The organism is Agrobacterium sp. fls2-241-TYG-188a (assembly GCF_030209845.1).
Genome location: NZ_JARVRD010000008.1, coordinates 111280 through 168950, shown reverse-complemented (window position 1 = coordinate 168950; position 57671 = coordinate 111280). Strand labels below are relative to the sequence as shown.

Sequence of the window (57671 nt, the reverse complement as noted above, 5' to 3'; positions counted from 1 at the left end):
CGTTGCGACGAGCAACACCACCGTCAAGGACAAGGATGGCCTGGATGGCCTGCGTATCGGCGTCGAGCTTGGCGGTTTCGAAGAAACCAAGACCCGTGCTCTTGACGCCGAACTCAAGGCCGCCGGCAAGACGGGGCTCGTCATTCAGACTTTCGATAATTTTGCGCTTGCCTTTCAGGCGCTGCGCGCTGGTCAAGTCGAAGGTGTTGTTTCAATCGATGGTGTCGCAAAGGAATATGATAGCCGTGGCGATTTCCGCCGTGCCGTCAGTGGCCTTTATCCAGCGCCTGTTGCCGTTGCCTTCAAGAGTGCAACACTTGCAGACGCGGTATCCGGCGTCCTCAAAGACATGAAGGCAGATGGTTCTCTGGAAAAACTCTTCGACAGCTACGGCCTGCCGATGATCGCCGGCGACTATTCGGTCAAGGGTCCAAACCGCTGATCTGAACGGTTCACCATTCTGACGGATGCCGGCTCGTCCGGCATCCCCTTAGCAATAAAGGTCCCACCATGTCGTACTGGAACTGGTCTGGCTTCTTCGACTATCTCGTCAACCCCTTTATCCTTGGAGGTGTTGTCACCACCATCTGGCTGACCTGCGTCTCACTCGTGTTCGGCCTGCTGCTCGGCTTTGTCGTCGCGCTGATGCGCCGATCCAATTTAAGGCTGATGAGGTGCGTCGGCTGGTTCTATATCTGGCTGTTCCGGGGTACGCCGCTGCTTGTGCAGTTGATTGTACTTTATACGGCACTACCGCAACTCGGGATCAAGTTTACGGTCGTCCAAGCGGCATTGATCGGTCTGGCTTTGAATGAAGCGGCCTACCTGGCGGAGATTATCCGCTCCGGCATCGAGGCAGTTCCCGCAGGACAGGCCCGTGCGGCAAGGGCCTTGGGCATGACCGAGCGTCAGATTATGCGCCACATCGTCATGCCGCAGGCTTTCAAGGTCATCATTCCACCCCTTGGCAACTCGGTAAATGGTCTGCTGAAGACGACCTCGGTTACCTCGGTCATTTCAATGGAAGAACTGCTGCGGCGTACCCAGGTGCTGATTCAGGAAAAGTTCATGGTGCTCGAACTCTTCGCGGTTGCTGCCATCTACTACCTTCTCCTGACGACCCTCTGGGACTTCGTGCAGCGCCACATAGAAAGGCGCTTCGGCCAGTCCACTGCACCCCTGCAGATGACTGAAAAGCGCTGATACTCAATAAAGGACTTATTGCATGCCAAAGACGTTTCGTGGTGTCTTCACCGTGATGATCACTCCCATCGACGCAGATGGAAAAGTCAATTTGCCAGCACTCGCTGCCTTTACGGATTGGCAGATCCGGGAGGGCGTGCATGGACTGATTCCTCTTGGTTCGACGGGGGAATTCCTTTCACTTTCCGATCAGGATTGGGAAGATGTTGCCCGCACGGTCATCCAAACCGCCGCCGGACGGGTTCCAGTGCTGATCGGAACAGGTGCGGAAGATACCCGGGAAGCAGTGCGCTTGAGCTGCAAGGCCGAAGCGATGGGCGCGAATGGCGTGATGATCATCCCACCTTTCTACTCCACGCCGACAGACGACGAATTGGTAGCGCATTACCGAACCATCGCCGGTTCAATTTCCATTCCGATCATGGTCTACAACAACCCTGCGACATCGAATGTGGATATGAAGCCTGAGCTTCTGGCTCGCATTGCCGAGATTGATGGCTGCGACTATGTCAAGGAATCGACGCTTGAAGTCACGCGGATCCGCGATATCGTTCGCCTGGCCGGTGACAACATGACGCCTTTTGGCGGTATTCTCGGTTTTGAATCTTTCGTCATGGGGGCACAAGGATGGGTAGCCGTTGCATCCAATGTGGCACCAGCGGCCATGTCGCGCATCTTCACACTCGCAGCTGATGAGAAGAAATACGATGAAGCACGTGCGCTTTATCTGGAGTGGCTGCCGATCATTCAGGCGGTTGGAGGGCAGGCTTATGTCGCTGGCTCAAAGGCTCTGTTGAACCATATGGGATTTGCGGCAGGATCGCCGCTGCCGCCGCGTCTGCCGCTGCCGTCAGAGCAGGATGGCGCGATGAAAGCTTTGGTCGAGCGTTTCGGCTTAAGCTTTCCCCAGAACTGAGCCGGAGAAAAACGGATGCCCGGTTTGATCATTCAGAATGCAGGAGTGACCGTCCATATCGATGGTGTCGCGCATCGTTTGGATCCGGGCCTTTCTATTGCCGCTGCGCTGACCGCGCAGGGTCGAGCAGACTTCTCCACTGATGCAGCAGGGGAGAAGCGTGGTCTGTTTTGCGGTATGGGTGTGTGTCACGATTGCCTTGTGACGGTCGATGGCCGCACTAGCCAGCGCGCCTGTATGACGCCCGTTCGAGACGGCATGCGCATCGATCGCCAGCAGGCGCGTCCTGACATATCTGCTCCTGACCTTGCCGACCTCATGCCTGTCCCATCAAGTCTTGTCGAGTTGGGCATGGACTTGCTAGTTATCGGAGCCGGTCCCGGTGGTCTGGCTGCGGCGGTGGCAGCGGCAGGAGCCGGGGCTTCCGTGACCGTGGTCGATGAGCGGCACGCATCTGGCGGTCAGTTTTTCAAGCAGCCCAACACCGATGTTGCCCGTTTGGCGCTCAAGGCTGACCGCCAGGCAGCGGACGGCGCAGCGTTGATACAAAAAGCGCGTTCGCTTGGCGTGACCATCCTCTCAGGCGTCACCGTCTGGGGTGCGGCCCATGGAGAAGATGGAAGGCCGGTCATCTCCTGCCTGGGCCATGATGGTATTTTTTATTGCCGACCTGCCATGCTGGTCATCGGCACCGGGGCTTTTGAGCGACCGCCAGTTATCAGGGGTTGGACGCTGCCGGGTGTCATGACGGCAGGTGCAGCGCAAACCCTGCTGCGCAGCTATGGCACGCTTCCCGGTCGACGCATTCTGATTGCCGGGAACGGTCCTCTGAATTTTCAGGTCGCAAGCGAAATCATCAAGGCTGGCGGTGACGTCATCTGTTTGGTGGAGCAGGCCAGCGCACCATGGAGCAGGCCTGTCGAAGCGTTGAGTGTTTTTCGCCATGATGCGGCGCTTGCCCTGAAAGGCATTAAAGAGATCGCAAGGCTGGAACGAGCAGGCGTCAAGCTCGCCTGGAACGCGCAAATTTCTGATATCAGAGGAGATGGCCGAGTTGAGGCGGTGACAGTTTCAGGGATTGGGGTCGAAACGACTTTCGAAGTCGACACCGTGTTGCTTGGGGGCAATTTCACCTCGTCCAATGAGCTATCGCGATTGCTTGGATGCGCTCACAGCGTGACCGAAAATGGCGCACTCACAGCGCAATGTGCCGAGGATGGTGAAAGCTCGCTGCCTCATGTCCATATCGTCGGCGAAGCTGTGCGTTTTGGTGGTGCCCACCTCGCAATGGCTGAAGGCAGGCTTGCCGGTTTGGCAATTGCCGCCAAGCTTGGCTTGAAGGCTCGGCCAGACACCACAGCCCAGACAAAGCTTGCGCGTGCCAAGGCGTTCCAAGCAGCACTTTGGCGGTTGTTCGCCCCGGCGGCAACGCCTTTGGAACCCGCAGATACCGCACTCGCCTGTCGTTGCGAAAGTGTGGCAATTGGTACCCTCAAGCATCTTGCTGTTCAGGGACCGCCAGACATTGCAACATTGAAACGCCTGACGCGTGCCGGTATGGGGCGCTGCCAAAGCCGCTACTGTGGCCGCACCCTCACAGAGCTGACCGGCCGGCCCATGAGTGAGACCAACGGCCTCCTTGCCCCGCAGATGCCACTTCGCCCGGTGCCTCTTGCCGCGCTTGCCGCTGAGAAACCGGAGTGGGGAGGGCACAAAAGGGCGCTTCTGCCACAGCGTCCGCCGCTGCCGCATTCCGAACCGCTGCCGTTGAAAGAAGCGTCCACCGTTATCGTCGGTGCAGGGATTGCTGGACTTTCGAGCGCCCTGTTTCTGGCGGAAGCGGGCGAAGATGTTGTCGTTTTGGAACGTGGCTTTCCGGGCGGGCTGGCGTCGGGCGGCAATGCTGGCAGCCTGCATGCGCAATTGTTGTCATTTGATCATGGAGCCCGCGCCGAAGCAGGTGGAGGACCAGCGGCAAAGACGCTGCCTCTCCAGCGAGACTCCATTGCGCTTTGGCAGACGCTGGAGAAGAAGCTTGGTCGCGATTTCGAGATGAAGATCACGGGTGGCCTAATGGTTGCCGAAACCGAAGCGCATATGCGCTTCCTTGAAGAGAAGACGCGGGTCGAACGCGAAAATGGCATTGATTGCCATGTCATTGGTGCTGATGACTTGCGAAAGCTGGAGCCCGCGCTTTCGCCATTGATGATCGGAGCCTCCTATTGCCCAATGGAAGGCAAGATCAATCCGCTTGTTGCGACGCGCCACGTCCATGATGGCGCGGTGGAAGCCGGTGCCCGTGTATTTGACCGGACCGAAGTGCTGTCGATCCGTCGTGACGGATCAGGCTTCGCCATCGAGACCTCGCGGGGAGCCTTGCGGGCAGGGCGCATCGTAAATGCTGCCGGTGCTTTCGCTTCACGCGTCGGGGAAATGTTAGGTCTTGATGTGCCTGTGTTCGGGGCGCCGCTGCAAATGGTGGTGACCGAGGCTGCTGCGCCAGCGATTTCGCATCTGGTCGCCCATGCCGATCGTCATCTGACACTGAAACAGGCTGCCAATGGCAACTTCCTGATCGGCGGTGGCTGGACGGCTGGCCTTGACCCGGTTCACAGCCATCCTCGACCGTTGTTTTCCAGTCTGGAGGGCAATCTTTGGGTGGCGCAGCACGTTGTGCCGGGTCTGCGAAAACTTCATGTCATCCGCAGTTGGGCTGCCATGAATATCAACATCGACGGCGCGCCGATCCTGGGAGAACATCCTGGCATGCCCGGTTTCTTCAACGCTGTTACATCCAATGGCTATACGCTCGGGCCTATCATCGGCCAACTCACAGCCAATCTCGTCCTTGGCCGCGATCCCGGCCGGGATTTGTCGGCTTTTTCCATCAATCGTTTTCAGGGAGTGAGATCATGATCGAGATCACCGGCATCACGAAATACTACGGCAATTTTGCCGTTCTCAAGAATTGCTCGACCACCGTTTCCAAGGGTGAAGTTGTCGTGGTCTGTGGGCCGTCCGGGTCTGGAAAATCGACCCTGATCAAATGCGTCAATGCGCTGGAGCCCATTCAGGAAGGGTCGATCCGCGTGGATGGTATAGAAGTCAACGATCCCGGCACAAATCTTCCCGATCTGCGCTCACGCGTCGGTATGGTGTTTCAGAATTTCGAACTCTTCGCGCATCTGACGATCGAAGCCAATATCATGCTGGCGCAGCGCATTGTTCTTCATCGCAACGAAAGCATCGCCAAACGATGCGCCATGGATCTTCTGGATCGAGTGGGGATGACAGGGCACGCCCACAAATATCCCGGCCAATTGTCTGGCGGACAGCAGCAGCGCGTTGCGATAGCCCGGGCGCTGGCCATGAACCCGAAAGCAATGTTGTTCGATGAGCCGACATCAGCCCTCGACCCTGAAATGATCTCCGAAGTGTTGGATGTAATGACCAACCTTGCCAGTGAAGGCATGACGATGATGGTTGTCACCCATGAGATGGGCTTTGCCCGTAAAGTCGCGACCCGGATGATCTTCATCGACCAGGGCGAGATTGTCGAGGACCGCCCAACGGAAGAATTCTTCGGTAATCGTCACAATCCGCGCACCGATGCCTTTCTCAGCAAGATCCTCCATCATTGAGAGTTGGAAATGACCAGATTTGACCTAATCGTTAAGGGTGGCACCATCGCGACCGCCTCCGATGTCTTCATAGCCGACATAGGCATTCTCGACGGCAAAATTGTGCAGATCGGCAAGGAGCTTGACGGCGGTGCCCGGACAATCGACGCCAGCGGCAAATATGTTCTGCCGGGTGGCATTGATAGCCACGTCCATATCTCCCAGCCATCGGGAGACGGCATCGTCATGGCCGACGATTTTGAAAGCGGTACCCGTTCGGCACTTTTCGGTGGGAACACCACAATCATGCCTTTCTGCCTGCAGGACAAAGAACGGCCGATGCGCGAGGCTTTGAACGCCTATCACAAGCTCGCTGAAGGCAACTGCTATACGGATGTGAGCTTCCACCTCATCGTTTCCGACCCAACGGATAGTCTCCTTGGGCAGGAGCTTCCGGCTTTGGCTGCTGACGGATATTCTTCCTTCAAGGTCTTCATGACTTATGAGGGGCTTCGGCTGAACGATGCAGAAATCCTGAAGACGCTCGATGTAGCCCGTTCGACGGGCGCGACTGTCATGGTTCATTGCGAAAACGAAGATGCCATCCGCTTTTTGATTGCCAGGCATGAGGCGGCCGGTGACGTTGCGCCGCGAGCCCATGCGTCTACACGGCCGGTGGCGGTTGAACGCGAGGCAACACACCGGGCGCTCACACTTGCCGAAATCGTTGATGTGCCCATTGTCATCGTGCATGTCTCCAACGGTGAAGCGATGGAGGAAATCGCACGGGCCCGCGCCCGCGGCATCAAGGTTGTCGGCGAAACCTGCCCACAATATCTGATGCTGACAGCGGATGATCTCGACGGCATGGATTGGGAGGGCGCAAAATTCGTCTGCTCTCCGCCACCCCGCGACATGGCTGCTCAGCAAGAGTGCTGGAGAGGGATCGAAACCGGTATTTTCGATCTGTTCTCGTCGGATCACTGCCCGTTCCGTTATGATGACGAGCGCGGCAAGCGTAGCCCCAAAGGACTTAAGAGCTTCCGCCACATACCCAACGGCATTCCTGGTGTCGAGACGCGCCTGCCGATCCTGTTCTCCGAAGGCGTTATGAAGGGGCGCATCGATCTGCCGCGCTTCGTTGCTCTTTCGGCAACCAACCATGCCAAGACCTACGGTCTCTACCCGGAAAAAGGCTCGATCTCGATCGGGGCGGATGCCGATATCGCCATCTGGGACCCGACCATCAATCGCACGATACGCCACGCCGATCTGCACGATGGTGCCGATTATTCGCCCTATGAAGGCGTCGAGGTTACTGGCTGGCCCACCACCGTCATCCTCGGCGGCCGTGTGATGGTGAGCGATGGCGAACTTGTCGGGAAAAAAGGCGATGGTACCTACCGTGCAGCGCGCACCAAAAACACAAAATCCATCTAACCAATCCGGAGACGTGAATTTATGAAGCTGAAGATCACCGCTGGCCCGTTCGTCTTCGACGCAGTGCTCGAGACCGAAAAAGCACCGCAAACCTGCAAGGCTTTCATCGAACGTTTGCCCTTTGAAGGCCAGATCGTCCATGTTCGCTGGTCGGGTGAAGGCGTATGGATCCCACTTGGCGACTATAATTTCGGTGTCGGCTACGAAAACCATACAAGCCATCCGGCGCCCGGCCATATCATCCTCTATCCCGGCGGCATCAGCGAGACGGAAATCTTGCTCGCTTACGGCGGTGTCGATTTTTCGTCCAAGATGGGACAGCTCGCTGGCAACCATTTCATCACCATCACGTCTGACCTCGAAAATTTGTCCGTGCTGGGTAACAAGACGCTTTGGGAAGGTGCGCAGCAAATCCGTTTCGAGTTGACGTAGACGTTGTGTCGCAGGGGGGAGGCTCTTCCGCTATCCTGTCAATCAGTAGAGATGATCGAAAATGGTCGTGAACAGGGAAATGGTCCCGTAATGGTCTTTGGCAGCACGCCCGACTAAACTGGCTGCGTCATTCAGGCGGCCCGCTGTCCCTGCAGAACGTTGCCGGAGCCTTGTCCACCACGCAGGTCAAACTGTGCCAGTAGGCCCTCAACTTATTGAGCGCCGCCTTGCTGCTGAACCCAACTTGCTGACGCACCTTGCTCACCACAAGTGGCTTGCGCACTGTCCACGGATGCATTGACTGAAGAAGTCAAGCGGCAGGAAGGTCTGTGTGGTTTCGCCCCGCCCGTTTTGTTGAAGTGGGGAACCGAATGGGCTGGGCCAAGTCTCAGTCAATGAGCGCTAACTATTTCTGAGACGCAGATAAAAAATTTGTCTAACATTCGTTGTTTAACTCCCATTACCAAATATACGAAAGTTAGAAGTTGGATTTTGAACCAAGAGGCTCTTAGAGATCGGATGAGATCTACCGTCAAACAGCAGAGGGGAGGAGGGTTCTATTCCGCTCAATAGCTGGCCCTGTACATGCCTCTTTCGAATCCATAGCTCACAGTGCAATCAGCGGCAAAGCATGCAGCTATGTATGAGTGGGTCGAAGTCGGAATTGTCGGCGAGCGCACGGTCATTCTGTCTGCACGAGCACCCGCTGACTGATTACCTGCAGAGTTTCGGTCTGGCTTCTCGTTTGAGCATACTGGTACCGGCCGCCTCCAAATAGACGCCATGCTTACTGCTCAGCGAACCCATTTTGGCAACGTGCCAGTGCTTTTAAAAACTCAAGCAAACGTACTTGAGCTCGGTGTAGTCATCAATGCCGTATTTCGATCCCTCACGTCCGAGTCCAGACTGCTTGACACCTCCGAAAGGGGCCAATTCCGTAGAGATAAGGCCTGTGTTTACGCCGACCATTCCAGTCTCCATATCCTCGGCTATCCTGAAAATGCGGGCGAAATCCTTCGAGTAGAAATAGCCGGCCAGGCCAAATTTAGAATCATTGGCCAAGCGGATCACTTCCTCTTCCGAATCGAACGAGATGAGAGGAGCCAAAGGCCCAAAGGTCTCTTCGCGAGTGACTTTCATGTCCGAGGTGACCCCGACGAGCACGGTGGGAGCAAAGAACTGCCCGCCGTGTTGGGCTGAAGAACCGCCGGCCACCACGCGTGCACCGTTTGCCAAAGCGTTATCGAGATGGCCCCTAACCTTCTTCATCGCGTTGCCGTCAATCAGAGGTCCGATCTCTACGCCAGCATCAAAGCCATTCCCTACCTTGAGGGCTTCAACGCGTTTTGCGAGCTTGGCCGCAAACTCATCATAGACGCTTGATTGGACATAGATGCGATTTGCACACACGCAGGTTTGGCCTGCATTCCGGAATTTAGCCGCAACAGCCCCTTCGACGGCTGCGTCAATGTCGGCATCGTCAAACACTATAAAAGGCGCATTGCCACCTAGCTCAAGGCTGAACTTCTTGATCTGATCGGCTCCTTGACGCATCAGAATGCGGCCGACATTGGTCGACCCGGTGAACGAGATCTTCGCGACCAACTCATTTGCGCAGAAACTTTGTCCGACCATCTCCGCGTCGCTTGATGTGACAACATTGAAGACACCTCTTGGTAGGCCGGCGCGTTCGCTAAGGACGGCGAGAGCCAGCGCCGAAAGCGGCGTCTGTGCGGCTGGCTTTGCGATAATTGAGCAGCCGACTGCCAAGGCGGGCGCCAACTTGCGGGCAAGCATAGCGTTCGGAAAATTCCATGGCGTGATGGCGCCAACGACGCCGACTGGCCTTTTTATAACGAGGATGCGCTTATCGGCCTGATGAGCCGGGATCACATCGCCGTTCAGACGCTTTGCCTCTTCTGCGAACCATTCGATATATGCGGCGCCGTAGAGAATCTCTCCCCGGGCTTCTTGGAGTGGCTTGCCCATTTCAGCTGTTAGAATAATCGCCAAATCATCTACGTTTTCTACTACAAGATCGTGGAATCTTCGTAGCGTTGAAGCACGCTGCTTGCCCGTCAGCTTAGCCCAAAACTTCTGCGCGTGGCTGGCAGCGTGGATAGCTTTTTCGAGGTCGTCCGCATCGAGATCTGGCACCGACGCGATCCTACGACCTGTCGCAGGGTCGAGAACATCGAATGTTGCTCCGCTTCCGGTCGCCATCCATTCGCCATCGACAAACGCCCTTTCTACAAAGAGGCTTGGATCTTTCAATTTCGATACGAGGTCAAAGTTTTCCACGATGTGGCTCCCTAGACAGCGCAGCGTCTGACAGCTGCGAACACGATGATCTGATTTCTGGGTGAGGTCTCCCGCCTAGAAATAAGCGAGAGGAAATTTCGATGAGAGTTTGAAAGTCGTAACTTCGCGGTGTCCCGCAGCCGGACAACGTTGCACCACAACGGAACTTGATTATCGCGCCCGCTCTGGGCTCGTTGGGCACATCGATTATCTTAACCGTATCTCGGTTACAGCCGTCCTGTAGCTTTCAGTTCAACGGGCATCCTTCCAACGCGCTGAAGCGCGATTGTAGGCTTTTCGAGAATCGCGGAGGCGACGGCTCGATGAGAGTGCCCCGTGACATCTCGCCGCCTTAAGCGCGTATTCATGTGGAAAGTACAGCTGCTCTTAGCCTTGAGACATGTTTCACGCTCAGCGAATCCAGCTGTTCCACCGCTGGACAAGCAATCCCATGTTTGCGTTTATCCACTCGGCATTGGGAATGATGACCTTGCTGTCCATCTCCTCTGCAGATGGCAACCCTTCTCGCGCTTCTTTTGACATCATCTCGATGGCGCTGCGACTTGGAGGCGTACACGAAAGCCGCTCGCATGCTTTCGCTTGAGCTTCGGGATGTTCGAGCCAGAAAGCGACGAGTTTGAGTGCATTGTCGTGGTTTTTTGCTCCTTTTATGAGTGCGATTCGGTCGCCAACCAGAAATGCGCCATCGTAAGTCCAGCCGATTTGAAAGCCCTCAGTCTGGAGGGCTTTTGCCCTCGTCAGCCAAATCTGACCGAGACTGTACTCGCCGTTTCGAAAGCCTTGAACGCTCTGGTCGCCGGTCTTCCACCAGAGCTCAACCGCCGGGCGGATGTTTTCAAGTTTCCGCAGAGCTCTATCGACGTCCAAAGGGAAAAGGTCTTGCTTGCTGACACCATCCGCTAGAAGAGCAGCTGCCAATACCCGCCAGGGGTCGTCAAAATTGGGGAACGCCCTTCCTCCAGGAAAACGCTCGGTGTCCCACATGTCGGCCCAATTTTTGGGATTTTCGGCGCCTTCGCTTGGCTTATACGCTAGAAGCGTCGCGGTCGACTGAAGACGCGCACCCCCTCTTGCACAAGCGTCGGAGACCAGATCGATGTTTTGAGTGTACCGCTTACAAAACTGGGTCAAGTCCTCGGTGATGTCGAAGTGGCGCTGGGATCCCGCCTGGATTTCTCCTTCTAAGAACAGATCCCAAGTCACGTTCCCAGTTTGCACCATTGCTGATGCTTTGGCTCGCTTTTCAGCGTCGGTAGCAGAAACTGCTACGACTTCGATGCCGGTCGCTTTCGTGAAGGGATCGAACCATTCCTCACGTAAAACTTTTTCGTATGTTCCTCCTGTTGTGGCGATGACGACACTTTCAGCCCCTTCTGCGGAAAATGGCATGAGCGCTGTGGCAAGCAGTGTAGCTGCGACCGAATACCCGACCAAAATTTGGCAAGCCTTCGGCGTCTGACCGGAGTGGATCATTTTGAAGTCCTTTCTAGCTGTTGACTATTCTATCTCGAGCGCTTCGCTGTCAGCCGTTGTGCGCAAGCCATGAGAACAAGCGAAAACGCGATAAGCACGGTTGATGCAGCTGCTATTATAGGTGTCAGATTGAAGTCGATGTCCTCGAACATCTTTCTTCCGATGGACTTGCCTGCGATGTCCGAGATGAAAAAGGAGACTGTCGCATCGTCGAAAGATGCGAGGAATGAGAAGACCGCGGCCGCCGCCACACTCGGGGCGATAATGGGCAATTCTACTAAGAAGAATGCTTGGACACGGTTTGCACCGCAGCTTCTTGCCGCCAGTTCGAGGGTGTTGTCGAGTTTCTGCAATGCAGCGCCGACGACAATCACGACGTACGGAACAGCGAGCACTGTGTGCGCAAGAACGAAGCCGTAAGTCGTGCCAGTCATTCGTAGCGGCGAAAAAACCAGATAAAGTGCGACACCGACAACGACGTGCGGAACGATCATGGGACCGAGCGCGAGCGCCTGAAGCGACCCACGGCCCGGCAGCGTGCTTTTCGAGATAGCTAAAGATGCCATAGTTCCGATTAGCGTGGATAATGTTGCAGTCAGAAATGCGATCTTCAAGCTAAAGCGAGTGGCGCTCATCCAATCGACATCAGCGAAATACGCTTGATACCATTTCATGGTTAAGCCGCGCGGCGGGAATTCCAGGTAGGATCCATCATTCAGACTTAACGGAACCACCAACAATGTCGGAAGAACAAGGAATACTAGAATTGCTGTGACGATTGATGCTGAGAGCATCGTCCCCATAACGACTCTTACAGGGGCAAGAGCATGAGGTTGCTTGGTCAGCAAATCGTGCGAGGCGAGGCTGAGGTTGTCAGATACCACTGGTCAATCCTTTGCTAAGTGCTAACGTCTTTCTAAAGAGGATGATGACTGTCAGAGTGAACGCCAACAGAACAGTGGACAGCGCTGCGGCGAACGGCCAATCAAGCAGGACCGTTGTTTGCTGACCTATGAGTGTCGCCATCATCAATGAACCCGGTCCACCGACCAGAGCTGGCGTGACGTAGAAGCCGAGGGCCAGCACAAAGCACATGACGCATCCTGCAAATATCCCAGGGAGCGCCAAGGGCACTGTGATCCTGACGAATGCGTGAATCGGTCCGGATCCGAGGGTTCGCGCCGCGTTTATGAAGTGGTGTGGTATCGCACGCAGGGCGGCATAAATGGGAAGGATCATGAAGGGAAGCAGAACATGCGTCATTGCCAAGATGACTGCACCCTGGGTGTAAATCATCTTTAACGGACTAGAGATCATGCCTGCAGAGATAAGTAATTCGTTGATCAAGCCGTTGCGTTGCAGGAGCACAATCCAGGCGTATGATCTGATGAGTACAGAGGTCCACAAGGGGATGATAACGCAGGCTGCTACGATTGTGGCCCATCGCCCTTTGAGGCGCGTCATAACATATGCGACTGGAAATCCAAGAAGAAGCGCAGCGCCCATAACTGCAACAGCGACAGCGACTGTTGAAAACAGAACAGCTAGGTAAAGCGGTTCGTCTACGATCCTGATGTAGTGGTGGAAGCTCAAATCAGGCAGGCTCAAAGCGACCAATTTGACGAGCGGATAAACGAAACCCGCGAGCATCACCACCAGAAATGGTAATAGCAAAAGTATCGCTGTTGAGTGGGAGTACGTTGTTGCTGAGGAAGGTGCGAGCAATACGCTCTGCCATTGCGGGCGACGTGACTTCTTTAGAAAGAGCCTCATGCAGCGCACCTCTCGGATGCAGAGAAACAGGTCAATGTGGTAGGTTCGATGATGACATCGACCTCCTGCCCGGATTTAAAGGGTTCCACGCTGGAGAAGTGGGGTATCTGCGCCTCGACTGCTGGCCGCCCCGGCAGACTTAGACGGACGATCAGTACGTTATGTGCGCCCATAAAGATGGAGTGTTCTATTACACCTGGAATTCGATTTGGTTTCCTTTCCTTGCGTGCCTCTATTCCAATGAGCTCAGGCCTCAAGGCAATCGTCACCCTTTCTTCTTCGCCTGATGAATCCGTTTGAATACCGCAGTCTGCTAGCATTGTGAGAACGGTATTCTCGGATAAACGTATTTGCTGTCCGCCCTCCTTTGTAAAAAGCCTGTCACCGTCGAGAAAATTCATCCTACCCACGAAATCTGCGACAAACATCGACTTTGGCGCTCGGTAAAGCTCAACGGGGGTGCCGATTTGTACAACCCTTCCGCTTTTCATAATGGCGACCCGATCCGACATTGTCAGCGCTTCTTCCTGATCGTGCGTCACGTAGAGAATTGTCGCGCCAACGGATTGCTGAATCCTTTTAATTTCAATCTGCATGGCTTCTCGAAGCTTCTTGTCCAAGGCTCCCAACGGCTCATCCATCAGCATCAGAGGCGGTTCGAAAGCGAGAGCGCGCGCTACAGCAACACGTTGCTGCTGCCCGCCAGACAATTGAGCGGGAAGTCTGTCCGCAAATGAAGCCAGTTGAACAAGTTCAAGCATCTCGTCCGCTCGCGACCGCCATCTCTCTTTCCATCGTTTTTTCAACTTCAAGGGGAAGGCAATGTTCTGTCTTACGGTCAGATGGGGGAAGAGAGCGTACTTTTGGAACACCATACCGATGTCACGGTCATTGGGAGCAAGCTGAGTCACGTTTCTCGAACCGATGAGGATTTCTCCACTGCTCGGCCTCTCGAACCCGGCAACCATGGACAGAATACTTGTCTTGCCGGAGCCGGATGGACCGAGCACGGAAACGAACTCTCCAGCATTGACGGTTAAATTCAAATCATCGACGGCGAGTGTCTCATCGTATCTTTTTACCAAGCGATTAAGGTGCAAGGTTTCTCCAATCAAAATGTATCCTCCTCATCTTATAGCTGCAGATCAGCCTATGAAGTCAGCGAGTGTGTAAGAACAAAACAGACCCGGCGACGAGACATCCAAAGCGTGGTAGAAATCGGAAATTGGCGTCACATAAGCTTTGCAATTAGTTCACACTCGATTTTTGTGACATCAAAAATAAAGTAAGTCAACAAGGACCGAGGGAAAATGACGGCCAGTACGCGCGATGAGGGTGATGTAGCTGTCCAGGGACAGCGTAAGGGGAACGCCGTGTACGACGTTCTCCGGGAGCGTATGATCAGAGGGCGCTACGCGCCCGGGTATAAGTTCACCGTCAGAGGCGTGGCGGCCGAGTTGGACGTGAGCACGACGCCGGCTCGTGACGCCCTCAATCGGCTCATAACGGAGTCGGCGCTTGTATTTTCAGGGCCTAAAACTCTGGTTGTGCCGACCATAAGTCGTAGTCAGTTGAAGGACATAACGGTCACCCGGATCGCGCTTGAGGGCACCGCTGCTGAATATGGTGCGCGCAACGCGACTGCCGAAACGGTAAAAAAATTGCAGGAAATACAAGGCTTTATCAATAGTTCGTTGGAAGAAGCCAGGTATCAGGACGCGCTCTGGCACAATAAAGAATTTCACTTCGCGGTATATAATCTATGCGGCATGAGCGGCCTGCTGGAGATGATAGAATCACTGTGGGTGCGCATCGGGCCAACCCTTCTCAATCTGTACCCTGAATTCGCGGAAACTCGCAGCGGCGTGCACAATCATGTCGTCGTGATCGAGGCACTAATCGAGAAAGACCCGATAAGTGTACGGGCTGCTTTTGAGAACGATATTCGCGACGGTTACAGGAAATTACGTCGAGAAGCGCCAGGCGAACCGGACTGAAGCCCAATCTAATAATTGATGTCACATATTGACTCCTCCTAATTTTGTTGCAACAAAATGTGAAGGGCAGGCAAACCTGTTCTTTAAACTTGATGAGGACAGAGATTATGACATCAAATCGCAGTGCATCGCCGGCGTTAAAGACCGGGGGGAAGCGATCGGAGGAACTCTTCGAGCGTGCACGCTCGGTGTTTCCGGGCGGCATCACGAGGGCGACGGTTGAAAGAGATCCTTTTCCCGTCTTCGCCGATTTCGGCGAGGGCGCATATCTAACGGACGTCGATGGGCGCCGTTTTCTTGACCTGAACAACAACTTCACGACGCTTATACATGGTCACGGATTTCCACCTGTGGTCGAGGCGACGGCCGCAGCACTGCGCCGCGGCACGTGTTTCGCCAACCCCATGAGACATGAAATCGAGCTTGCGGAACTATTGGTCGATCGAATTCCTGCGGTTGAGAAAATACGCTTTGTCACGAGCGGTACGGACGCCGTCATGTTTGCGATCAAAGCAGCGCGAGCAGCAACAGGACGGACCGCTGTCGCGCGACTGGCAGGCGCTTATCACGGGGCTTACGACTGGGCGGAAGCCGGACAGAAGACCGCTGGTGGTATGCCGGTTTCAAGCTTCGCTGGTACGCCGAGCCATGTTCTCGACGATGTAATCGTCATTGATTTTAACGATATAGACGATCTGAAACTTAAAGTGGAGGAGAATTCGCATCGTCTTGCCGCACTTCTCTTTGATCCCATGCCTAGCCGCGCGGGCTTTATGCGACCGCATCCGGAATTTCTTGAGACCGTCAACCTCCTGGCGAAGAAACATGGCGTGATACTGATAGCCGACGAGGTTCTCAACTTGCGCCAAGGATTTCATGGAGCCTCCCATCGATACGGTCTTGAACCGGACCTGATTACGATGGGTAAGATTATTGGCGGGGGCTTCCCCATAGGTGCGGTCGGGGGACGCGCTGAAGTCATGAGCCTATTTGCAAGTGACGATAAGATTGCGGGACTGCCTCAAGGTGGCACTTTTGCAGCGAATCCTGTTTCGATGATGGCGGGGAAAGTTGCAATGGAGAGTTTGACGAGAGCCACCTTCGAACGGCTCGAAGATCTGGGCGACCGCGTCAGGGGCGGTTTGGCGTCGCGCATTGCCCATCACGGCGCAGCTTTTTTCGTGACTGGCGCCGCTTCGTTATTTCGCATCCATGCCAGTTCAACAGCGTCGGGTACTGTCCGACAGGCGCACACTATTTCCGACGACGAAAAGACACTAAGCCGCCTGCATCGCCATTTCGCAGCAAATGGCATCATCTTGCCGAGAGGAGCGGCAGCCTCGCTCTCTACTCCGATGAGCGAAGCAGATGCGGACCAAATCATTTCCGTCTTTGACGACTTTCTAGTTTCCGATCTTAACAAAGCCGGGGAGGCCGCATAATGCCCACGAATACCTCAAACTTCACGGTTGCGGAGCAGATCGCCATCGGCCTGATGAGGCACGGCGTTGAGTTTATTTTCGGTCAAAGCCTCCCGTCAGCAGTGATCCTGGCTGCCGAGAAACTAGGCATCCGGCAAGTCGCCTACCGGCAGGAAAACATGGGCGGTGCGATGGCTGATGGATATGCCCGTCGTTCGGGGAAAGTGGGAGTTGTTGCGGCCCAAAATGGCCCGGCAGCAGCACTTCTCGTAGCACCCTTGGCGGAAGCCATGAAAGCAAGCGTTCCCGTCATCGCATTAGTACAAGATGTCGAGCGTGATCAGACGGACCGCAACGCATTCCAGGACCTTGATCAGATCAGCCTCTTTCAATCCTGCACGAAATCGGTCAAGCGCATCAATGTAGCGGATCGTGTCGACGATTACATCGACGCAGCGTTTACAGCAGCGACATCCGGAAGACCAGGCCCCGTCGCCCTGCTCCTTCCTGCTGATTTATTACGGGCTAAAGCGGTAACGCAGACACGGGTAAGACGCCACAGCCTCGGAAACTGGCCGCTCGATAGATACAGACCTTCAGATGAGCAAATCAAAATTGCCGCCGATGCGATTGCTGCCGCCCTAAATCCGGTTGTCATCGCAGGAGGTGGCGTCATCACTTCAAACGCAATCGAAGAGTTGAGGCTGCTGCAGGAGAAATGCTCGTTGCCAGTTTTCACAACCAATATGGGGAAGGGGGCGGTGGATGAATTTCACCCACTTTCTGGAGGCGTTTTAGCGTCATTGGTGGGCCCAAAGTCACTGGGATGCCATACGCTTCCAGTAGTCCAAAATGCGGATCTCGTTCTTCTAGTCGGCACGAGAACGAACCAGAACGGAACCGACAGTTGGAGACATTATGGGCAGGACGCAACGATTATACACATTGACGCGGATCCACAGGAGATTGGCCGGAACTATGAAGCGATCCGCCTTTTTGGGGATGCGCAAGAAACTCTGAAAGCTTTGCGGCAAAAGCTAGAATCACTTGATCCAGACGGTCGGAACAACTCACGGAAGGGAGTTGAGAAGACGCTCAGCAAATGCTGGGAAGCTTTCAGCGCAGAGCGACAGGTCTACTCAGCCTGCGACAAACAGCCTATGAGACCTGAGCGCGTCATGGCGGAGCTTCAGACGCTCATCGGTCCGGATACCACGGTTGTCGCAGACGCGAGTTACTCATCGATGTGGGTGATCGGTCAATTACGCATCTCATCTCCTCAAACTCGTATCATAACGCCTCGAGGCCTTGCTGGGCTTGGTTGGGGAGTCCCGCTAGCTATCGGAGCGAAAGTGGCAGCGCCCTTGAGTGACGTTGTCGCACTAGTGGGCGACGGCGGTTTTGCTCACAGCTGGGCGGAAATCGAAACGCTTGTGCGTATGAACATCCCGATCACGATCATCGTGTTGAACAACGGTATTCTGGGCTTCCAGAAAGACGCAGAGACCGTGAAATTCGGAGCGTACACAACAGCGTGCCATTTCGCCGACGTCGATCACGGCGCCATTGCTCGTGCGTGCGGTTGCGAAGCAGTCTACGTGTCTGGACCGGACCAACTTATCACAGCACTTGCTAAGATTAAGAGCAGGACATCACCACTTTTGATCGAGGTGAAAACGGATCCTGACGCCCATCCGGCCTTGTCTCTGTTCGCACAGATGGACAGCGCGGCATGATCGAACCCCGGGAGAGAAGGACGGCAATTGTCGCTGGTGGCACGTCAGGAATCGGTCTGTCGGTCGTCCAACGACTTCTCGATCTTGGCTACAGGGTAGCCGCATTTGGCCATACGGAGAGCGCGTCGCAAGCGGCGCGCTCCACTTTGGGCGAAGCGCTTGCCTCAGGCAGGGCGCTGATCGGGAAAGTGGATGTCAAAGCCCCGCGGGAGGTCACCCTTTTTTGCCAGACGGTCGGCACAGTTTGGGGAAGTGCAGACACAATGGTCTACTGTGTCGGCATCTCCCCGAAAGATGCGAATGGCAGTGCAAGAAGGTTTGGGGACGTACACGTCAGCGAATGGGATGAGGTCATTGCCACGAACTTGACTGGAGCGTTTCTGTGCGCGCAAGCGACGATTGGGGCGATGGCGAGTAAAGGCTTCGGTCGAATCGTGCTGATTGGTTCGCTTGCAGCTCGCACCCGTCCTCGAGTCGCTGGCGTCGCTTATGCGGTTTCAAAAGCGGGACTAGGCGGACTTGCAAGGGCTCTAGTCAGCGAATTTGCGAGCGCAGGCGTCACCGTAAACGTGGTCGCTCCTGGCCGTATCATGACTCCGATGTCCGGATCGCCAATCAGCCTCATAAATATTGAAGCGATGAAACGTATCCCTACAGGTCGATTGGGAGTGACGGAAGACGTTTCCGCTGCAGTTGCTTTTCTAGTTTCGGAAGAGGCAAGCTTCATAAACGGGGCGATTCTGGACGTTAACGGCGGCGAGTTTGTACCAACCTGAGGCCTAATGGGAGCAGCGAGAATGCGTCCTATCATCGTTCACACCACCGACCCTGAACTTTACCTCATACTCCGATACGTGCTTCAGCAGGCAGAGCATACGGTAGAAATTGCCTCAAGCATCGACGGGATAGTCGCCAAGACTGAGACGATGGCATGTAAGGGAGCAGCCATACTGGCACTCCCTGCATGTACTCTCATAGCCGCAGCAAATCGGCTTCAAGTTCATCGCACACATTTGGACTTGGTCGCTTTTCCGTTTGCCGAAGAGCGCTTGGCTTATGATGCAAATCAACTCTTCGACTTTGTGATCAAACGCCCTTTCGAACCGCAAGAACTTTTGGATTTTTTGCGCAGTGACGAAGTTGAACGTGGTGACCCACGCGGCTCAGAAATAATTCGCTTTGCTGATGTCCAGATAGATGTTGCGGCAAGACGGGTGAAGCGCGGCAGTTCTCGGATTGAACTTTCTCCACTTCATTTCCGGCTCCTGCAGCATCTCGCAGAAAACGTCGACCGCGTCGTCAGCCGTGAAGATCTTATTGACGCCTGCTGGCCCGCGGGGGCGAACGTCGAGCCCCGGACTGTAGATATTCACATTGGTCGGATAAGGCACAAGCTGTGCTCAGGTGGCAGCGACTTGATCAGGACCATTCGTGGAGAGGGCTATGTCCTCGAATAATGCCATTGCTCGAAAGTTGTTCAGTACGATATCCGTCATACGATAAGTTGACTACGCCCGTGCGTATGCCCGATGCGGTCATCGAGTGGATAGTTATTTCACGCAGTTCGCCAGCGTGCCTCACGTCTTGATGGGCAGTGAACGCTGCCGCGGAGCTAAACTCTACAAGTTTGAGTCTTCTAGGCCCTGTTGACAAAGTATGGCAGCCATATCTTTGCGGCGGCCAGGGCAAGGAATGCTGAGAAGGATGTTCGTGTCTTGTCGTATCGGGTCGCAACGCGACGGAATTGCTTGAGGCGATTGAACATCCGCTCGATGCGGTTCCTGTCCTCGTAAACCCTGAAGTCGCAGACAGGCGGGTTCTTCCGGTTGGCCCTCGGCGGAATGACTGGTCTGATCCCATGGATCAGGAGTTCCTCGCGCAGAAAATCACCATCGTAGCCCTTGTCAGCGAGTAACAGCCTCGGCTTGCCGACTGGTATCGCCAGCAGGTCAGAAACAGCATTGTGGTCGGAAGCCTCTCCGCCTGTCAGGATGGAGCCGAGAGAGCGTCCCTGACCGTCCGCGCGGGCGTGGATTTTCGTCGAAAAGCCGCCACGTGATCGACCAAAAGCTTCCTTAAAAGTCCCCTTCAGCGCCCGCAGCCTGAGAGTGGCCGCGAACTAAGGTGCTGTCGATCATGTGCTGCCGGTCATCGACCAGCGTTTCAAGCAGTGCATCCCACACCCCTTGTTCCGACTAGCGGCGGAAGCGCACATAGACGGAATTCCACTTTCCGTAGCGCTCATGCATGTCGCGCCAGGGCCGCCGACCCGCAGAACATGTAGTATGCCGTTCAGATATCGTCGATTGTCATGCGCGAGCCGGGACTTTCTACCACGCTCCGCCGGCAAAGCCCTTGAATCACGCTTCCGCTTATTTGGGAATCAGCTTGTGTAACAGGACTTGGGCCGGATTTACTCCGTCTTCAAGAAATACCCTGTTGCGTACGGCCTCCCTCGCGATCGCACTAGAGTGAGAACGCTCCGGCCTGGTCGGGCAGCGTCCGCCAACGAGTCTACCACGTGCCGCTCCAAATCGATCTCAAACAGCCAGACGGAAGTGCCGCTTGACAACGGTACGGTCATGCGTGATTTTACCGATCGGTAAACATGGTACCAATCGGTACAAAAGCCTCAACTAGACAAGGAACTGAAGATGTCACGTCCCCCACTTCCCCCTTTCACTCGCGAAACCGCCATCGAAAAGGTTCGGCTGGCCGAAGACGGCTGGAACACTCGAGACGCGGCCAAAGTCGCTCTGGCGTATACGCTCGACACCCGCTGGCGGAACCGCGTCGAGTTCGCCAGCAATCGCGAAGAAGCTCAGGCATTTCTGATACGTAAGTGGAACAAGGAGCACGAATACCGCCTCATAAAGGAGCTTTGGGCTTTCACCGATAACCGCATCGCGGTACGCTACGCGTATGAATATCGCGACGATGGCGGCCGCTGGTACCGCGCATATGGTAACGAGAACTGGGAATTCGCAGAGGACGGTCTCATGGCGCATAGACACGCGAGCATCAATGAAATGCCTATTGCTGAAAGCGATCGTCTGTTCCACTGGCCTCTTGGCCGTCGGCCGGATGATCACGCCAGCCTCAGCGATCTGGGCCTCTAATCATGGCCCGCATTGTCGCTGAAAGAGCCGACGTCATAGCCCCGTTGGCCGAAGTTTTCCGCGAACATGGCTACGAAGGCGCAAGCCTTGCCTTGATCGGCAAGGCTACTGGTCTCGGCAAGGGCAGCCTCTACCACTTCTTTCCGAACGGAAAAGAAGAGATGGTGCGGGCCGTTCTCGGCGAAATTGGCCAATGGTTCGAGGATGCCGTATATTCTCCGTTGCGTAACGAGAGCGATGTTAATGGCGCCATCTGTGCGATGCTCGCCTCGACGGACCAATATTTCAAGTCCGGCAGGCGCGTTTGCCTCGTCGGCGCCTTGGCAGTGGCCAATACGCGTGACCTCTTCGCGCAAGCCATCCGAGGTTATTTCGTAGCTTGGGTGGACGCATTGCAGTCAGCGCTTATTCGGCAGGGCCGTGAAGCCGATCAATCGCGCCTCCTCGCGGAAGAGGCAGTTCTTGCCATACAGGGAGCAATCGTACTTTCTCGGGCATTGGACGATCCGGCCGTTTTTCAACGGGCTATCGACCGTTTCCGGAGACGGTTGGTGATCGAAAGCGATGCCTCTGACAACGAAGGCACCGACGTTTCACCGCAAAATGAAGGTCGGCTTGTCTAAGATTAGCGGAGATCACAACACAACGCGGAGCGGAAGGATTTCGGACAATCCTGCCACTCCACGAGCGGTCAAAGGCCAGCGGCAGGAGTTTCGACAAAGCGTCCGCAGGGAGATGGGACAAAACTTTGTCAATAGAGCCTAGCGAACCGCAGCGAAGGGTCGCATCATCATATAGCCTTGATCAAGAACTCAGGAATTTGCCACCTAAGCCTAGTTGATCGTCGTGAGCTTCTTGAATACGGCGGTCCAGAAACTGAATTCTTCTGCGTCACCTTCAAGGCGTGCATCCAGGGCGCAAAACGCAACAGCTGTGGCTGCCTGCTCGCCGAACACGCACCGAACGAAGTCAGCCGCTGAGTTGAGACGCGCATCGTTCACTCGATAGCGGGGACCGCGTGAATGTCTCACCGTGTAGCTCGAATATGTCATTGTGCCTCCTACGCCCAGACGCAGGATTTAGGATGGAGCCGGGCGTTTTGGCTCATAAATGAGATACAGGCAATTGCTGTATTTTCGCCCCTTGGCTCCCCGCACCGTGACTTCAAACATTTGATAAGTGACACACCGCGTAAGCTGACGCAGATTTTGATGTCACAAATTTGTGGGAATTTCAACCAAAGTTAAATTTTCAGATGATTTCTGGTAGTTAAAATCGTTCTGTAAATGGAATAAGCGATATTCTCGAATATTTTGTGACATCAAAAAATGATGCGCATGGGTAATGCTTGCGAGGAGATCATGGCCGAGAACACGACTGAGTGGTTGAGGATAGCCGTCTACACAAACAATCCGGACTATTTCGCCATCCTGAAACATATTCTCAACGGCGCGGGCTTCAGCGCTCTTCTGTGCAATCGAAAAGATCTGGAAGAAAAATTGTCGGTCTGCTGCGTTGCAGGCATCGTCTTGGACGCGGAGGTGGACGATGCAGTCAGCATTTGTCGGTTGGTCAAGTCCAGGGATGCCAGCAGAACTCTGCCGCTTCTTGCTGCAATCCCCAATGGAAACACTGAACTCTATATGTCGCTGATGAGGGAGGGTGCGGATCAGTGCCTTATCCGGCCCTTTTGGCCGCCACATCTCGTAGCTTTCCTGAAAAGCCTAAATCACCCCCTTGGAGACCAAGGCGATCGATCGGCAATGAGTGAAGCATCTCACCTGGGGCCAATCGAGGTTGACCACAGCCGAAAACAGGCAATTGTTTACGGTAAGTCACTGCATCTCGGTCCAACCGAATTTAAAATCCTGTCGCACCTGCTGACCGACCCAGGCAGAGTGTTCAGCAGAAAAGATCTGATCGAAAACGCTTGGCCACCCGAAGTCTACGTGCAGTTACGGACGGTAGATGTACATGTCGGTCGACTTAGAAGACAACTTCACACTGCCATTGGTAGAAATGTCATCCGGACAGCCAGAACCAGCGGCTACGCTATCGAGCTCGATATGCACGAAGGGGGTCTGCCATCGACCGAAATATAAAATCTGGCGTCGCAAAGGTTTCATTTAAAATTCCGATGCCGTTCGTTGAACGACGTCGATTTTAGCCGAAGCTCCTCAGCATGTTAAATTTGCGGAGGAGCCAACCGATGATGACCGATCACCCCAAACGCAATACCCGAGATCTCATCAATCATGCGCAAAGCTATTTCTCAGCGGCTCACAATCAGGGCCTGATGGCACTCTATGCCACCCCCGGTGAAGGTCGTGCTGTGGACATAATTTACGATGGCCAGTCGGTGCGCAGGGTGATCGATTTTGTAAGATGCTCATATCTTGGCCTGGACAATCATCCAGCCATTATCGAAGGTGCTATCGACGCCCTGAAGAAGTACGGCACTCTCCACTGGTCTTGCGCTCGAACCCGGCTTAATTTTGCTATCCTTGCTGATCTGGAAGAACGACTCTCCAGTCTTTTTCAAGCGCGCGTTGTCACGTACACCACTGTGCTTGCGGCCAACATGGGAGCTTTACCAATCATTGCGTCGGGACACCTCACGTCGGGGAGGAAACCGCTCATGGTGTTCGACCGTCACGCTCACGCAACGCTCGCCTTTCACAAAGGTACTCTAGCGCTCGAAACACGCGTGGAAACAATCCCTCACAATGATATGAACGCGCTTGAAGACTTATGTCGTGCAAACGAGGCGGTGGCTTACATCTGCGACGGCGTTTACTCGATGGGCGGTAGCGCTCCGATTGCTGAGCTGAGGACACTCCAAGAGCGATATGGCCTTTTCCTCTATATCGACGATGCCCATGGAGTTTCAATTTGGGGCAAGACGGGTGAGGGGTTTGCGCGCTCGCAGTTGGCAGGACGACTGCACGAACGGACAATCATAGCCGCGTCTCTGGGCAAAGGTTTTGGCGCTTCGGGAGGGCTGCTAATGCTCTCGACAGCTCGGCAGGAAGAGCTGTTCCGGCGATACTCGGTAGCACATGCTTTTTCCGCCTCGCTCAATGTCGCAGCGATTGGCGCTGCGAATGCCTCGGCTCAGCTTCACCACACGGATGTGTTGGCCCATCGACAAGCTGTCCTCCAAGCGAATCTCGCAATATTCGACGATCTAATCCAGACGCAGCAAAGCGGTGCATTGCTCCCTATTCGAACGATCCATCTGGGGTCGGAAGATCGAGCCGTATCCGTCGTACGGCAGATGCTGGATAATGGGTTTTACACCTCGGCAATATTCTTTCCGACAGTTGCCAAGGGACGGGCAGGCGTTCGGGTTTGCCTTACCGCGTCCCACCACGGAGCGGACGTTAGACGGCTCTGCGAAGCTATCTCTAAGTCGTGATGTTACCCTTTAAGGCACTCGTCATGAAAACATCACTCAATCGTCCCGGGAGAGCCATAACATGAATGCGTGGTTCACCAAGCTGCTCGACGTGACAGCGCTGCCAGGCGCCGCAGATCAGATATGCGAAAGGATTGTTCAACTCACCACGGAAGGGGGCTTCTCGTACTTCTGTTATCTCAGGCTCAAGGGCGAAACCATCGACTACAAGACGAATTTGCCTCCTGATTGGCAAGAAACGTTTCTGACTAAGCGACGCATACTCCAGGACCCGGAAGTCATAGACGCACGGCGGCGACGCGTGATCTATTCCTGGTCACAAGAGAACCAACTGAAAGATTCCACTGAGCCGGTCAAGTCAATGCGCAGCGTGTCGAAAAAGTTAGGTATCCGGAGCGGAGTGACCGTACCAATCGCTACCGGCTTTGGCCATCAAGTGATTTTCTCGCTGTATTCTCCATCCGAAGTGCGACGAGACGTCTCCGATACAGATCCAGTGCTAGCGGCCACAGCAGTAGCGCAGCTTCATGCCCGCCTGGAGCACGTGCGGACACGAACAACGGCTGCGAGACTGAATGCGAGAGAGGCCAGATGCCTTCGTTGGATCGCTGAAGGAAAAAGTATTTCGGTCGTAGCTGATCTGGAAGGGCTATCTTATGGGGGTGTTAGGTTCGTCATCCAAAACGCGAAGGAAGCACTAGGAGTAGTATCACTCCCTCAAGCGACGGCGGCGGCAAAAGAGCTTAAATTGATATGAGTGATCGTAACCAGGTTTATGGCCATTGCGGGAGCGTTGCGGAGAGCGCTGTGGTTGCGCTCGATCGAAATCGTGGAACCGCATCGGGCACCTTAACCGTAGTAAGCCTCCGGTGACGGCCGCAGGTCAGGCCGCTTGAGCGTTGATGGTCGGCGGTATCCTGTTCCAAGGAAGCAGTTGCTCCAGCTTGGTTAACGGGGTGTCCGCAATGCGGGCAAGAACGTCGGCAAGCCAAGCATGCGGGGACTTTATCGGATTTTATGGTCGACAAAAGCTCATCAATAAATTCTAACACTGGAAAGGATTTTCCAATGGACATCAAACGAAATGGCTTCAAGCCGTCAGCAAAAGGTCCGGAAGATTGTTTCACTGGAATTGTACGGATTGATAGTCCGGTTCAGGCAGAAGACCCGTCTAGGGTCGGTGGTGCGACCGTCATCTTTGAATCAGGTGCCCGTACCGCATGGCACACTCATCCCCTTGGACAAACCTTGCTGGTTACCTCGGGGCTTGGATTGGTCCAGCGCGAAGGTGGGCGATAAAAGGATTTCGTCCGGGTGATGTTGTTTGGTTTCCACACGGCGAGAAGCATTGGCACGGCGCAACGGCCACGACTGCCATGTCCCACATAGCCATCAACGAATTCCAGGACGGCCGGGCGGTAGACTGGATGGAGAAGGTTACGAACGATCAATATCTCGGCAAATAGATGTTAGCTCAGCACCATTGGTCGCGGGACTCTCAAGCCTATCGTGATGTGCTTATCAACGGTGGTCAGGAAATATCCGTTCTGCGGCTTCAGACAACGCTGTTGGTCGTGCAAAGATCGCGCAGGACTCCAAAAAGAAGAAATCAGGCGCATGTCTTACGCGAATGATATCGCTAAGACCAAGTGATAATTGTAAAGTCGCTTCTGCCCTAAATGCGCTGACACCGAAGCAATCATCAACGATCTCTCATATTGTCATAGTGCAAAGTTGCAGCCTCGACCTTGTCCCCATTGGCTGCTGCCCACGAGCACAACGCTTCGAATGGCTCCCGCAGTGAGTGCCCCAAGGGCGTGATTGCGTATTCAACGCCAATTGGCTGCGTTGGAAGTACGGTTCTGGTCACCAGACCGTTTCGCTCAAGTCGTTTCAAAGCGTCGGCCAGCGCCTTGTGTGTGATCCCGTCAAGACGACGCTTGATTTCATTGAAGCGTGAAGGTTTGGGACAGATCACTGTGAGGATCATGATCGTCCATTTGTCAGCAATTTTATCTAGCACTGGCCGAACCAGCGGCATGTCGCAGAGTGCTCGCTGGGAGAGGTGTTCGAGGTCGGTATACTCGTCCATATCTAGGCTATTCCAAGTGCGTAATTGATATCAGATATCTACCGTATATCATTTGATGACCATGTAGTGAAAGGATTTACGATGGCTCGAATGAACAATAAAGTGGCACTGGTCGTTGGCGGCGCAAAGGGTATTGGCCTTGCTATTGCAGAGCGACTTTCTGCAGAAGGCGCGAATGTCTTCATCACCAGTCGCAGAGGTGAAGATGCTGAAACAGCTGCCCAAGGGATCGGCAATGGCGTTGTCGGCATTGCCGCAGACGCAGGCTCTCCAGAAGACATGGTCGCTGCTGTCGAAACCGTCCGCAAAGCATACGGTCGTGTCGATGCGCTTGTTTTGAATGCAGGCCTCTCGGAGCCTTCAGAGATCGCCAAAATAACGCCTGAGCACTTCGACCGCCACTTTGACGTCAATGTCCGAGGTATGGTGTTCGGCTTCCAGGCGGCTCTCCGCGCCATGACAGAAGGCGGCTCGGTCGTGCTCGTTGGCTCCATTGCCGGAAGCGCGGGATACGCGGGTTATGGTACCTACTGCGCGACCAAAGCAGCGGTTCGCTCCTATGCCAGAACCTGGACAGCAGAACTCGCTCCCAAAGGTATTCGCGTCAACGTAGTTGCACCCGGCCCGACAGATACGGACATGATGGCTTCTGTCGCAGAAGACACACGCGCGGCGATTGTCGCTCCGATTCCGATGGGCCGTATGGCACGACCCTCAGAGGTCGCTGCAGCCGCCTTGTTCTTGCTGAGCGATGACGCGAGCTACATTGCGGGCGCTGAACTTTGCGTGGACGGGGGCCTGCTGCAGGTCTAAGCCGCCACCGACACGCGGCACCCGATCTTGAATTGGTCGGGTGCCGCACGATCTGCTCGACTCATGTTTCGACCGGGCTCACTCGTGCCATGATTGGAAGCTCATCGGCACTATGCTTTCAGACGGCTTTATCGAATGCGTCTGCCTCTGTTTAAGTAGTGAAGGTGAATGTGATCAGCTCACTGTCATCATCTTGGCGGATACCCACCGCCGTCACAATTAAGCGAGCGATTTCATCTTGAGCTTCACTTCCCGTCCGAGATGCATTTACCGCTTTCTCGACAGCCGGTGCGAACACTTCACTGATCACACCCAGACGCATGTTGTGTTTCATGATGATATCCCGGTCTTCGATGATCGCTGCCTGTTCCGCTTTCGCAATTCCGGCGTTGTCCATTGCAGTTATCGTGGCATTCGTCGCGAGCCGGATCGGACCCTCGTCGAGCCAACGGTCAACCATCTGCTGGAACTGCTGCATACGCGCAGCGGGTATCGTTTTCTGTACAGTGATCGACATCTGCATTCCTTTGTCAGCTTCCGTGCATACCGATGCCTGCGCCTTGGATCAGGGACCGGCTTCGCAACCATCAGGCTTGTGCAAGAGCGGTGTAAGAGATCAAGTAGCAAGCTTCAATGGGCTTTTGTTACGTAGTGGACGACGAGATGGGCCTGATTTCGAGTTAGAGCGACGCTACCATGTCGCTTTCTTCACGAGTTTTCTGGTTGATTTCCGCAGAACGTGAGACTTGCTAATGGGAACTGACTTGATCGACGAGCTTCAGGCCGTCATCGACTCGTTTTGGGCTCGAACAAAACTGAGTGACAGTGTTAGCGCAGAACGTTCCAGTCGAGATTTTGGCTACCCGCATGTCGAAGTGGTGAAAGGGAAGTTCGACATAGTCATAACGGAGAGAGGTCAGGAAGTTCAGCGGTTACCACGACTGAGCATGATGGAAGCGGCAAGGTGGTATCTTGTGCAAATGGCGCGGGAGCAGGCTAGCAAGCTTGAACTGAGTTTGAGAACCAAGCCGGAAGATGCCCGCCTTTACCGTGTGGATTGGTTGATGACGGGTACTCGCGGTGGAATCGGATGGCTCCCACAATTGAGATCATGCATCGTATATCGCCCGAGTTCGGAAAATGGACCTGTGACGACTTCAAAAACACTTTACTCCGTTCTCCGCTAGAGCATTACGAGAAGCGAACTCAAGATATCCGTTACCGGGCGACGGGCCATCCAAAGACAGCGATGATTAGAGCGTTCTGCCTCGCTCTGTTCGTTTTTTGGGTGGCGATACCTGCGATGACTTCTGTGCGCTACAGTACAATCCAGTATCAAAGTGCAGAACCCGCCTCACCAATCTCATTTAGCACCTGCCTCTATCAAGGAACCATATATGCCTTGGCAGGATTTACCGGTGGCATCATCAAAGGAGTCACCAGATGGCATTCATCGAAGCAAAAGACGGTACAAAACTGCATGTCAAGGATATGGGGCAAGGCCGCCCTGTTCTCTTGATCCACGGCTGGCCGCTGACTGGAGACATGTTCGAATATCAAACCGTTGCCCTGTTGGAGTCTGGCTTCCGCGTTATTACCTATGACCGCCGCGGTTTTGGTCAGTCAGGACACCCGGCGAGCGGCTACGATTACGACACCTTCGCCGATGACCTTGCAGCCGTAATCGATGGCCTTGAACTTCAGGGCGTCGCCTTGGTCGGTTTCTCCATGGGTGGTGGCGAGATTGCCCGTTATCTTTCACGCCATGGCGCGTCAAAAGTATCTAAAACCGTTCTCGTCGCCTCAGTCGCCGGCTATTTGCTTAAGGATGAGACCAATCCTGATGGTGTAGATGTCAGCGTCTTTGAGGGCATGAAATCGGATATTCGCAAGGACCGTTTCGAATTCTTGCAAACCTTTGCCAAAACGTTCTACGGGGTCGGCTTCGTTACGAGCCCGGTCAGCCAGGGCGTACTGGATTGGTCCTTCGTTCTTGGCGTCATGGCAAGCCCGAAGGCCACAATCGACTGCGTTGACGCATTTGGCAAGACGGATTTCCGACCGGATTTCGCCGCTTTTACAGTTCCCACGCTCGTCATACACGGGACGGGCGACAAGACGGTGCCAATCGACCCGACAGGTCGTGCCGCAGCAAAGGGTATCGCCGGAGCAAAGCTGATTGAGTATGATGGTGAGCCTCATGGGCTGTTTGCCACTGTGCCAAATCGTTTAAACCAAGACCTGATCGAATTTCTCGCTTAATTTGATCGGTGGGCGCACATATAGTGCGTCCGCCGATTAGGGGGCATACTTCAGCGTAACGGAATGAAGCGGAAAATCTGTTTCGCTTGCAAGTTAAGGCTCGTTGAGGCAAATGCGCACGTTAGCGATCCGACTTCCTGTAGGAGCGAGATATCAAAATAGATGGCTGAAGCCAAAAAACACTAACGCTCCCTGGGCTACATCGCCAGTCGGGTGCTCCGGTCAGCCCGTGACGAAGCCAGCTCCGATGGGACACCGACGTCGCAACACGGCAATTCTGTCCTCGCCGCGAAGGCCCTCCAGCACAATACGGATTTTGTCCTCGGCCGAATGATGCTTGAGCGCGGCGCGGCGGATGTCCTTGATCGTCTTCTCGGCCGTCCATGTCTGCGGCCCGGATTTTTGTTTCATCTTCGCTTCCTGTGAATGAGCTACGATGAGCCAAAATCCTCTCTTCTCAATTAAGCCAGTTCTGTCTCAGGGGCGCTGATCAGGGACACAGTAGAATGCTACGCCGGGTTACCAGGTCGAGGTCGCCCGCTGCTTCAAAGGCTGGGGCTTCTTTCCGTCTGGTAGCAATTCCTGAAGATGATCGTAAACGACATCCGCGCTGAATGGCTTCTTCACGAATCTTGCCTCTTGAGGCATTTCTCCCTCGCTAGGTTCGATCATACCTGAGGCGACGATGATCCCTATATGCGGCCAGGATGCGTAGCATTGCCGAGCGAGGTGGAAGCCGTTTAGCTCGCCGGGCGGCATCTGCACGTCCGTAAACAGAAGCTGGATGTCCTCGCCGTGTTTCTGGAGAACCAACAATGCCTCCCCGGCGTTCGCCGCTTCCAACACCCTGAAGCCAGCTTCCTCAAGGATATCCACCGCGTCCATTCTGATGAGGCCATCATCATCGACTACGAGAGCGTAGGGTGTGTTTTTGTCGGACATGCGAGGGGATCCTTTTGACCTGTTCGCAGACACAACGCGACGTCATCAAGTTCGATCCATTCTCGTCAGCCGATTGATTGAACACCGATTCTGTGGAGCGCGGGACAGTCGAATCCGGTCTCTTGTTACGAAGCGGATTTCCCGGTGCTTTTGACAGGGATCACTTGTTTTGATCAGTCCAGTGGTACCCTCGCTATGAACGACAGCCCTGAAGGATCATATGCTACGGTCGCCACACCGCCTGCCTCGCTCGCCAGAAGCCGTTGGATCAACTGTGTCCCGAAGCTTGTCCGAGCTGGTGCAACGACGGGCGGCCCACCACGTTCTCGCCAACTCAGCGTTAGCTCACGGCCTGTGGCGTTCGTGTCGATCGACCATTCAATTTCGACGACACCACTCTCGTTCGACAGCGCGCCGTACTTGGTGGCATTTGTCGCCAGTTCGTGCATGACGAGTGCATAGGCTGCCGTGAGATTGGATGGCAACTCGACCTCTGCTCCAACGATTGAAAACCGCGAATGGTCCTCAACACCGAACGGGGCGAGCGTGCGCCTGACGAGCGTCCGAAGCGATGCTCTGCCGAAATCCTCATTGACGAGAAGATCGTTGGCAGTGGCCATCGCATGTATTCTCGCCGCCAGGGTCGCTCCGGCGTCGTCCAGGGAGCCGGCTCGCCTGATCGTCTGCGATACGATCGCCTGCAGTGACGCGAGCGTGTTCTTCAGACGGTGGCTGAGCTCCCGAGCCAGAAGGGCGCGGTGACCCTGCGCCTCCCGTCTCGAGGTGATATCCTGTGTGATGCCTGTGATGGATAACGGCGTGCCGTCTTGTGCGTAACTCGCCTGGCCCCTGATCTGAACCCATTTGAGCTCTCCGGCAGGCGTGACCAGTCTATACTCGGCTTCAAGGAGGGATCTGTCTTTCACGGCTTGATCGATCGCCTCGATCTGCAGAAGGCGATCCTCGGGATGGATCGTTTCCCGCAGGTCATCCAGCGTAAGGGGTTCGTTGGGTGTTCGACCACATATGGATTTGCATTCTGCCGAGGCGGTCAGTTCTCCCGTGACAAAGTCGATGGTCCATATGCCAAGTCTTCCGGCCTCGAGGGCCAAGCGCAGACTTTGTTCGCTAGCGTCAAGTTCGGCGGTGCGCTCCGCGACTTCTCTCTCGAGGTCGGCTTTGCGCCGCTCAATCGCGGCCAGTTCCTCAAGCTCGAGTGTCACATCCTGCTGAGACGCAACGAAGAAGGTGACAGCTCCGTCTTCGAATACGGGGGAGACAAGCAACCTGTTCCAAAAGCTGCTTCTGTCTTTGCGATAGTTGAGAAGATCGACCTCGATTTCTTCGTTTGCGGCGATGGCAGTCCTCAGGCGCGCGACGGATGCCGGGTCTGTCGCCTCACCCTGCAGGAAGCGGCAATTCTGGCCAACAATCTCGTTTTCAGCGTATCCGCTCATCGCGATGAATGCGGCGTTGGCGTATACGATGGGGTTGTCCGTAAGCCTTGGATTGGTGACGACCATCGGCGTCCGCGTCGTATTGACCATGGCAACGAACGGACCAGCGGCGGCCAGGGATCGTTTGAGTTCGTCTGCGGAAACTTGGTCTTGCTTTATATCCATACAGACGCCTTCGAGCACAGGTTTTTTCCTCTTTTAAATCGACCCCGGAAGCAAGTCCATAAGGCCGGGCAGCCGACACCCGTCATCATTTCGTGTTGAGACTTCAAGGATTTCGGACCTGCCACTACGAGACGCGCCGTTCCTTTGCTGTTAAGTTCGGGCCTTGCGTCCCTCAACAAGCACAGGACATGGACGATGTTTATGCACGTAATGATTGGCAGCAACGATCTGGAGCGATCGAAAGCTTTCTACGACGCCACCTTCGCTGCCCTTGGCGTCGGGCCAGGTGAAATCGATGCCAGAGGGAGGCTTGTCTACATACATGCCGGAAGCCGCCTTATGGTAACAACGCCGATTGATGGGAAACCAGCGACGGTCGCCAACGGTGGAACGATCGGTCTTGTCGCTCCAAGCCCTGCCCATGTGAAAGCATGGCACGACGCGGGGACAAGCCACGGAGGGAAGTCGATCGAGACACCGCCGTCAGAGCGTCCTAATGGCTCATTTGTCGCCTATCTTCGTGATCCGGATGGAAACAAGCTCACCGCGCGGACGTTGCCGTCGGCTTGAGTTGGCCATGCACGGCGAGGTCCTGTCGCGATGAAAACTGTCTGGAGTAACGGATGCCGAAGCGTCGTGAGAAGTCGGACCTGCCCACTAAGATCTGTCCGGTCTGTAGTAGGCCGTTCTCATGGAGAAAGAAGTGGGAGAAGACCTGGGACAACGTGAAGTTCTGCTCCCAACGATGTCGAGAGACGAAAGACAATCGTAAGGCTATTGAGCCGTCGTTAGCTCGGGCACAGACGTAACTGCTCAATATATGAGGAATAGAAATGGCCGAAGATGCAGGCGTAATAGCTGTGGACCACACCGGATTCTCGGTCGCCTCGTTGGAGGAGGCGATCCAGTTCTGGACTGAGGCGATGGGTTTCGATCTTGCTCGCCAAGGAGAGATGGGTGGCGAGTTCCTACGGGAGGCCACGGGGGTTGACGATCCGCGCTGCCGAATGGCGCTGGTGACAGCTCCAAATGGCTACCCTATCGAGCTTCTCGAATATTCGACAGGCAGTACGCTGGGGGAGACACCTCGGAGCGCGGGTGCAATCGGCGCCGCGCACATCGCCTTTACGGTTACTGATATCCGCAGGGCGATCGCGCGGGTCGAAAGGGCGGGGTGGGCCGTGAAGGGTTCGCCGCAGCCGATACCGGCCGGACCCCGACGCGGAACATTGGTCGCGTACATCTCTGGCCCGGATGGCATCACCATAGAGCTGATGCAGCCGCCTGTTCAACATTCCCGCGTCGTGCAACGCCTTTAGGTCCGAGGAAGCTGAACCTTTGTGGGTCTTGGTGCATGGGCCAAGCGCCAAAGGTTGTCTCGAAACTGCGAAGTCCATGGCCGGGTTGCGCGAAGAGCGGACATCTTACCCAAAGATTCCCGAATGGAAGTTCCGCTAAACGTGGGGACGACTTTGCCTGCAGTCACGTCGTGGATGCCCTGCAACATCGAGTATCCCTTATCATGGGGCAGGTCATCTTGCCGGTGAGCGCGGTGACCGCAGTGCCTTCGCCGGAGTCGTCGTGCGATCGGCTATGACGACCCGCTAGGGGTGTTTGTATTCTGTCCGGAGGTCGGCAAGCACGCTCTGGTTGGCGTAAAATAACTCGAGCTTAGATCCTTGTCCAATGCCGGCAACCTATTGCCAACGTAGGTATTTTTCTGCGTTAAGTATCTGTCGGCGAACGACGTCGAGGGATGGTTTCGGTCTGCTGTAGCTGTCCCAAATCGCTATTGGCAGGTGCAAATGATGACATTGCTGACCGGTGCCCATCCGATCCTCACCGGCGAAATTAGACAGCCCGCCGAATTCCCGGAAACAAGTACAATCGACGTCACTTGGGATTGGTCGCACGTTATTAGGGGAGGAGAGGCAGACCACCCCTTTCTTCCGCCAAAAAGACCGTGAAATTATAGTTCAGGTGGCACGGGGTATGGAAGCCGAAGCATTTTTGAAGACCTTTGGACTGACCCGACCATGGGCGCCATCGTGCGGAACTTGCAGGAATGCCGGCGCGCTTTCTTCAGCTCTATCGTGGCAGCCCCGCCTAAGTCCACCTTTTAGGTACCCTGCTACTGGCACTAACAGCTCTTATCGCATCATGAGGACGACAGTCGTCGCATGAACTGGACAGGTTGTACATCCTGGCTTTTCCGTCTTGGGCCACACAGCGACAAGCGTGCTATAGTCCGACTGCCTGACGGAGGCGACGCGGGAGGCTTTGGCATGGACACCGCCGTACTGCGTAATCGATATCCATGGAACAAGGGAATCCTGGTGGGGCAGAAGCGTCCACTACAGCCAAAGAACGTGTGGTCGATCCGCGTTCGACTAGAGATGAGCGGCGCGATCCGGGAACTGGCGCTCTTCAACCTCGCCATCGACAGCAAGCTTCGCGCTCGTGACCTCGTCAAGCTGAAGGTTGAGGACTTATGGTCCGGTAGTTCGATCCGAGATCGAGCGACCATCATCCAAAGAAGACGAAGAGGCCCGTCCAGTTCGAGGTCACCGAGCAGACCAAGATCGCGCTCGTGGCGTGGCTTCCCTTTGTTCGAAGGAACGGCAGCAGCTATCTGTTTCCGAGCATCCGAAAGACGTCGCAGCATCTGTCGACAAGGCAGTATGCGCGGATTGTCCAACGATGGGTCGGGTCAATCGGGCTCGACAGCAGGGCCTATGGCACTCACTTCCTGAGGAGAACCAAGGCAGCCCAGATTTACAAGAAGACGGGCAACCTTCGAGCAGTCCAGATTCTGCTCGGCCATGCCAAGCTGGAAAGCACCGTCCGTTACCTTGGCGTCGAAGTCGACGACGCCCTTAGAATTGCGGAGCAGATTGAGCTATACCTATCGGCTCGTGGCCATCGGCACTAGCCGGTGGTCTCTTTCGCGCCTTTGCGGTCATTGCACTGTGAAGGACTCCCGTAGGTCGAGAGCCTGATTTGCGGCAATCACGGGCGAGTGTAGGGTTGACGCCCAAAGAGATATAGCGGTTCGCCCTGCCAGGAAACTGCCACCCCATCATTTAGCTCGTTCACTGCGCGGTAGAGTGCCGCTATGGGATCAGCGGAAGCTTCTACACCCAGCCGCTTTCGAATAGCCTCCCTTGCCGCGCCGGGCGTGGCGATAGAATAGCCTCCGGTCTCATATGGCCACGGCTTGTTCAATGCCTCGTCCAAGCCCCATTGTTGAACGTAGGCAGCCCAAGCGGCTCGCGTTTGCTGTAAATCTGGTTCACCAACAAACCTCAACGCGTCCCGCCAGCTTGGTAAGCCTGTGGCTATTGCGACGAACTCGTTAAAATCGGACGCAACTATCCCAAATGATCCCTCAGAGTCGATGAGAAGAATTCTTCCGTCCGGCATCAGGTTGAACGATCCGCCACTACCATCCATTGCGAACTGCTGAGATCCTTCGGGGGTGATTATAAATTCGTCCCCATCGATTTGCGGCGGCTCCCCTAACTCTAGTTCAAAAATCGAACCTATCTCAAGTTCCAGTGCAGATGCCTCGATTTTTTGGATAATCTCGCTTCTTGTCATCGCTCCTCCAAATGCTGAAATGTGCCCCAACGTCATCGCAGCGATGACACCGGAGAGCGCCAGTGCCAGTGCTTTTCGTGCCCTCATGACAATTGTTATCCTTTTTTGTTAACGCCGGAACAAGCTTCGTTGCGCGAACACCATGACCGCTTAAGGCCTACTGCAGACGCAGGTTTCGCGGATTCTAGGTTGCCGATCGTGCATTTGGCGAGAGAAATTTGTACCGAAAAGTTGTTTCCCAACGTTTCCACCGCCTTTGATCCCAGTCTTTCGTCTTGGCATAAGTTCCATAATATATCTTACGCGATATTTCTATGTAGCCGCAAAGTTAAAGTGTCCTGTTTCTGCAAAGCTGGAATGTCACACTCCCCGGGTCTGATTGACACCTGGGAGATTGCAGACAAGCCGTAATCGAAGGGCGCGACGTCGCGCGGGCCGCCGGTCGCACCTTCTACGACATGAATGTAGGCGATGCCGAGAGTATCGAGTTTATCGACGATGTATTCGTATTGGGTCTGGGGATCGCTGCAGTAAATCCCGTTGGCGGGCGAAACCGGCGAAATGCGCATGCCTACGCGCTTCGCGCCGATCTCCTTCGCCACTGCGGCGGTGACTTCGAGCATGAGACGCGCGCGGTTTTCCACGGAGCCGCCATAGGCATCCGTTCGAACATTGCACCGTCTTTTGCGAACTGCTCAAGCAGATAGCCGTTGGCTCCGTGAACCTCGACCCCATCGAAACCAGCTTCAATGGCATTAGCTGCTGCCTTGCGGAAGTCGTTGACGATACCGGCAAGCTCATCAATCTCAAAGGCGCGGGGCTCGGACACATCGACAAAGCCATTGTGACAAAGGTCTTGGTCGCCGCACGAATGGCCGATGGCGCCACTGGCAGGCCGCCATTAGGCTGCAGGTCAACATGGCTGATGCGACCAACATGCCAGAGCTGCATGAAAATGCGCCCACCCTTTGCGTGTACAGCAGCCTTCACCTTGCGACAGCCGTCGATTTGGTCCTTCGTGTAGATGCCGGGCGTGTCCTGATAGCCCTGGCCCTGCTGAGAAATCTGGGTGGCCTCGGAAATAATCAGCCCTGCAGACGCGCGCTGGGCGTAGTATTCGGCGGTGAGGTCGCCGGGCACGAAGCCGCGCCGGCGCGATTGCGGGTGAGTGGCGCCATGACGATGCGGTTTGCAAGCGTGATAGCGCCTAGACTGGCGGGTTCGAAGAGCGTGGTTTTTGTCATGATATCACTTTGATATTTCTTCTGACGAGGCGTGGGTTCATCGAGTTCTGAAAGCTCACACCGGCGTGCGATAGCGTTCAGCGGGAAGCGCATTGGCGAGATTGCCGAGCATGGCTTTGCGCGCCCCATCGAAGGCGTCCCACTGGCCGATCTCGTGCAGCGGCGGGATGGTCACCAGTTCGCGGCGGTCGAAACCGACAAGGGCTGCATCGACAAGATCGCCCACTTCCATGACATTGTTCATGGCATTGACGTCGGCGCCGACGTGATCCCAGATCTCAGTCCGGGTCGTGGCGGGAAGCACAGCCTGAATGTAAACACCCTTCGGTCCGAGCTCTTGCGCAAGTCCCTGTGACAGGAAAAGGACGAAAGCCTTTGTCGCACCGTAGACGGTCATGCCGAATTCCGGGGCCAGGCCGACGACCGAACCGATATTGACGATAGCGCCCTCCCCTGCCTTGGCAAGACGGGGAGCAATAGCGCTGGAGAGCCTGACGAGTGCCGTTGCGTTCAGCGTAACGAGCTTGATCATGTCATCGACGCTCTGGTCGACGAAGCTTCCACCGATCGCCGTTCCGGCATTGTTGACGAGAATGCCGATGCGCGCATCGTCACGCAGCCGGGTCTCAACTTTTACAATATCCGCCGTCTGGGTGAGATCGGCCGGGAGGATGTCGATCGTCACGCCGGTTTCCTGGCGCAGACGGCTTGCAAGTGTCTCCGTGCGCGTCGCGTCTCGGGCGACCAGCACGAGATCATGGCCGCGGCGTGCGAACCGTTCGGCATAGGTGGCGCCGATGCCAGTGGAAGCACCGGTAATGAGGACTGCGGAAATTTGGCTCATAGGATTGCTCTTTTCTCTGATTGAACCTATATTCATGATAATCATCATGATTGAATTTAAATATGATCGACATCATGTAAATGTCAACAGGTGTTGCGGAGAATTTTGTAGATGAAGGTCAGCCGAGAACAGATGGCGGAAAACCGTCGCCGGATTCTGGATGTCGCGAGCCGGTTGTTTAAGGACAAGGGGTTCGATGCGGTCAGTGTGGCCGAAGTCATGAAGGCAGCCGGACTGACGCATGGGGGCTTTTACGGACACTTCACATCAAAAGATGATCTTGTGGCCCAGACGCTTGCACAGGCGCTGGCATCTGACAGTGTCGGAGACGGCGAGTTCAACAGTTTCGTCCGCTCTTACCTCGCACCTCGTCATCGGGATAATCCCGGTAATGGATGCCCGACGGCAGGCCTCGCCGCCGCTATTCGTCACCAGACGCCAGCCGCAAAAGCCGTCATGACAGAAGGATTGCGCACCCAAATCGCGCGTATCGAGCGGGCGCTGCCGGAGCAAGGTGCAGCCGAAAAGCGCCGTGCAGCGATCGGAAGCTGGGCCGCAATGGTGGGAGCCGTTATCCTTGCCAGAGCGGTCGATGATCCTGAATTGTCTGACGAGGTTCTTGAGCAGACGCGCGCTTGGATCGACACCCGTGTCGGCTAGGGCATCCGAAAGCGCACAATCTGCGCAGTCGATCCGGTAAAGGCCAATGCTCACCACCACGAGGAGCGATCTCTCCGGAAACATCTGACGTGCCGCGGCTTAATGTGACCATTCGATCGCGACACCCGGACACGGAAACTACTGGATTAGAAAGACTTAGTTGCAGCGCGCGTCGTTTCTCGGTTTGATGGTTACCACCCACGAGCCTCTGACCATGATCGAGCGACGGCCGCTTCCGGATGCTGCAAACTTCTCGCAGCATCCATTCCGATGGCGGATTACTTAACTGAATCGGTTGGCCTACTCGGCCGCCATAGCATGTCCATGGCCCGGCTCCCGCTGAATATCAGTCTGCTGAGAAGCGTGCGCTTTCGGGGGCTTAATGCGGAACCAAACGGCGTAGAGCGCTGGCAGGAAAAGCAGGATCATCGCTGTCCCGGCCGCCGTTCCACCGATCAGCGTATAAGCCATAGATCCCCAGAACACCGAATGGGTCAAAGGAATAAACGCCAGGATCGCCGCAAGCGCCGTCAGGATCACAGGTCGTGTTCGCTGAACTGTCGCCTCGATGACGGCATGATAGTCATCGAGCCCCGCCGCCTGGTTTTCCTTGATTTGCTCCGTCAGGATCAACGTGTTGCGCATGAGGATACCCGCCAGTCCAATCAGTCCGAGAATGGCGTTAAAACCGAACGGCTGATTGAACAGAAGCAAGGTTGGGACCACCCCGGCGAGACCGAGAGGTGCCGTCAGCATTACCATCGTCATCGTCGACAAGCTGCGAACCTGCAAAATGATGACAATCAATGTGGCTGCGATCATGAGCGGGAAGACCTGAACCAGCGCCGCGTTGGCCTTCAGCGACTCCTCGATGTTGCCGCCCATCTCGATGTGGTATCCGACCGGAAGCGAAGCAATCAGCGGCTGTAGCGCCTTCATCACCTGTTGAGACACTTCCGGCGGCTGGGTCGCCTCGTTGATATCGGACCTGATCGTGATGACCGGTGTCCGGTCGCGACGCTTCAGGATCGGCTCCTCGAACCGGATCTCTGAGTGCCCGAGCTGATCCAATGGAACCTGACGCCCGTCTCTACTCATCAGCGAGTAGTCCGCCAAGCGTGATGGGTCGAGGCGATTTTCGCCTGCGCTACGCGCTACGACAGGTACGTTGCGAATATTATCGCGCACCTGCGTGACCGGAATGCCGCTCAGAAGCATCTGCATCTGCTGGGCTGCTTCCGAAGACGACAGACCGATCAGATTGAGTCGTTCCTGATCGGGCACGAATCTCAGGACAGGGGTGCGGTTGCCCCAGTCACGGTTTGCCTGACGGACATCCGGAACGGTTTTCATGATGGCCAGAGCCTGTTCGGAGATTTTGTAAAGCTCACCCTGATCAGGCCCCATAATGCGAAACTCGACCGGGAACGGTGTGTAAGGACCAAATACGAGCTGCGTCACCCGCACAGATGCTTCGGGGACAAGACCCTCCGATATGGCAGCGCGAAGACGATGCTTCAGTTCTTCGCGTGCATGGGCGTCTGGCGTGAGAACGACAACCTTGGCGAAGGCCGGATCCGGTAGTTCCGGTGCCATGGCAAAGAAGAAGCGAGGGGCTCCCTGCCCTACGTAGCTGGTGACGATGTCAGTCTCGGGCTGGGTCTGTAGCCAGTCCTCGACCTTCTTCACTGCGGATGTCGTCGCCTCGATGCTCGTTCCCTCGGGCATACGCACTTCGACCAAGACCTCAGGCCGATCCGATGTCGGGAAGAACTGTTGCTTCACGCCACCCATTCCCACAACGGATACCGCCATCGTGATGCCGACCACAGCGCAGACCATGAATTTGTGGCGTACGGCAAATTCGATGACAGAACGCAAGCGGCGGTAATTCGGGGTGTCGTAGATGGCTTCGTGGCCCCCTTCGACGGGTTTGATGTCCGGCAGCATCTTCACGCCCATATATGGCGTGAAGATCACTGCAACGAACCACGAGACGATCAAGGCGAAACCCACGACCCAGAAGATGTTACCGGCATATTCTCCGGCAGTGGACTTCGCGAAGCCGACGGGCATCAGGCCGATAATTGTGACGAGCGTACCGGACAACATCGGCGCTGCCGTATGGCTCCAGGCATAAGCGGCCGCCTTGATGCGGTCCATGCCTTCTTCCATTTTCACGACCATCACTTCAATGGCGATAATGGCATCGTCGACAAGGAGACCGAGGGCGAGGATCAGAGCGCCGAGCGTGATGCGGTCGAAGAACCGCCCGGTTTCGAGCATGATCAAGAAGACAACGGCAAGCGTCAGTGGCACAGCAAGCGCTACGACGATGCCGACCCGCCAGCCCAGGGCGACCAAGCTTACGAAGAGCACGACGCCGAGCGCCATCGCAAACTTTAGCATGAATTCGCCGACGGCTTCATCGATGTTGACCGCCTGATCGCTGACTTTGGTCAGCGTCATTCCCAATGGCAGTGTCTGCGCGATGGCAGCAGACCGGGCCTCAAGCGCCTTGCCGAGATCAAGACCGTTCCAGCCCGCTTGCATGACGGCACCCAGCATAATCGTCGGCTCGCCCTCGTGGCGGATGACGTAAGTCGCCGGATCCTGATAGCCGCGCCGTACCTCCGCCAGATCGGAGAGCTTCAGCGTTCGTCCGGCGGCAACGATCGGCGTGTCGGCGATGGCCTGCACACTGTTGTAAGCTCCATCGAAGCGGATGAAGACCTGTGGTCCTTTGGTGTCGATTGATCCAGCGGGCGTCACCGTGTTCTGACGTTGCAAAGCAGCAGCGATATCCTGCACGGATATGCCGAGTGTCGCGAGTTTTGCATAGGAGAACTCGACGAAGATCTGCTCGGGTCGCTCACCGACGATGTTGATCTTTTTGACGCCGGGCACTTGCAGGAGATCCTGCCGGATGACCTCTGCCTGCCGCACGAGATCGCGCATAGGCAGTCCCTTTGCCTTCAGGGCGTAAAGGCCAAAGCTGACATCGGAGTATTCGTCATTGACGAACGGCCCCATGACGCCGGGAGGAAGGTTGCGAGCTTCATCACCAAGCTTCTTGCGCGCCTGATAGAACTCTTCCGCGACGGCGCTTGCCGGGGTATTGTCCTTGAGGGTGACCGTCAGAAACGCATAACCTGGTCTGGTTGTCGTTTCGACGCGGTCATACCAGGTGAGTTCCTGGATGCGCTTTTCAAGAGGTTCGGCGACAAGATCCTGCATTTCCCGCGCTGTCGCGCCTGGCCAGACTGTTGTCACGGTTAGCGTCTTGATGGTGAAAGACGGATCTTCGGCGCGCCCCAGCTTGACGAAGGCATAGACACCGGCTGCGGCCAGCAACACGATGAAGAAAAGGGTGACAGCGCGTTCGCGAACGGCGATGGCGGAAAGGTTGAAGCTCATTATTCAGTCCCTTCCTGCTGCTCGGCGACCCTTATGATCGCGCCATTCTCAAGAAGGTGAGCACCGAGTGCGACGACCTGCTGGCCAACGTCGATGCCAGTGACGAAAGCGTTCTCTTCGCCAATTCTCTTTACGGTAATCGGCGCGAATTTCACGGACGATGACGTCCCATCGATAACCCACACGCCTGTGCGCCTGCCGTTATCAATGATTGCACCGACCGGGACAGAGACTTCCGACTGCCGGTCTACGTCTTGAATTCTGATTGTGACGGTCGAACCGAGAGGGGCCGCGGCCGCATTGCCGCTGAGGACATAGCGGGCCTCGTAGGTTCGGGTCTGCGGGTCTGCGGAATCAGAGATCTGTCTCAGTCGCGCGTTTCCACTGAGCCCGTTGCCGCCATAAATACTGGCCTGCGCTTCTGATCCCACCTCGGGGCGTAGTGTCTCAGGCAACGAAACCACCGCCTCACGAGGACCTGCCTTTGCCAATCGCACCACCGTCTGGGCCGCCGCCACGACCTGTCCCGGATCACCAAGGGTTTCGACGACCGTTCCGTCCGAGTCAGCCAGAAGAGTGGTGTAGCGTGTTGCGTTCTCAGCAACCTCCGCCTCCGCTTGTGCGGCGGCGAGCTGTGCTGTGGCTGTATCAAGTGCGGCCTTTGCCTGCTCGTATCGCTGGGGCGTGGCGGCAAGTCCGTTCTTCACCAGCGCCGCATAGCGTTTTTCGTCCGCCTGCGCCTGGATCAGGACAGCACGTGCTGCGGTGACCGCATTTAGTCTGGCTGTGAGCGCCAGTTGCAGGTCAGCTTCGTCAACCCGCATCAACGGCTGTCCAATATTTACCCGCTCGCCAACATCAACCATGCGCTCGACTATCTTGCCTGGAACTCGAAAGCCGAGGTTGCTTTGCACCCTTGAAGCGACTGTTCCAGTAAATGAACGCTCGACCGCATGCGTTTTCGTTGCCTGCGCGGCGCGTACCAGTGGTGACGCGGTTCTCGCGTCTGCGGCTACCGCCGTCTGCGCAGACGTTTGCGACATCACTACAAAGGCACCACCACCTGCTGCAACTGCGAAGCCCAATAGGATCAGGACATGTTTGCGTTTCATTTTCAGTTCTCTTCTTGACGAGCGATCCAAACGAATTAGATTGCGACCTAACTCTATTTACATTATAGATGTCAATCGAAATCTAATTGGAGGTCATCATGAGAGTGAGCCGAGCGCAGGCAGAGGAGAACCGGGACAGGGTAATTGATGTCGCAAGCCGTCTATTTCGAGAGCATGGCTTCGATGGCATAGGACTGAAGGACCTGATGAAAGGTGCTGGTCTGACCCAGGGTGCTTTCTACAAGCAGTTCACGTCCAAGGATGACCTCGCGGCACTCGCATCGGCGAGAGCTATGGAGAGCGCTACAAAAAGATGGTCCGAAGCCGCAGCAAACAGCTCTGATCCGCTCGAAGCTGTCATGGACTTCTACCTCTCGACGGACCACCGGGGAGAGAAGGCAGAAGGTTGTCCTCTGGTGGCTCTGGGATCGGACGCTGCTCGCCAGAACGAAGAGGTCAAGCAACCATTCGAGGACGGAATTCGCGCCCATTTCGATGTGCTGGAAAACCTGGTGGGCGGAGCCGGTGACCCGGAAGCCAGCGAAAAGGCTATGGCTATCCTTTCCCTCATGGTGGGTGCGGTCACGCTGTCACGTCTTACCCAACATGAGACCCTGTCTCAGGGCGTCTTGAAGTCAGCGGCTGACGAAGTCCGGCGTATCGCAGGTCGGGCTGATACACCCTGAAAAGCGGCCTCAACCTGAGATCCGAAGCGGAAATTATTTACGTTTCAGACCCGTATTGACTGATGCCCAAAGCAAGGGCACAGAGGTGGCATCCACGGTTGCTCGCGATGGGAAAACCGCTTGGGGCGCAAAGCAGTCGCCACAACTGAGAAAGCTAAAGCCGAAGAGGGAGTTCCATCACTCGCCCCTCCCTACCCTTGTACCGCGGCCCACCCGGTCCGGTGGGGGCTGATCGTCGGAGCCAGTGCCGCATTTGTAACGGGCCAGCGGCATCGCATCTCTAATAAGCTCTGACATCTTAAATCATTGAAGGCAAACGTAAAATGTTTAAATTTTTCTCATTAGTCTGTCCGTTATTCGACGCGCGGCGGAACGCGTTGTCTTCAGATTTATGGTCGGTGATCAAGCGCCAACAGTGAGCGGTTCCGAGACGCCCCAATCCCGCTTCTTGTGATCACGTACTGAAGCGGGTCGGGATCTGTGCCAATCGCCCCCCAACGGGTCGGCTAGCGAGTTGTTGCCGCTCCGGTCGAGCACCCATTTTGTCTCCGGCGCGACCGCAAATGCGTTGCTGCACCTTGACCGCGCCACCTTTGCGAATGAGATTTCCACTAAAACACTTTGTGAGAACGCATGCCTTTTTTCCTCGTGACGCAGACATCGCTGGTTGAAGCTCAAGATGAGCAGCAGGCCGCTCAAAAGAGCATCGGCCGCCTTCGCGCTGGGGGAGAGGTCAGCGTCGCGGTCAAATCGGATGAAACAACGATCACGCACATTATGATTGCTGCAGTGGCCGAAGAGCCTCTGGCGGTCTCGCCATTCGCTGCCGCCGATGCAAAGCGTGCTGCTGTTGCTATCGCCGACGCTAGTCTCGCTGCACCGGAAACCAGAAAGCTAATCCTGAAGCGTATGCTCGCGGATGGTCTGGCTCTTCTTGGGCGCCGAACGTAATCTCGTTTTCGAAAATCGAGCTTTCACTATTCTATCCTTTTTGAGCGTCGTTTCGACCTGAAGGTGGGGATCGACGAAGAAAGGCGGGAAGTTGAACCTTTCGCGGATCGGTCCTGCCGAAGCTGTAGCTCAACCGCCGCCTGCGTCATCACTTGGAGACCTCGTGCGATGTCAGTTTCCAGCTTTCCCAATATCGGGGGGAGAGCGCAACGATGTCGCACCAGGCACGGCAGGCAAGCCGGGCGACCCGTTCCTCAAGCTAAGCAGGCGTTGACCACGGGACGGGCGGAGCATCCGCCAAACTGCCATTCTTCTGATGCCCAAATGCGGTGAGTGCCAGTGCCATATCCCTTTACTAAAGCGTTTCCGGCAACCCATCTGCGGGCTCGATGAGGCATGTCTGACCGAAGACCGGCTGCGCCTCGATCTTTTTCCCGCAACGACAAGGCTCAGATTTCTTACCCCCGGAGCCCTGCAGGCTCCTCCTCGCCCACTAACAAATCTGCGACTTGCCGCCCTTCATCTCATTGCGGCCTTATCAGGTGCGGTCCGATCGTCACCGGTCCCTGCGACAGCCATCGAGGCCGCGATGGGCGCGGCCCGAACACCAGAAAAGGAATATGACAATGGCAACCATCGGCACCTTCACCTCCACCGAAAACGGCTTCACCGGCTCCATCCGCACTCTCGCGCTCAACGTCAAGGCCCGCATCTCTCGGGTCGAGAACCTCTCCGACAAGGGCCCGCAGTTCCGCGTCTACGCCGGCAGCGTCGAGCTAGGCGCCGCTTGGCAGAGGACCTCAGAGCAAGGCCGCGACTACCTCTCGGTCAAGCTCGACGATCCGAGCTTCCCGGCTCCGATCTACGCGATGCTCGCCGAGGTCGAAGGCGAGGAATGCCTCCAGCTCATCTGGTCCCGCCTGAATTACGACTGATCAGGATCATGAGGCTCCGCCACTGGCGGAGCTTTCTTTGCTACCGAGAGATCAAACCTTGATCAGGCGTCGAGCCGAGTCCGGCTTTTGAGGTGGCATACGGTGAGCAGGAAGCTGCTCAGAATGTATGATTGTGCCGAGCGGCGGCACCGGCCTCAAGGATGAGCGGTGCCCCCAAATTTGCTTCACCCAACTTTGAGGGCAACTGCCACAAATCGGCTCCCCCACTCCCCAGCTTTGCCGGTCGCTGGCGCGATCCGTGGCCTTGCCATCCCTTCCCGGACTGGTCGCTCATAGTTCACAGAAGTCAAGAAGATGAACATGACCCACGAAGTCGAAATCCAGATCCAAGACTACGGCCTTTTCTGATCAGGACGCGACGCTTGCGGCTATGTCGGTCGACATCACGGTTGGGCCCCGCTTGTATCTCTATGGAACCTTCGTTAATCAGCTTGGGCATCCTGTCCGTGGCGCTGTTGCCAAGTGCCAGCTCCACGAGCACTTTGGCTCGCCTACCTCCAGCGTGTCGATTTTTGGAGATGCAAATCTTCTGTCGGTTTAGCCAAATCGTGTCTCCGTCGACGACGCAGGCCATACGCGAGACCGCAGCGCATTTTGGAATCGGAGGCTTACCTCGAATCTGTTGTCGCTCAAGTAATCTGGATGTTGATTGACGTGTTGAATGCTGGAAACGCCTCTACCAACGCCAACGAGGTCGCTCGGATTGACTTCGACGTTCGCCTATCAGCACCCACTCCTGATCTCGTCTTAATCCTTACACTTCAATGTCACGAGCCCTGCGTCATCTGCCAGCGGGCGCCTTATGGGCCACTGATGAGTAGCCGCGACGCTTCTTCTGACGGAGAAGCTCGAAAAACAGATCGACGGCCTCCTGCTCGGTCTCGAAATGGTGACTCATCGTCTGGCCACGCGTTCCGATACGACCCCAACGTCGCATCAGGCAAGGTTCCCCAAACAGGTTTTGCTCGATGGAAATCGCATAGAAGCGAGCCATGTTTCGCGTGGAGTCTGTGCGCTCGATATACAGGTTATAGGGCTGGATGATCATGTCGCCATGATCGTGTTTCTTGGAATCTTCGTCCAACGAGAGTTTTGAATCGCTCGGGGGTGATTGATTCATTTTCGTGATCTGGGGATGCAGTCGTTTTTGGGCGGTCCGCCTCCGGCGTACGGGTCTATGCGCTGTCGCGCACGAAGCCCGCGTTCGATCTTCGCTATTGGCCAAGCCATCACCGACTGGGTGATGGACGTCTTCGACGGACTGACCGAAGAGCTATCCGGCGATTAGACAACTTTCTCAAGCAGAATGCCTCGGTCAGGGGCAGTCGGTCCCGGCTTCCGCTGACGCGGCGCTTCTCTAATCGGCGGGCTGAGGTCAAGCTCTATCCCGTCTATCCGTTAGCCAAGAAAGCAAGGGTTCGTCCGCAGCCTGCCCATTGCGGACATTGGCCACCGCAGAAATCGCCGCGAACCTTTAACTCACCGAGGCTCATAACGCGCTTAAGGTCAGGTGCGGCGTCCCGTTTGATGTCTTGCGTACGGAAGTTCCATTGATATCCACCGTACCTCTTACCATTCGGCGCATGTTCGAAAAGCTGTGGAAGGTAACCGTGTCCACCGGTTCATCGAAACAGACAGTCACGGAATAGTGCGAGCCTGAGGATGATAATGCGCTGATTTCGCCCTTGAAGGATTGCCCAAGATACTGCCCCTGCACCCTTTGGTGCAGATGGAACGGAGGGGGAGGAGCGTTGGCGAGGCGGGCGGACAAGGTGTTCCAGTCGCGCGCACCGTTCTGTCGGGCGACGAGCTCCAGTGCCTGGGCATGGCCCAAGACGTTACCGTCTGCGGCGAGTGCGCTCCGCAGAGATTTTGCGTGCGCTTTGGCTTCTGCAATGGTTCTGACTGTCATGACAGATTCTCCACGGCCTTGAGCCCGATACCCGAGTTTCCCCTCGCCTTGAGAGCGGCGGCAAGGATAAGAGTTGCGATGATTGCGGCCACACCGTCTGCCAGCGGAAAGGCAAACCAGATTGCGTCCGCGCCCAACATTGCCGCAGCGATCGTGACCAAGATAGGCAACAGGATAAGCGGCTTGACCATGGTCAGAAGAGCGGCGCGGGCCGGTTGGCCGATGGCTTGGAAATATAGACCGAGCACAAGAACTGGTCCTGAAAAGAGATAGACCGCAGCCATGGGACGAAGCAACCGGCCGACCTCACCGATCACATCCGGATCAGCGACAAAGGCTGCTCCGACGACTGTGCCTTGGCCCAGCAACAAAACCTCGACGGCAAGACAGTAGAGCAATGTTGTTGCCGCAGCGATCCGCAGAACCGCATCCGAGCGGGAGTAAAGCCGCGCTCCAACATTGTTGCCGACGATGCTCTGCATCGCCATCGCGATCGCCATGATTGGCAGGAAGGCAAAACCGAAAATGCGTGTCACGATCCCGTAGGCGGCAATGGTCGTGGCGTAATCGGTGGCGCCTGCAAGACGAAGAGCGAGAACCACACTGGCGGCTGAAAGCGCCATTCCGATAAAACCCAGACTAACGGGTGCGCCCAGCGCAACGATACGCCTCCAACTGCTGGTCCAAGAGTTCCGCCACAGTCTGTTGAGCGGCATCATGCCCCCAAGGAACGGGCGTAGCCCCGCCAGAAGCACCAGTCCGAGCGTCTGTGCCAGAACCGTGCCCTTAGCCGATCCCGCGACGCCCAGTTCAAGCACGACGACCAGGATGTAGTTCAGCAGGATGTTGATGAGTGTGACCCCAAGTGACATGAGCGCCATCAATCCCGCCTGTCCTTCGTTCCTCCAGGCGTCGGCATGAATACCGAGCAGAAATTGTACCGGGGTTCCGAATATGGTGATTGCCAGGAAGATCCACAGCATTTCGGCAACCGGCCCATCGGTTCCGGCAATGTGCAGAGCGAAGGCCCACCCACCCGCACAGAAGATCACGATCAGCGCTGACGCGGTCGTCAACGCAAGTCCATGCGCGCCGGCGAAGGTCGCGTTGGCCGCGTTACGGTCGTCGGCGCCGAGCTGGCGAGCCAGCAGGCTGGACATTCCCCCGCTGACAAGGGTCGAAAGCGCGATGGTCAGCATCAGAACTGGAAACGCCATGCCGACGGCCGCCATTGCGGCCGCACCGACGAAATGCCCCAGAAAGACGGCGTCGATAATACCCAGCATCCCGTTCATCAACATGATGGCGATCATAGGAAATGCGGTTGCCGCAAAAATTTTGCCTGGCGAGGCAGTTAGAAAACGATTTTCGGGCGATTGTCGCAAAGACATCACTCACTCCTCCAAAGAGGCATTTCGACTCTGATGGGGGCCTGCATTGCCACCAACGAAATGCTTCGAGGGTGAGAAAAAACGTCACATGCCGGGCTTTACCGTGACTTGCGTCTGCAGGCGGCAGGTGCTCGGAACCTTCGCGAGAAAAGCCAGCAATCTCACAGATTGTCAATAGGAGCGTGCGTGAGAATTCTGCACGCGGCCCAAGGGCGGCTAGTTTTTGACCGCCCGGTGGGCGGCAACCTTCAACGGGTCATGCGCTATCATTCGACATCCCACGCTGAATAGTCCGCTTGTGACGCTTTTCAGCCGAAAGCGTTGCTCTACAGGAGCAGGTGTTATCAGCGCCCGGCTGATGCAGCGTTCAACGTCTTTTCGCGGCCCGCGCTTCTCTCCGGGATCGGCACTCGGCCCTCCCATGATGGGGTCCAGTAGATAATGTGGCCCAATCTATGCTGCATCCTGATGATGGATCATCGGAATAAACGCCGCCACGAACTCACATCACCATCGTCCGCGAAGGACGTCTTCCGCCGCTACGCGGAAACCTTAAACTCGAACTTCTCGCCTTGGTAGCTGACCGTTATGCCGCAACAGTTGAGACATTGTCCTCCCTTGTCCAGCGGAACTCGGTGCCATCCATCCACATGCGATGCATGACAACGGCGAGGCGGCGGGCCAGTGCGACCTTGGCTTTCTTGCTGCCGTGGCGCTTGGCGATGTTCATGGCCCATGCCTTCAGCCAGCACCATTTCACCACGCGTGTCATCATCGACTGGGCGGCCTCATAGAGTAGTCGCCGCATCATGGCGTCCCCGCGTAGAGAGACATGGCCAACCCGGCTCATTTCGCCCGACTGTTTCAGCACGGGCGTAAGACCCAATATCGCTCCGACTGATCGCGAATGACGAAACCTGCCGGGAATATCGATCGTCGAAACATAGGCGAGCGAGACGATTGGTCCAACGCCAGGTACCGTCATCAATCGCCTGCAAACCTCATCCTGCTTCGCCTCGGCTAGAACCTTCTTTTCCAGTTTGGCAAGACCTTCTCGCAACTTGCGTCGACCGGCAAGCAGTGGCTCCATGATCTCCCTCAGATCGGCGTCGTTTTCGACGAGCTCAAGTATCCTTCTCTCGAATGTTCCAACCGATGCATGTCCGACCTTCAGTCCAAAGTTGCGCAGGACTCCGCGCATCTCGTTCTCCAAATCGATCGCCTTTTCCTGCAGTAGCGATCGGGCCGTTAACAAGGCGCGGCGCTTCTGGCTGGTGAGCGTCTTCACATGTACGTCCTTGAACAGGCCGACCCGCATCATGTGGGCGATGCCGCGTGCATCGTTCCTGTCGCTTTTGTTCTGCTGCAGGGCGTCCAGGAATGCCTTGGTATGGCGCGTCTCGATACAGAAGACGGGCAAGCCCGCTTTTGCCAATCCTTCAAACAGCCATTGGGACAAGGGGCCAGCTTCAACGCCTACCCTCTCCAAGCTGAATGCCGGATCGCTCAGGATCGCTACAAGGTCCTCCGGATGAGATGCCACCTTCCGTTCGCGGCATAGTTTCCCGCTTTCATCGACGATACAGACGCTGGTGCCTTTGACCGAGACATCGAGGCCGACAAAGTGTTTCATGGCTGCGCTCCTCTGCATCATGGTTATGCCTGTTTCCGACAAGTGACTGTATCATCGGCAGTGTGGTGCAGCGCCTTGCTCCCTACGGATGGGATGGGGCACGAAGCCGATTAGCCCATCTATGCTAAGCCTCCTGGGGCTGCCCGATATCCGACCGAAGCATGACGAGAATTCCCGAAATCACGCCCTAGCGGTCGTCGCTATGCTGATTTCTCCGATGCTCTTATTTTGAATGGCGAGGCACTGCGCGCAACGAGAATCTGCTTTGCTCAACGCAAGCTTTCATATCGTTTCGCCGGAACCAGATGGCGCGACCGCAGCGTAGCGGCGGGTTTCCTGCCGTGAAGACGATCTGCTCGTCAGCTCTCATCCGCAGCACTTCATACGGCTGGATGAGCGGCCGAGCGGCAAGCTGCTTTGACCGGGTCCGTGAAGACCCGCGCGACTGGAAGCTACGGCTGACCTGATCGATCTCGACGGTCGTCATGCCGCAGCGGCGAGAAATATAGTCTGCTGTTTCCGGATCGTTGATTGCGGCAAAGGTGATCCAGCTCGCGCTCTCGAACCACTTGCTGGACGCGTCGCGGCCGCCGTAGGTTTCGCGCAGCTGGCCGATCGACTGGTAGATCATCGCCAGCGTGATGCCATACTTGCGGCCAGCGTCCCGCGCGGTCTCCAGAATGCGCATATAGCCGAGGCGGGCGACCTCATCGAGCAGGAAGAGCGTGCGCCCGCCCATCGCGCCATCTCGATTATAGATCGCGTTCAGGAATGAGCCGATCACGACACGCGCCAATCCGCTATGGGTGTCCAGCGTCTTCAAGTCGATGTTGATGAACACATCCGTCGTGCCGGATGCGATGTCCTCGGTTCGAAATGTCGAGCCCGAGACCAGCGACGCATAGTTCTGGTAAGAAAGCCAGTGTGTTTCCTTGATGGCGTTGGCGTAGACGCCGGAGAATGTTTCCGGCGTCATGTTGACGAATGCGGCGACGTTCTCTTTCACGAAGTCCGATTCCGAATTGTCGTAGATATCCTGAAGGCGCTGTCGGAGTTTCGGCTCGGGCTCCGATAGATTGCTGCGCACCTGGCTCAGCGTTTGCTGTTCCGTCGGCGTATGCCCAGACAGGCAAACGTCAGCGATGATTGCGGTCAGGAGCTGCAGGCCAGAGGCACGAAAGAAATCGTCTCGGACCCCGCTCACGCGACCGCTATCGCTCATGATCCATGATGCGACCGAGGCGATATCCTCCTCTTTGGTTCCGCCATACTGGCCAACCCAGTCGAGGGCGTTGAAGCCCGTCGAGGGTTTGCGCGGATCGAGAATCCTGACACGCCGGCCTGCCTCTTCACGATGTTGCGAGACCATGGGCGCGACCTCGTTCGACGGATCGAGCACGATGAGCGATCCGCCCCACTTCAACGCTGTCGGGATCGTCACCGAGGTGGTTTTATAACCGCCCGATCCTGCGAAGACGATGCCATGCGAGGAACCGAACGATCCGTCGAAACAAAGCAGCGGCGACTTGCCACCTGCACCCCAGGTTGCAGTCGTATCGGCACGGAAAGAGATGGCGGCAGCACTGTCACGGTCGACGCGATACCGCTCACCGACGACGATGCCGCCTGTCGTCGGGAACAGCTTTTCGGCTTCACCAAGTGTCATCCAGTCGGCCTCGCCGTGCAATGCGCGTTTACCAACAATGCGCTTCGGTTTAGGCCGTGCAAATGCGGCGTTGCCGACCATCGCCACCCGAACTGCAAAGCAGCCTGAAATCAGTGCAGCGGTCGCGCCGATCACAGTCGAGGGATCGAGATAGGATAGTGCGGACTTTCCGGCTGGGACGTGGGGTGAGAGCACTGCCAGGCGTATTCCTTCACGCAAGCACGCCATTAGAATGACCACAGCATTGCCGATAGTGGCCCCAAGGCCTGCGGCGCGAATGCTCGCCGATCCCGCCGTTCCGAACAGGAAAATCAGGCCGAGCACCGACGCCGCCGTATAGGGTGCGGCGACCCCTACTCGTTCAAGAGTAAGCCTTGCCGCTTCGGTCTTTCCCAACCCGGCCAGCCATGTCTCTATGCCGGTCATTGCGAACATCGCAGCGCTCATCACGGCCACAGGCAGAATAACGAGAACGACCCTATTCGCCTTCATTGCCGAACGCCTCTGCCCCGATCGCTGTCAGTCGTGATCGCTCGTTATCGTCGGACTTCAGCCGTTTCTGCAGGTCGATCAAAGCGCCGAGCAGAAGCGCGCGCTTCTCGAAGCGAAGGCCGGCTTTGACGATCAGGCCGCCAAGCTCGATCTTGTCACGCGTGTCCTTCTTCCGGGCATCGGACGTTGCGTTCCTGCTCATCCTCTCAAGCCTCACTAGGGATGCCCGAATTCGCGCCAGACGCGGGCGCTTCGGACTGCTCATTGCACGTGCTGCTTTCCCCTGCCCCTTTCGGTCCGCTTGTGCCGGCCTTGCCTCCGCGAAAGCGTTTCGTCAGTTCCTCGAACGCCACCTGCAAATCCGTCTCGTTGATCTCGATCTCGCCAAGGCCTGCCCGCAGTGCGATGCGACCGATACGCTCGGCCTCTCTCATTTCCGCGTATTTAAGCTGCTCCTGGAGCTTGGCAATTTCTTCGCGGATTTTGGAGGATGGCTTCTTCATCTCTGGATTGTCCCTGTTGCGGCATGATGTGGTTCATGCAGCCAGAGTCGTTCAGATCGGCGTGCCGATCTACTAACAGAAATGCGAGTAGGCGGAGCCTACGCTTTTGAGCATCATCCCGACCGTTCGCAAGGACGGATCCGAAGGGCGCAATTATACGTCGCTGATGCGACGCTCTGCTTCAAGGCTCTGGCGGGGCCTTCCGCTCCTCACGAACACGTTGGTTTTGTTCGATCGAAGGAGTTTCTCTGGTCATGGCCGTCCCGCATTTCTCAGTCAGCATCGTTGCGCGCGGCTCCGGCCGCAGTGCCGTGCTGTCGGCGGCCTATCGGCACTGCGCTCGGATGGACTACGAGCGGGAAGCCCGCACCATCGATTACACTCGCAAGCAGGGGCTGCTGCATGAGGAGTTTGTCATTCCTGGAGGCGCTCCGGAATGGCTGCAATCGTTGATTGCCGATCGGTCTGTCGCCAGCGCGTCGGAAGTCTTCTGGAACAAGCTTGAGGACTTCGAGAAGCGGTCGGACGCACAGCTTGCCAAGGACATCACCATCGCCTTGCCGATCGAGCTGTCAGCCGAGCAGAACATAGAGCTCGTCAGGGACTTTGTGGCGCGGCACATAACGGCCAATGGCATGGTGGCCGATTGGGTTTTCCACGATGCGCCGGGCAATCCGCACATCCATCTGATGACGACGCTGCGTCCACTGACTGAAGACGGTTTTGGTTCGAAGAAGGTCGCTGTTACCGGACTAGATGGACGACCGCTGCGCAACGATAGCGGCAAGATCGTCTACGAACTCTGGGCCGGTGGGCTCGATGACTTCAATGCGTTTCGCGACGGCTGGTTTGCCTGCCAGAACTGCCACTTGGCGCTTGCCGGCCATGATATCAGGATCGATGGCCGCTCCTTCGAGATGCAGGGCATCGATCTGACGCCGACCATCCATCTCGGCGTCGGCACGAAGGCGATCGAGAGGAAAGCAGCCAGTGGGAATGGACCTGCGGGGGAAAAAGCTGCGCTCGAACGACTGGAGTTGCAGGAAGAGCGACGGGCTGAGAACTCCCGTCGGATCCAGCGTCGTCCGGAGATCGTGATTGATCTTATCACGCGAGAGAAGAGTGTCTTCGACGAACGCGACGTCGCCAAGGTCCTGCATCGCTATATCGATGATGCGGGCCTCTTCCGAAGCTTGATGGCGCGCATCCTGCAGTCCCCCGAGACCCTTCGGCTTAATCGGCAGCGAGTGGACTTTGCGACCGGGAATCAGGCGCCCGCAAAATACACGACACGCGAACTGCTCCGTCTCGAAGCGGAGATGGCCAACCGGGCGATCTGGCTCTCGCAGCAGTCGTCGCATGGCGTCCGGCCGACCGTACTCGAGGCGACGTTTGGACGTCATGAACGGCTGTCCAAAGAGCAGAAGGCCGCCATCGAACACGTTACCGGTGGAGAGCGGATCGCCGCCGTGATCGGCCGCGCTGGCGCCGGTAAGACAACGATGATGAGGGCTGCGCGCGAGGCATGGGAGGCGGCCGGCTATCGTGTGGTCGGTGGCGCGCTTGCCGGCAAGGCGGCAGAAGGCCTGGAGAAGGAAGCCGGCATCGTCTCGCGCACGCTGTCCTCCTGGCAACTCCGCTGGAGCCAGGGTCGCGTGCAGCTCGACAAAAAGACTATCTTCGTTCTGGACGAGGCCGGCATGGTATCGTCGCGGCAGATGGATTTGTTCGTGGAAGCTGTCACCAGAGGCGGCGCCAAGCTCGTGCTCGTCGGCGATACGGAGCAGCTTCAGCCGATCGAAGCGGGTGCCGCCTTCCGCGCCATCGCTGATCGCATCGGCTATGCCGAACTCGAAACCATCTATCGCCAGCGCGAGCAATGGATGCGCGACGCATCGCTCGATCTCGCGCGTGGCAATGTCGGCAAAGCCCTCGCAGCCTATCAGTCTAACGGCAAGATGATTGGCTCAGAGCTGAAGGCCGATGCGGTCACCAACCTCATCTCGGACTGGAACCGCGAATACGATCCTGCCAAGTCCACATTGATCCTGGCGCACCTGCGCCGTGACGTCCGAATGCTGAATGAACTGGCGCGCGCCAAGCTAGTCGAGCGCGGCATCATTGAGCAGGGATTTGTGTTCAATACCGCCGATGGCAACCGCAACTTTGCAGCCGGTGACCAGATTGTCTTTTTGAAAAACGAAGGGTCGATCGGCGTCAAGAACGGCATGCTGGGCACGGTGGTGGAAGCAGCACCCGGGCGCCTCGTGGCCGTCATCGGCGAGGGTGAGCACCTGCGCCAGGTTATCGTTGAACAGCGCTTCTACAACAATGTCGATCATGGTTATGCCACTACGGTGCACAAAAGCCAGGGCGCGACGGTAGACCGGGTTAAGGTGCTGGCGTCCCTTTCGCTGGATCGTCACCTCACCTATGTGGCGATGACCCGCCACCGTGAGGATCTCGGCGTCTATTATGGTCGCCGATCTTTCACCAAGGCTGGCGGTCTGGTCGAGATCCTGTCGCGCAGGAATTCCAAAGAAACGACGCTCGATTACGCCGGCGGCAGCATCTACCGGCAGGCACTGCGCTTTGCCGAGGCGCGCGGCCTTCACATCGTTGACGTTGCCAGAACCGTCGCGCGTGACCGTCTCGAATGGACGATCCGGCAGAAGCAAAAGCTGTTCGCTCTCGCCGGTCGGCTCACGGCCATCGGCACCAAGCTCGGCTTCGCCTCCTCGACGGCCAGCGCAATTCGAACGTTAGCAAAGGAGAACAAACCCATGGTGGCCGGGATCACCACCTTCCCTAAATCGATCGACCAAACCGTCGAGGATAAGCTCGCCGCAGACCCAGCGCTCAAGAAGCAATGGGAAGAAGTCTCGATGCGCTTCCATTACGTCTACGCGCAGCCGGAAAGCGCCTTCAAAGCCGTCAACGTCGATGCGATGTTGCGCGACCAGGCAGCTGCGGAAAAGACCATCGCCAGGATTGCCAGCAAGCCCGGAACCTTCGGCGCTCTTAAGGGCAAGACGGGTCTACTCGCCAGCCGCGACGACAAGATCGACCGGGACAGGGCGCTGAAGAATATCGCGCCGCTCGCCGACAGCATCAGCAATTATCTCCGCCAGCGTGGCGATGCCGAACGGCGAAATCACGCCAAGGAGCTTGCGGTCCGCAGGCAGGTCGCGCTGGAGATCCCTGCCCTCTCGTCTAATGCGAAAAGCGTGCTGGAGCGCGTCCGTGACGCCATTGACCGCAACGACCTGCCGTCGGGGCTCGAATATGCGCTTGCCGACAAGATGGTGAAGGCCGAACTCGAAGGTTTCGCCAAAGCAGTCACCGAACGCTTCGGAGAAAGAACGTTCCTGTCCCTCGCAGCGAAGGATACCACCGGTGAGGCCTTCCAGCGCGTGACGTCTGGCATGAACGCCGCCCAGAAGAGTGAGGTGCAGCAGGCCTGGAACTCGATGAGGACGGTGCAGCAACTCTATGCCCACGAGCGCAACGTGACGGCACTCAAACAAACTGAAGCAATTCGGCAGACAAAGTCTCAGGGGCTCACTCTCAAATGAAGATGCGTCATCGACAGAGAGTGCTGCGGCGCATGAAGCGGCTCGTCTGGTTCTATCGGATTAGCAGCGTCAGCCTGTTAACGCTTGGCCTCATTGTGCTGCTCGGAGGGGCAGGTTTTCGAGTCAATCTCACACCGAGCGAGCCCCTGGGTCTGTGGCGGATCGTCAAGCCCAATCGTCCGATCTTGGTCGGTGATCTGGTCTTCATTTGCCCACCGGACACCGACGCAATGCGCGAGGCGCGGGCGCGTGGATATCTACGCTTCGGCCTCTGCGCCGACCGCGTGGCGCCGCTGATCAAGACGGTTGTGGCGACGTCCGGACAGGTGATCGAGATTCATGAAGATGTACGCATCGATGGTCGGCCACTCCGTCACTCGCGCGTTGCACGGACGGACGGCCAGAGGCGTGAGATGGTGCGCTACGAT

At 56.3% G+C, this 57671-nt stretch carries 49 protein-coding genes and 6 pseudogenes (2 of these 55 only partly in view); 30 read left to right on the top strand and 25 right to left on the bottom strand.

Features of this window, described 5'->3' with window-relative positions; translation table 11 throughout:
- The 7 genes from QRN85_RS21335 to QRN85_RS21305 form a co-directional block, all read left to right on the top strand.
- On the top strand, window positions 1-442 hold the 3' portion of the coding sequence (locus QRN85_RS21335) for an ABC transporter substrate-binding protein (RefSeq protein ID WP_284760019.1). The gene continues 383 nt to the left of window position 1, outside the view; 442 of the gene's 825 nt are visible here — the last part of the coding sequence; its start codon lies off the left edge, out of view; it ends in the stop codon at window positions 440-442.
- 68 nt (window positions 443-510) lie between these two features.
- Window positions 511-1203: an amino acid ABC transporter permease gene (locus QRN85_RS21330; RefSeq protein ID WP_113221688.1), complete on the top strand. Its 693-nt coding sequence runs from the start codon at window positions 511-513 to the stop codon at window positions 1201-1203.
- Window positions 1204-1225: 22 nt separating this feature from the next.
- A complete protein-coding gene (locus tag QRN85_RS21325) occupies window positions 1226-2119 on the top strand; it encodes a dihydrodipicolinate synthase family protein (RefSeq protein ID WP_112965034.1) in 894 nt (297 codons plus the stop codon).
- Window positions 2120-2134: 15 nt separating this feature from the next.
- Window positions 2135-5035: an FAD-dependent oxidoreductase gene (locus QRN85_RS21320; protein WP_284760018.1), complete on the top strand. Its 2901-nt coding sequence runs from the start codon at window positions 2135-2137 to the stop codon at window positions 5033-5035.
- Window positions 5032-5760 carry an amino acid ABC transporter ATP-binding protein gene (locus QRN85_RS21315; RefSeq protein WP_284760017.1) on the top strand — a complete coding sequence of 243 codons (729 nt, stop codon included), beginning with the start codon at window positions 5032-5034 and terminating at the stop codon, window positions 5758-5760. Before QRN85_RS21320 ends, QRN85_RS21315 begins: the two co-directional genes overlap by 4 nt.
- A 9-nt stretch (window positions 5761-5769) precedes the next feature.
- The gene (hydA, locus tag QRN85_RS21310) at window positions 5770-7179 is read left to right on the top strand and encodes a dihydropyrimidinase (protein WP_284760016.1); all 1410 of its coding nucleotides are present in this window, start codon (window positions 5770-5772) and stop codon (window positions 7177-7179) included.
- A 21-nt stretch (window positions 7180-7200) separates the two neighbouring features.
- Window positions 7201-7611, top strand: a complete 411-nt coding sequence (locus tag QRN85_RS21305) for a DUF3830 family protein (RefSeq protein WP_284760015.1) — start codon at window positions 7201-7203, stop codon at window positions 7609-7611.
- Between the two features lie 828 nt (window positions 7612-8439).
- On the opposite strand, the gene QRN85_RS21300 is transcribed toward QRN85_RS21305, so the two are convergent.
- The 5 genes from QRN85_RS21300 to QRN85_RS21280 form a co-directional block, all read right to left on the bottom strand.
- A complete protein-coding gene (locus QRN85_RS21300; protein WP_284760079.1) occupies window positions 8440-9915 on the bottom strand; it encodes an NAD-dependent succinate-semialdehyde dehydrogenase in 1476 nt (491 codons plus the stop codon).
- 408 nt (window positions 9916-10323) lie between these two features.
- Complete coding sequence (locus QRN85_RS21295; RefSeq protein ID WP_502870816.1) at window positions 10324-11406, bottom strand: ABC transporter substrate-binding protein; 1083 nt, start codon at window positions 11404-11406, stop codon at window positions 10324-10326.
- A 29-nt stretch (window positions 11407-11435) separates the two neighbouring features.
- Window positions 11436-12209 carry an ABC transporter permease gene (locus QRN85_RS21290; RefSeq protein WP_284760075.1) on the bottom strand — a complete coding sequence of 258 codons (774 nt, stop codon included), beginning with the start codon at window positions 12207-12209 and terminating at the stop codon, window positions 11436-11438.
- Window positions 12210-12279: 70 nt separating this feature from the next.
- A complete protein-coding gene (locus QRN85_RS21285; RefSeq protein ID WP_284760014.1) occupies window positions 12280-13179 on the bottom strand; it encodes an ABC transporter permease in 900 nt (299 codons plus the stop codon).
- A complete protein-coding gene (locus QRN85_RS21280; RefSeq protein ID WP_112965020.1) occupies window positions 13176-14294 on the bottom strand; it encodes an ABC transporter ATP-binding protein in 1119 nt (372 codons plus the stop codon). The genes QRN85_RS21285 and QRN85_RS21280 overlap by 4 nt, the downstream gene beginning before the upstream one ends.
- A gap of 195 nt (window positions 14295-14489) precedes the next feature.
- Between QRN85_RS21280 and QRN85_RS21275 the strand changes: the two genes are divergently transcribed.
- The 5 genes from QRN85_RS21275 (at window position 14490) to QRN85_RS21255 (ending at window position 19790) form a co-directional block, all read left to right on the top strand.
- On the top strand, window positions 14490-15176 hold the full coding sequence (locus tag QRN85_RS21275) for a GntR family transcriptional regulator (protein ID WP_112965018.1): 687 nt from the start codon (window positions 14490-14492) through the stop codon (window positions 15174-15176).
- Between the two features lie 107 nt (window positions 15177-15283).
- The gene (locus tag QRN85_RS21270; RefSeq protein WP_284760013.1) at window positions 15284-16618 is read left to right on the top strand and encodes an aspartate aminotransferase family protein; all 1335 of its coding nucleotides are present in this window, start codon (window positions 15284-15286) and stop codon (window positions 16616-16618) included.
- On the top strand, window positions 16618-18333 hold the full coding sequence (locus tag QRN85_RS21265) for an acetolactate synthase catalytic subunit (protein ID WP_062590621.1): 1716 nt from the start codon (window positions 16618-16620) through the stop codon (window positions 18331-18333). Before QRN85_RS21270 ends, QRN85_RS21265 begins: the two co-directional genes overlap by 1 nt.
- Window positions 18330-19109 (top strand): 3-oxoacyl-ACP reductase FabG, encoded by a 780-nt coding sequence (gene fabG / locus QRN85_RS21260; RefSeq protein WP_284760012.1) that lies wholly within the window; start codon window positions 18330-18332, stop codon window positions 19107-19109. Before QRN85_RS21265 ends, fabG begins: the two co-directional genes overlap by 4 nt.
- Window positions 19110-19130: 21 nt before the next feature.
- Complete coding sequence (locus QRN85_RS21255) at window positions 19131-19790, top strand: winged helix-turn-helix domain-containing protein (protein WP_162726811.1); 660 nt, start codon at window positions 19131-19133, stop codon at window positions 19788-19790.
- 179 nt (window positions 19791-19969) lie between these two features.
- Here QRN85_RS21255 and QRN85_RS24575 read toward each other — a convergent pair.
- Window positions 19970-20683: pseudogene (locus tag QRN85_RS24575) on the bottom strand (IS5 family transposase).
- 304 nt (window positions 20684-20987) lie between these two features.
- Here QRN85_RS24575 and QRN85_RS21245 point away from each other — a divergent pair.
- The gene (locus tag QRN85_RS21245; protein ID WP_062590616.1) at window positions 20988-21452 is read left to right on the top strand and encodes a nuclear transport factor 2 family protein; all 465 of its coding nucleotides are present in this window, start codon (window positions 20988-20990) and stop codon (window positions 21450-21452) included.
- Between the two features lie 2 nt (window positions 21453-21454).
- Entirely contained in the window at window positions 21455-22075 is a 621-nt protein-coding gene (locus QRN85_RS21240; RefSeq protein ID WP_284760010.1) for a TetR/AcrR family transcriptional regulator, read from the top strand.
- Between the two features lie 210 nt (window positions 22076-22285).
- On the opposite strand, the gene QRN85_RS21235 is transcribed toward QRN85_RS21240, so the two are convergent.
- Window positions 22286-22504, bottom strand: a complete 219-nt coding sequence (locus QRN85_RS21235) for a Y4oE-related protein (protein WP_156462153.1) — start codon at window positions 22502-22504, stop codon at window positions 22286-22288.
- A 309-nt stretch (window positions 22505-22813) separates the two neighbouring features.
- Here QRN85_RS21235 and QRN85_RS21230 point away from each other — a divergent pair, with 309 nt between their 5' ends.
- The 3 genes from QRN85_RS21230 to QRN85_RS21220 all read left to right on the top strand — a co-directional run bounded on the left by QRN85_RS21230 (window position 22814) and on the right by QRN85_RS21220 (window position 25627).
- Complete coding sequence (locus QRN85_RS21230) at window positions 22814-23554, top strand: winged helix-turn-helix domain-containing protein (protein ID WP_284760009.1); 741 nt, start codon at window positions 22814-22816, stop codon at window positions 23552-23554.
- Window positions 23555-23661: 107 nt separating this feature from the next.
- Entirely contained in the window at window positions 23662-24870 is a 1209-nt protein-coding gene (locus QRN85_RS21225) for an 8-amino-7-oxononanoate synthase family protein (protein ID WP_284760008.1), read from the top strand.
- A gap of 61 nt (window positions 24871-24931) precedes the next feature.
- Window positions 24932-25627, top strand: coding sequence for an autoinducer binding domain-containing protein (locus tag QRN85_RS21220; protein ID WP_284760006.1), 696 nt, complete (start codon window positions 24932-24934; stop codon window positions 25625-25627).
- A gap of 126 nt (window positions 25628-25753) precedes the next feature.
- Here QRN85_RS21220 and QRN85_RS21215 read toward each other — a convergent pair.
- A pseudogene (locus QRN85_RS21215) lies at window positions 25754-25870 on the bottom strand (transposase domain-containing protein); the annotation flags it as partial.
- Between the two features lie 68 nt (window positions 25871-25938).
- On the opposite strand from QRN85_RS21215, the pseudogene QRN85_RS21210 reads away from it, so the two are divergent.
- Window positions 25939-26336: pseudogene (locus QRN85_RS21210) on the top strand ((R)-mandelonitrile lyase).
- Window positions 26337-26572: 236 nt separating this feature from the next.
- On the opposite strand, the gene QRN85_RS21205 reads toward QRN85_RS21210, so the two are convergent.
- Complete coding sequence (locus QRN85_RS21205; RefSeq protein ID WP_112965002.1) at window positions 26573-26962, bottom strand: winged helix-turn-helix transcriptional regulator; 390 nt, start codon at window positions 26960-26962, stop codon at window positions 26573-26575.
- Window positions 26963-27043: 81 nt separating this feature from the next.
- Here QRN85_RS21205 and QRN85_RS21200 point away from each other — a divergent pair, with 81 nt between their 5' ends.
- The gene (locus QRN85_RS21200; RefSeq protein WP_113170932.1) at window positions 27044-27775 is read left to right on the top strand and encodes an SDR family NAD(P)-dependent oxidoreductase; all 732 of its coding nucleotides are present in this window, start codon (window positions 27044-27046) and stop codon (window positions 27773-27775) included.
- A gap of 151 nt (window positions 27776-27926) precedes the next feature.
- Here QRN85_RS21200 and QRN85_RS21195 read toward each other — a convergent pair whose 3' ends face one another.
- Entirely contained in the window at window positions 27927-28292 is a 366-nt protein-coding gene (locus QRN85_RS21195) for a hypothetical protein (RefSeq protein WP_284760002.1), read from the bottom strand.
- A gap of 926 nt (window positions 28293-29218) precedes the next feature.
- On the opposite strand from QRN85_RS21195, the gene QRN85_RS21190 reads away from it, so the two are divergent.
- Window positions 29219-30037, top strand: coding sequence for an alpha/beta fold hydrolase (locus tag QRN85_RS21190; RefSeq protein WP_112963894.1), 819 nt, complete (start codon window positions 29219-29221; stop codon window positions 30035-30037).
- Window positions 30038-30292: 255 nt separating this feature from the next.
- Here QRN85_RS21190 and QRN85_RS21185 read toward each other — a convergent pair.
- The 3 genes and pseudogenes from QRN85_RS21185 to QRN85_RS21175 form a co-directional block, all read right to left on the bottom strand.
- Window positions 30293-30448, bottom strand: a pseudogene (locus tag QRN85_RS21185) (IS3 family transposase); the annotation flags it as partial.
- 108 nt (window positions 30449-30556) lie between these two features.
- On the bottom strand, window positions 30557-30979 hold the full coding sequence (locus QRN85_RS21180; protein WP_284760000.1) for a response regulator: 423 nt from the start codon (window positions 30977-30979) through the stop codon (window positions 30557-30559).
- Between the two features lie 173 nt (window positions 30980-31152).
- Window positions 31153-32601, bottom strand: a complete 1449-nt coding sequence (locus QRN85_RS21175) for a PAS domain-containing protein (protein ID WP_112963892.1) — start codon at window positions 32599-32601, stop codon at window positions 31153-31155.
- Window positions 32602-32796: 195 nt separating this feature from the next.
- On the opposite strand from QRN85_RS21175, the gene QRN85_RS21170 reads away from it, so the two are divergent.
- The 4 genes and pseudogenes from QRN85_RS21170 to QRN85_RS21155 all read left to right on the top strand — a co-directional run bounded on the left by QRN85_RS21170 (window position 32797) and on the right by QRN85_RS21155 (window position 35533).
- Window positions 32797-33171: a VOC family protein gene (locus QRN85_RS21170; RefSeq protein ID WP_284759998.1), complete on the top strand. Its 375-nt coding sequence runs from the start codon at window positions 32797-32799 to the stop codon at window positions 33169-33171.
- 53 nt (window positions 33172-33224) lie between these two features.
- Window positions 33225-33410 carry a DUF2256 domain-containing protein gene (locus tag QRN85_RS21165; RefSeq protein WP_082469826.1) on the top strand — a complete coding sequence of 62 codons (186 nt, stop codon included), beginning with the start codon at window positions 33225-33227 and terminating at the stop codon, window positions 33408-33410.
- A 24-nt stretch (window positions 33411-33434) separates the two neighbouring features.
- Window positions 33435-33920, top strand: a complete 486-nt coding sequence (locus tag QRN85_RS21160) for a VOC family protein (RefSeq protein ID WP_122069087.1) — start codon at window positions 33435-33437, stop codon at window positions 33918-33920.
- 966 nt (window positions 33921-34886) lie between these two features.
- Window positions 34887-35533 (top strand): annotated as a pseudogene (locus QRN85_RS21155) (tyrosine-type recombinase/integrase).
- A gap of 77 nt (window positions 35534-35610) precedes the next feature.
- On the opposite strand, the gene QRN85_RS21150 reads toward QRN85_RS21155, so the two are convergent.
- From QRN85_RS21150 to QRN85_RS21140, 3 genes and pseudogenes are all read right to left on the bottom strand, one after another.
- A complete protein-coding gene (locus tag QRN85_RS21150; protein WP_284759996.1) occupies window positions 35611-36288 on the bottom strand; it encodes a hypothetical protein in 678 nt (225 codons plus the stop codon).
- 320 nt (window positions 36289-36608) lie between these two features.
- Window positions 36609-37445 (bottom strand): annotated as a pseudogene (locus tag QRN85_RS21145) (alkene reductase); the annotation flags it as partial.
- 55 nt (window positions 37446-37500) lie between these two features.
- Window positions 37501-38289: an SDR family NAD(P)-dependent oxidoreductase gene (locus QRN85_RS21140; RefSeq protein WP_284759995.1), complete on the bottom strand. Its 789-nt coding sequence runs from the start codon at window positions 38287-38289 to the stop codon at window positions 37501-37503.
- A gap of 111 nt (window positions 38290-38400) precedes the next feature.
- On the opposite strand from QRN85_RS21140, the gene QRN85_RS21135 reads away from it, so the two are divergent.
- Window positions 38401-38949, top strand: a complete 549-nt coding sequence (locus QRN85_RS21135) for a TetR/AcrR family transcriptional regulator (RefSeq protein WP_284759994.1) — start codon at window positions 38401-38403, stop codon at window positions 38947-38949.
- Window positions 38950-39249: 300 nt separating this feature from the next.
- Here the strand turns inward: QRN85_RS21135 and QRN85_RS21130 are convergent, their stop codons facing one another.
- Window positions 39250-42366, bottom strand: coding sequence for an efflux RND transporter permease subunit (locus QRN85_RS21130; protein WP_284759993.1), 3117 nt, complete (start codon window positions 42364-42366; stop codon window positions 39250-39252).
- Complete coding sequence (locus QRN85_RS21125; protein WP_113218681.1) at window positions 42366-43478, bottom strand: efflux RND transporter periplasmic adaptor subunit; 1113 nt, start codon at window positions 43476-43478, stop codon at window positions 42366-42368. Before QRN85_RS21125 ends, QRN85_RS21130 begins: the two co-directional genes overlap by 1 nt.
- A 98-nt stretch (window positions 43479-43576) precedes the next feature.
- Between QRN85_RS21125 and QRN85_RS21120 the strand changes: the two genes are divergently transcribed.
- The 3 genes from QRN85_RS21120 to QRN85_RS21110 all read left to right on the top strand — a co-directional run bounded on the left by QRN85_RS21120 (window position 43577) and on the right by QRN85_RS21110 (window position 46050).
- A complete protein-coding gene (locus QRN85_RS21120; RefSeq protein ID WP_113218680.1) occupies window positions 43577-44164 on the top strand; it encodes a TetR/AcrR family transcriptional regulator in 588 nt (195 codons plus the stop codon).
- 633 nt (window positions 44165-44797) lie between these two features.
- The gene (locus QRN85_RS21115; protein ID WP_113221655.1) at window positions 44798-45115 is read left to right on the top strand and encodes a hypothetical protein; all 318 of its coding nucleotides are present in this window, start codon (window positions 44798-44800) and stop codon (window positions 45113-45115) included.
- A 626-nt stretch (window positions 45116-45741) separates the two neighbouring features.
- Window positions 45742-46050 (top strand): DUF736 domain-containing protein, encoded by a 309-nt coding sequence (locus tag QRN85_RS21110; RefSeq protein WP_113221664.1) that lies wholly within the window; start codon window positions 45742-45744, stop codon window positions 46048-46050.
- 802 nt (window positions 46051-46852) lie between these two features.
- Here the strand turns inward: QRN85_RS21110 and QRN85_RS21105 are convergent.
- The 7 genes from QRN85_RS21105 to traC form a co-directional block, all read right to left on the bottom strand.
- Window positions 46853-47191: a WGR domain-containing protein gene (locus QRN85_RS21105; protein ID WP_284759989.1), complete on the bottom strand. Its 339-nt coding sequence runs from the start codon at window positions 47189-47191 to the stop codon at window positions 46853-46855.
- Between the two features lie 369 nt (window positions 47192-47560).
- Window positions 47561-47983 (bottom strand): glyoxalase superfamily protein, encoded by a 423-nt coding sequence (locus tag QRN85_RS21100; RefSeq protein ID WP_284759988.1) that lies wholly within the window; start codon window positions 47981-47983, stop codon window positions 47561-47563.
- Complete coding sequence (locus QRN85_RS21095; RefSeq protein WP_284759987.1) at window positions 47980-49374, bottom strand: MATE family efflux transporter; 1395 nt, start codon at window positions 49372-49374, stop codon at window positions 47980-47982. The genes QRN85_RS21100 and QRN85_RS21095 overlap by 4 nt, the downstream gene beginning before the upstream one ends.
- Window positions 49375-49960: 586 nt before the next feature.
- Complete coding sequence (locus tag QRN85_RS21090) at window positions 49961-51007, bottom strand: IS110 family RNA-guided transposase (RefSeq protein WP_284759986.1); 1047 nt, start codon at window positions 51005-51007, stop codon at window positions 49961-49963.
- 223 nt (window positions 51008-51230) lie between these two features.
- Complete coding sequence (traG, locus tag QRN85_RS21085) at window positions 51231-53165, bottom strand: Ti-type conjugative transfer system protein TraG (protein ID WP_284759985.1); 1935 nt, start codon at window positions 53163-53165, stop codon at window positions 51231-51233.
- Window positions 53152-53367 carry a type IV conjugative transfer system coupling protein TraD gene (gene traD, locus QRN85_RS21080; protein ID WP_112963882.1) on the bottom strand — a complete coding sequence of 72 codons (216 nt, stop codon included), beginning with the start codon at window positions 53365-53367 and terminating at the stop codon, window positions 53152-53154. The genes traG and traD overlap by 14 nt, the downstream gene beginning before the upstream one ends.
- Window positions 53368-53371: 4 nt before the next feature.
- A complete protein-coding gene (gene traC / locus QRN85_RS21075) occupies window positions 53372-53668 on the bottom strand; it encodes a conjugal transfer protein TraC (protein WP_284759984.1) in 297 nt (98 codons plus the stop codon).
- 254 nt (window positions 53669-53922) lie between these two features.
- On the opposite strand from traC, the gene traA reads away from it, so the two are divergent.
- On the top strand, window positions 53923-57243 hold the full coding sequence (gene traA / locus QRN85_RS21070; RefSeq protein ID WP_284759982.1) for a Ti-type conjugative transfer relaxase TraA: 3321 nt from the start codon (window positions 53923-53925) through the stop codon (window positions 57241-57243).
- Window positions 57240-57671, top strand: partial view of a conjugative transfer signal peptidase TraF gene (gene traF / locus QRN85_RS21065; protein ID WP_350225086.1) — the 5' portion only. The gene runs 135 nt beyond the window's last position; 432 of the gene's 567 nt are visible here — the first part of the coding sequence; the start codon lies at window positions 57240-57242; its stop codon lies off the right edge, out of view. The genes traA and traF overlap by 4 nt, the downstream gene beginning before the upstream one ends.

Coding starts and splice junctions, on each gene's coding strand:
- traC (WP_284759984.1), bottom strand. CDS start 53,668: ATGAAGAAGCCATCCTCCAAAATCCGCGAAGAAATTGCCAAGCTCCAG.
- QRN85_RS21170 (WP_284759998.1), top strand. CDS start 32,797: ATGTTTATGCACGTAATGATTGGCAGCAACGATCTGGAGCGATCGAAA.
- QRN85_RS21110 (WP_113221664.1), top strand. CDS start 45,742: ATGGCAACCATCGGCACCTTCACCTCCACCGAAAACGGCTTCACCGGC.
- QRN85_RS21195 (WP_284760002.1), bottom strand. CDS start 28,292: ATGTCGATCACTGTACAGAAAACGATACCCGCTGCGCGTATGCAGCAG.
- traA (WP_284759982.1), top strand. CDS start 53,923: ATGGCCGTCCCGCATTTCTCAGTCAGCATCGTTGCGCGCGGCTCCGGC.
- QRN85_RS21115 (WP_113221655.1), top strand. CDS start 44,798: ATGCCTTTTTTCCTCGTGACGCAGACATCGCTGGTTGAAGCTCAAGAT.
- QRN85_RS21305 (WP_284760015.1), top strand. CDS start 7,201: ATGAAGCTGAAGATCACCGCTGGCCCGTTCGTCTTCGACGCAGTGCTC.
- QRN85_RS21270 (WP_284760013.1), top strand. CDS start 15,284: ATGACATCAAATCGCAGTGCATCGCCGGCGTTAAAGACCGGGGGGAAG.
- QRN85_RS21100 (WP_284759988.1), bottom strand. CDS start 47,983: ATGACAGTCAGAACCATTGCAGAAGCCAAAGCGCACGCAAAATCTCTG.
- QRN85_RS21220 (WP_284760006.1), top strand. CDS start 24,932: ATGAATGCGTGGTTCACCAAGCTGCTCGACGTGACAGCGCTGCCAGGC.
- QRN85_RS21295 (WP_502870816.1), bottom strand. CDS start 11,406: ATGATCCACTCCGGTCAGACGCCGAAGGCTTGCCAAATTTTGGTCGGG.
- QRN85_RS21090 (WP_284759986.1), bottom strand. CDS start 51,007: ATGAAACACTTTGTCGGCCTCGATGTCTCGGTCAAAGGCACCAGCGTC.
- fabG (WP_284760012.1), top strand. CDS start 18,330: ATGATCGAACCCCGGGAGAGAAGGACGGCAATTGTCGCTGGTGGCACG.
- QRN85_RS21240 (WP_284760010.1), top strand. CDS start 21,455: ATGGCCCGCATTGTCGCTGAAAGAGCCGACGTCATAGCCCCGTTGGCC.
- QRN85_RS21200 (WP_113170932.1), top strand. CDS start 27,044: ATGGCTCGAATGAACAATAAAGTGGCACTGGTCGTTGGCGGCGCAAAG.
- QRN85_RS21205 (WP_112965002.1), bottom strand. CDS start 26,962: ATGGACGAGTATACCGACCTCGAACACCTCTCCCAGCGAGCACTCTGC.
- QRN85_RS21245 (WP_062590616.1), top strand. CDS start 20,988: ATGTCACGTCCCCCACTTCCCCCTTTCACTCGCGAAACCGCCATCGAA.
- QRN85_RS21175 (WP_112963892.1), bottom strand. CDS start 32,601: ATGGATATAAAGCAAGACCAAGTTTCCGCAGACGAACTCAAACGATCC.
- QRN85_RS21125 (WP_113218681.1), bottom strand. CDS start 43,478: ATGAAACGCAAACATGTCCTGATCCTATTGGGCTTCGCAGTTGCAGCA.
- QRN85_RS21135 (WP_284759994.1), top strand. CDS start 38,401: ATGAAGGTCAGCCGAGAACAGATGGCGGAAAACCGTCGCCGGATTCTG.
- QRN85_RS21130 (WP_284759993.1), bottom strand. CDS start 42,366: ATGAGCTTCAACCTTTCCGCCATCGCCGTTCGCGAACGCGCTGTCACC.
- QRN85_RS21315 (WP_284760017.1), top strand. CDS start 5,032: ATGATCGAGATCACCGGCATCACGAAATACTACGGCAATTTTGCCGTT.
- hydA (WP_284760016.1), top strand. CDS start 5,770: ATGACCAGATTTGACCTAATCGTTAAGGGTGGCACCATCGCGACCGCC.
- QRN85_RS21150 (WP_284759996.1), bottom strand. CDS start 36,288: ATGAGGGCACGAAAAGCACTGGCACTGGCGCTCTCCGGTGTCATCGCT.
- traG (WP_284759985.1), bottom strand. CDS start 53,165: ATGAAGGCGAATAGGGTCGTTCTCGTTATTCTGCCTGTGGCCGTGATG.
- QRN85_RS21095 (WP_284759987.1), bottom strand. CDS start 49,374: ATGTCTTTGCGACAATCGCCCGAAAATCGTTTTCTAACTGCCTCGCCA.
- QRN85_RS21105 (WP_284759989.1), bottom strand. CDS start 47,191: ATGAATCAATCACCCCCGAGCGATTCAAAACTCTCGTTGGACGAAGAT.
- QRN85_RS21320 (WP_284760018.1), top strand. CDS start 2,135: ATGCCCGGTTTGATCATTCAGAATGCAGGAGTGACCGTCCATATCGAT.
- QRN85_RS21180 (WP_284760000.1), bottom strand. CDS start 30,979: ATGTCCGACAAAAACACACCCTACGCTCTCGTAGTCGATGATGATGGC.
- QRN85_RS21165 (WP_082469826.1), top strand. CDS start 33,225: ATGCCGAAGCGTCGTGAGAAGTCGGACCTGCCCACTAAGATCTGTCCG.
- QRN85_RS21160 (WP_122069087.1), top strand. CDS start 33,435: ATGGCCGAAGATGCAGGCGTAATAGCTGTGGACCACACCGGATTCTCG.
- QRN85_RS21325 (WP_112965034.1), top strand. CDS start 1,226: ATGCCAAAGACGTTTCGTGGTGTCTTCACCGTGATGATCACTCCCATC.
- traD (WP_112963882.1), bottom strand. CDS start 53,367: ATGAGCAGGAACGCAACGTCCGATGCCCGGAAGAAGGACACGCGTGAC.
- QRN85_RS21230 (WP_284760009.1), top strand. CDS start 22,814: ATGGCCGAGAACACGACTGAGTGGTTGAGGATAGCCGTCTACACAAAC.
- QRN85_RS21120 (WP_113218680.1), top strand. CDS start 43,577: ATGAGAGTGAGCCGAGCGCAGGCAGAGGAGAACCGGGACAGGGTAATT.
- QRN85_RS21265 (WP_062590621.1), top strand. CDS start 16,618: ATGCCCACGAATACCTCAAACTTCACGGTTGCGGAGCAGATCGCCATC.
- QRN85_RS21290 (WP_284760075.1), bottom strand. CDS start 12,209: ATGGGGACGATGCTCTCAGCATCAATCGTCACAGCAATTCTAGTATTC.
- QRN85_RS21225 (WP_284760008.1), top strand. CDS start 23,662: ATGATGACCGATCACCCCAAACGCAATACCCGAGATCTCATCAATCAT.
- QRN85_RS21140 (WP_284759995.1), bottom strand. CDS start 38,289: ATGAGCCAAATTTCCGCAGTCCTCATTACCGGTGCTTCCACTGGCATC.
- QRN85_RS21255 (WP_162726811.1), top strand. CDS start 19,131: ATGCGTCCTATCATCGTTCACACCACCGACCCTGAACTTTACCTCATA.
- QRN85_RS21190 (WP_112963894.1), top strand. CDS start 29,219: ATGGCATTCATCGAAGCAAAAGACGGTACAAAACTGCATGTCAAGGAT.
- QRN85_RS21235 (WP_156462153.1), bottom strand. CDS start 22,504: ATGACATATTCGAGCTACACGGTGAGACATTCACGCGGTCCCCGCTAT.
- QRN85_RS21330 (WP_113221688.1), top strand. CDS start 511: ATGTCGTACTGGAACTGGTCTGGCTTCTTCGACTATCTCGTCAACCCC.
- QRN85_RS21285 (WP_284760014.1), bottom strand. CDS start 13,179: ATGAGGCTCTTTCTAAAGAAGTCACGTCGCCCGCAATGGCAGAGCGTA.
- QRN85_RS21275 (WP_112965018.1), top strand. CDS start 14,490: ATGACGGCCAGTACGCGCGATGAGGGTGATGTAGCTGTCCAGGGACAG.